The following is a 53838-nucleotide window of genomic DNA, read 5'->3' on the forward strand; positions in this document are numbered from 1 at the left end:
GCCGCGGGAGCGCCATGGGCCGCCGGAGCCTGCGCCGCGGGAGCGCCGCCCTCCATCTCCAGCGTCACCAGCAACTGGTGCACCTTCGCCATGTCGCCCTCACGGCCGTGCGTCTTCACGACGCGGCCGGCGTGGGGGGTGGGCACGGTGACGGTGGCCTTGTCCGTCATCACCTCGCAGAGCACCTGGTCTTCCTTCACCAGGTCGCCCTCCTTGACGTGCCACTTCACGAGCTCGCCCTCCGCCACGCCTTCGCCGAGATCCGGGAGCTTGAATTCGAAAGTCGCCATGAGGGGGAGTGTCTCTCTGGGGTTGGGGAAGGGGTGCGTCCGGTCAGCCGAGTCGCTCGACGCGCTCGCGCTCCATCAGGCCCTTCATGAAGAATTCGGCGGCGCGGTAGCTGGAGCGAACCAGCGGCCCGGACGCCACGTAGAGGAATCCGAAGGACTCCGCCAGCGCCTTGTAGGTTTCGAACTGCGCGGGCGTCACGAAGCGCTCCACGCGCAGGTGGTACTGCGACGGCTGCAGGTACTGGCCCAGCGTGAGCACGTCCACGCCCACATCGCGCAGGTCCTTGAACGTGCGCTCCAGTTCCTCATCCGTCTCGCCCAGGCCCACCATCACGGACGTCTTGGTGTAGACCTTCTCCGGGCGGTTCTTGAGGTACTCCAGCACACGCAGGGACTGGCGGTACGTCGCGCGGCGGTCGCGCACCGTGGGCGTCAACCGCTCCACCGTCTCCACGTTGTGCGCCACCACGTGCGGCTTCGCCTGCGCCACCGTGGCCAGGTCCTCTTCCTTCCCCTTGAAGTCGGGGATGAGGACCTCCACGAGCGTGCGCGGGCTCTCCTTGCGCAGCTCCCGGATGGCGGACGCGAAGTGGCCGGCGCCTCCGTCCGGACGGTCGTCGCGGTTCACCGACGTGACGACGATGTACTCCAGGTTCATCTCCCGCACCGCCTGCGCCAGATGGATGGGCTCCATCGGGTCCAGCGGCGGGGGGGCCCCCACCTTCACGTGGCAGAAGCGGCAGGCACGCGTGCACACCTCGCCCATCAGCATCACCGTGGCGGTGCCACCGCCCCAGCACTCGGCGATGTTCGGGCAGCGGGCTTCCTCGCACACCGTGGAAAGCCCTACGCGCTTCACGATGGCCTTCACCCGCTCATAGCCCTCGCCATGCGGCAGGCGCACCTTCAACCACTCGGGTTTACGGGTGCTTTCAGAGACCTGTGGGAGGGGAAACCTGTCGGGAGTCGCCATGGGTCGCGGGCCTTCTAGAGGGTGGGTGAAAGCAGGGTCAAGCGTGAAGCCCTAACGCCTCGCGTTAGCGCGGGCCAACCCCGAGGACAACTTCCGGGAGGTGTAACGCGGTGGACAGGGCGCGGCCATGCGGGGCGGGCAGCCCCACCTCCAGCGGGACCCGAGCGGCGGGAACGCCTCCTCGGCCGCCTGCCGGGCGGGGTGTGAGCACGACCTTGGGACTCAAGACAGCGGCGCCCGGCCCTCGAAGTGAGGACCGGACGCCGCCGGGGCCACATGGCCTGGGGGACTACTGACCGAGCACCTGCACCTCGATGCGGCGGTTCTGCACGCGGCCCGCGGGGGTGTCGTTGGGGGCGATGGGATTCGCGTCACCCTCGCCGCTGACCTCGATGCGGTCCTGCGGGATGCCTCGGCGCACGAGCGCCCGGCTCACGCTCTCCGCGCGGCTCTGCGACAGCTGACGGTTGGCGTCCGCGTCGCCGGTGGAGTCCGTGAAGCCATTGATGCGCACGCGCGTGTCGGACTTCTCCTGCATCACGTCACCCAGCTCGCCCACCATCTTCTGGCTCTTGGCGGTGAGCTGCGACGAGCCCGTCTTGAACTCCACGCCCTCCAGCACGAAGCCCTGCTCCGCGCTGGGGCCGTTGAAGGCCTCACGCAGGCTGTTGGGGTCGCTCGCGCGCATCTTCTCCTGGCCCGAACCGCCGGTGCCCGCTTCCTCCGGCTTCTGGGTGTCCGCCGCGCCCGCGGTCTGCTTCTCCACGTCGCCGGAGCCGCCCGTGCCCTCATCGGTCTGCGTGCCGGCACCACCCGTGGCGGGCGGGGTCGGCTGCGCGGTCTGCGGCGGCTCCGCGGGAGGCGTCGCGGGCTGCTGCGGCTGCGTGGGCCGCACGGGCTCGGGGGCCTGCGCGACACGCTCCTGCGCGGGAGGCGGTGTGGTGCGGCTCACCTGCGGGGCCCGGGCGGACTCGTGCCTGCGTCCACGCAGGGCGCCCCACGCGAGCGCGACCAGGGCGAGCAGGGCCAACGGTACCGCCCAGCCGGCGATGCTCTTCTTGCGCTCCGGCGGACGGTTGTAGGTCGTCCGCGGCGTCGCCTCACGCACGGTGTGGGCCTCGCGCACGGGCGCCGTCTCACGGACCTGCGTCACCGTCTCGCGGTGGGGTTCGATGACCTCCGCAACCGCGTGGCGCGCACCGCCGAAGCCCAGGATGCCGCCCAGGCCCGCGGGCAGCGCGGCGGCGATGTTGTTGCGCTGGCCATTGAGCAGTTGCATCAGCCCGGACGAGCCCATGCGCTGATCACGCACCTGTTTGCCCAGGACGCCCATCAGCATGGGTGCGGCCAGGGACAACAGCCGCGTCGCCGAGCCGGCGTTGCGCATCCCGCCGAAGCGGGTGAGCCCGTCGGTGATGCCGCCCAGCTTGTTGCCGAAGATGCCGCTCAGCATCCCCTTCCCGCTCTCCTCCTCGTCGAGGAGCCCCTCGCCAACGCCGCCGGCACGTGGGGAGGCGTCCGGTCCGGTGTAGCCGCCCTCGTTGAGCTTCGTCAGCAGGCGGTGGGCACCGGCCTCGTTTCCGCCCTGGTCCGCGACGCCCGCGGCCACGGCGGCGATGGCGCCCGGCAGCGCCTTGGTGGTGGCCTGGGGATCCTCGCCCAGCGAACCGCTGATCTTCTGGAGCAATCCCTTCTGCATGAACTGTGAGCCGACTGCTTCGATCAGATTGAACGCCATGTGATGCCTCCCGGTTGGGTTCCGCACCGGGATGGCCGGTGCGCGAAGCCACCTCCCCACCGGACCGCGCGGGGCTGAGGGCTCTGGTGCAATCGATACGGAGCACGACGGCTGCTGGTAAGCCCTCCCGGAGAGGCCAGGGGAGAGCCCCCGGAGGGCCGTCACCTTCGCGGACGACTGCGAACAGGAGGCCATTCCGGCCCTCGCGTTCACTTGTCCCGCGGCGTCTCCAGTAGGGCGCGCGGGAAGTAGTGCGCGAGCAACTGCTCCGCGGTCCAGCCCTGCCGTGCGAGCAGGGCCGCGCCGGCCTGACAGAGGCCGACTCCGTGGCCGTGACCCTGTCCTTCGAGGAGTGCCTGGTCACCGCCAAGCGTCATCGAGAACCGCGCGCTGCGGATCCGATCCCAACCGGCACGTGCTCCGAGCGCGCGGAAGAACGCATCACCGCGGCCCTCTCGTCCCGAAGCGCGGTCCACGATGCGCACCACCGCGCCACTGGAGTCCCGGTCCAGCATCAGATCCTCCGCCTGCGCGGGGCCACCAACCGCGACCGAAGCAGCAGCCGTCACCAGCGCGCGAGGCACGACAGCGCGCCACGGAGACGCGGGACAGCGGTCGGGCACGGCGGCGGCGCCGGTGAGGTCGGGGGCACCGAACACGGCCACGGGCTCGGCAGTATGACCGCCACAGCTTGCGTGGAATGGAGCGAGGGCCACGGCGCCACCGGGCAGCCGCAGCACGACGCCTTCCGTGGAGCGGGCGGCATCGCGTGCGCGGCGCAGGTGGCGGGCAAAGCCCTCACCGCGAAGGACCTGGCAGTGGGTGAGATCGCAGGCTCGGGCCTCATCGTGCCGCTTGCCGGAAGCGAGCACGTAGCTGCGCGCGGTGATGGCCTGGGCACGGAGCGCCTCGAAGGGGGTGTCGACCTCGGTCTCGCTCGCGGTGACAGCGGCGACGTAGGCCTCCAGCGCGAAGGTGGCGACGACGATCAGCTCACCGTCCCTGGCCTCCAGCGAAAGCGCGGCCTCATAGCGCCGGTCCAAGCCACGGCCCCGCACATGCCAGCGGCCAGCGTCGAGTCGCAGAGCATGAGGCTGGGGGCGGCCGTCCACGACGAGCGTGTCTCCAGAGGCAACGGCCTCCAGCGAGCGCGGCCCGTCCAGCCGCAGCCGCGCGGGCCTGTGCTTGGAGAGGATGCGGACGTCGACCTGTGTATCGGTCGCGGGCTTGCGCTCGCGGGCGGCAGGTGCGGAGGACGCGCTCGCATCGACCGGTGAGCTGACGACGGGCGACGACCGCGCGGGCCGTGAAGAGGGGCGGACTTGCGTATCGCCTGCGGGCTTGCGCGCACGAGCGGCAGGCACGGAGAACGCGATCGCATTGGTCGATGAACTGGACGCTGGCGACAAGCGCGTGGGCCGTGAAGCGGGGCGGACTTGCGTATCGCCTGCGGGCTTGCGCGCACGGGCAGAAGGCGCAGTGGTCGCGCTCGCATCGGCCTGCGAGCTGGCAGCTGGCGACGACCGCGCGGACCGTGAAGTGGAGCGGACATGCGCATCAGCCGCCAACAACAGCGAGCCCGTACTCTCGACGCCAGGCGCAGTGCCCGCCACCAGCGCGGCGATGAGCACGGCCACGCCCGCTGCGTTCATCGGACCCGGAACCGCGTCACCGCCAGCGGCTCGGAGCCACCGGGCGCCCAGAGTTCCAACCGGCGCTCGCCCGACACCGCTGGCAGCCGCGTCACGAAGGGCGGGCGCAGCTCGATGCGGCGGCCATCGTCCGTTCGCAGCTCCAGCAGCTTCGCTCCCTGCGGCGCCATCACCCGCACGGGCACAGCCTGCGCGCTTTCGGGCAGCTCGGGCTCCACCAGGAACTCATCCCCGTTCGCCGGCAGGATGAAGCCGGGCTGCGCTCCCGGTCCTCCCTCGGCGCTCACCGACGTGGAGGCCAGTCCTTCCGCCTGTGCCCACGCGAGATACGCCGGGCCCACGTCCAGCGAGCCGTCGCCACGATGCATGGTGCACGTGTGGCGCGGCGCCGTGCCCGGCAGGTAGACCTCCTTCATCGCACCGGGACAGTTCGGGCCCGCGCGCTCGCCGGACAACGGGCAGATCTCCGCTGCCTCGAAGTGACTCCGGTCCACCAGCGGCGCGGCGCGCAGGCCCCTCATCGCCAGCGCCATCACCCGCGCGAACACCGGGCCCGCGCCCGTGATGCCAGACACACCGCGCATCGGCGTGCCGTCGAAGTTGCCCACCCAGACCGCCACCGTGCGCTCGCGCGTGAAGCCCGCCGCCCAGTTGTCCACGTGCGCTCGGCTCGTCCCCGTCTTCGCCGCCACGCGGAACGGCAGCCGCAACGCATTGTCCAGACCGAAGGCCGGTGCCCGCGCGGCCTCGTCCGCCAGCACGTCCGTGAGCAGCTCCACCGGCCGCGCAGCCAGGAAGCGGTGCTCCTCCAACTCCTGCGGAATCCTCAGCGACTTGCCATCCGGCCCGAACGCGACGCGCACCTCCCTCAACGGCCCCACCACCCCACCCCGCGCCAGCCCCCGGTACGCCCGCGCCAGCTCGCGCAGCGTCACGTCCCCGTTGCCCAGCACGATGCCCACGCCGTAGTGCGACGCGCTCTCCTTGAGACTCTGGAAGCCCGCCTCGCGCAGCACGCGCAGCACCTGCTCCGGCCCCAGCGCGTCCGCCACCCGCACGGCCGGGATGTTGTAGCTGGACGCCAGCGCCGCCCGCAGCCGCACCGGGCCGTGCGCACGCCGGTCGTAGTTCTTCGGCACGTACGCGCCGCCCGGCGTCGCCAGGTGCACCTCCACGTCCGCGAGCACGCTCGACGGCGTGAAGCCCTTGCTCAGCGCCAGCCCATACGCGAACGGCTTGAGCGCCGACCCCGGCTGCCGCAGCGAGCGCACGCCGTCGTTCTGCCCACCCTTCTCCTCGTCCAGGAAGTCCGAGGACCCCACGTACGCGAGCACCTCGCCCGAAGCATTGTCGATGACGATGGCCGCCGCCTCGCCCACGCGCCGGTGCGCCAGGCCCCGCAGCTCCTCCGTGATGGCCTTCTCCACCGCCGCCTGGAGCGCGGGGTCGATGGTCGTCTCGATGCGCGACGCCCGGTCCAGGCCCAGCTCAGGCAGCCGCTGGAGCAGCGCCGTCGTCAGGTGCGGCACCTCGAACACGCGCTCCGGAGGCACCAGATCCAACGGCGTCTCCTCCGCCAGCCGCGCCTCCTCCTTCGTCAGGAAGCCCTCCACCACCATGCGCGACAGCACATCGCGCATCCCGGCCATGGCCATCTCCGGCCGCCGGTACGGATCCCTCCGCGCTGGCGACCGAGCCATCCCCGCGAGCAGCGCCGCCTGCCCCGCCGACAACCGCTCCGCGGGCCGCCCGAAATACCGCCGCGCCGCCGCCTCCACACCGAACGTGGAGTTCCCCAGCGGCACACGGTCCAGGTACTCCAGCAGCACCTGCTCCTTGGACAGGTGCACCGTCAGCCGCAGCGCCCACAGCGCCTCACCGGCCTTGCCCCACCACGAGCGTTCCCGAGGCACCAACCTGCGCGCCAGCTGCTGCGGAATCGTGGACGCTCCGGACACGATGCGCCCGGCGGACACGTTGTCTCGCGCCGCCCGGGCCACCGCCACCACGTCCACGCCCGGATGCCACGTGAAGCGTTGATCCTCCGCGGCGATGAACGCCTGCCGCACCTTCGGAGGAATGCGTCCCTCCGGAAGGCCCACACTGCGTCCGTCCTCGCGGGAGAGCACCTCGCGCAGGGCGTGGCCCGTGCGGTCGGTGAGCACCAGCGAGGACAGCGCCTCGCGAGACAACAACGTCCCCGGCAGGGGCCACGCGATGAAGCCCGCGCAGCCCACCACCAGGAGCGCCGCCAGTACCGCAACGGCGCGCACTGCCCCGCGAAGCGTGAGGCGCTTCATCACTTCGAAGCGACCTCGTCCGGCATCAGCACCGGGAAGCGCCCACCCTCGGAGCGGCCGAACACCTCCGGCGCGTACATCTCCTCCGCGTGCGCGGGCTTGAGCAGGAAGTCACCCGGCGTCGTGGCCCGGGCGACGAAGGTCGCCACATGCACACCCGGAGGCAGCTCGTCCGCGAAGAACACCACGCGGTCATCCCGCATCTCCGTGTGGTTGAACGGCGACCAGAAGCGAGTCGCCCAGACGTTGTTCCCCTCGTCCGTCTCCGACAGGTCCTCCTCGCTCTCGTACTCGTAGCCCTCGCCGGGGCCCTCCTCCTGGCCAGAGCCCGCGGGGCCCGGCAGCCGCGCCGTGCTGGCCAGTGACGTGTCCACCGGCTCCAGGCCCGCGGGCAGCGGCACGTCCACCGCCACGAAGTTGCGCCGCATGGGCGTGGCCACGCGCACTCGCACTCGCACCAGCTCGCCCGCGCGCGCCGCCTTCGCCTGGCCGCCGCCCGTGTACGGCTCGAACCAGCGCTGGACGATGATGCCCCTGTCCATGGGGTCCACCGGCAGCTGCGCCGGTGCGTAGCGCAGCAGCGCCCCGTAGTAGAGGTTGCCCGTGCCGTTCACGCCGAAAGTGAGCGGCTGCGCCTTGTCCGCCGGACCCAGCTTCTCCACCGGCACCTGCACCGTCTTCACGCCCATGTCGCGGCCCTTGAAGTCGGCGGAGGCAATCACCTGGCCGCCCAGCTTCACCACCGCCTCGAAGGACGGGATGGCCGTCTCCTTGCGGCGCACCACCTCCGACAGCGCCATCAGCGTGAAGGCCGCCTCCTGCGTGTTGCGGAAGCGCCCGTCACCCTCGCGAGCGGACGCCAGGTAGCGCCCCATCTTCGACACGTAGGGGTGGTCCGGCTGCACGTCCACCAGCGTCTGGAGCACCAGCGCCGTGGTGCGCGTGTCGGAGGACCAGAGCGGCGCGTACGTCTTCGCGTCCGTCTCCTGGAAGTGCACGCCCGCCGCGGACTCCTGGGCCTTGTTGAGCAGCTCCTGGAGCAGCTTCTGGCCCTGCGCGCGGTTGCCCTTCCCCACGAAGATGGCGTCCGTCAGCATCGCCTGCGCGAAGAGCGGCAGCTTCTGCCGCTGCTCGAACAGCTCGTTGTAGTACGACGGCCGCGGCGCCCCCATGCGAGACAGCGTGTAGAGCGCGAAGACCCGCGTCTCCGGGCCCGGCGCGTCGCAGCCATACGCGCACTGCGTGCACACGCCCGCCGCCACCTTGTCCGCCAGGTACTTCTTCGCCTTGTCGAGGACGGCCGCCTCCACCGGGTAGCCCACCTCCTTCGCGCGCGCCAACGCCAGCGTCGCGTACGCGGACGCATACGGCGACGAGCACTCGCTGGAGGCCCAGAAGCGGAAGCCACCATCGTGGTTCTGGAGCGCCTGGATCTTGCGCACCGTCGCCGTCACCACCGTGTCCGGATCCAACGTGCCCTGCGTCTTCAGCGCGTCCTCGCTGAGGAAGCCGCGCACGAACGCCTGCTTCTGCTCATCCGAGCCACCGGTCCACGCCACGCCGAACTTGCCGGACAGCTCGCGCAGCGCGACGAACGGAACCAGCCGAGACGACATCTGCTCCAGACAGCCGTAGGGGTAGTCCACCAGCTGGTTCATCGACTCGTCGAACCCGCCCATCACCGTGGAGGACATCGTCAGCGAGAGGCCGCCCATGCCCGGACGCACGCCGCCCGGCGGCTTGAGCCCCTCCACGCGCTCGTTGGTCGTGTCGCCGTAGACCGCCACCGCCTCCATGCCCACGGGCAGCTGCACGGGGATCTTCTGCTCCACCGCGTCCGTCTCACCGCCACCGGCGACGGCGAAGCGCAGCACCGCGGTGCCCGGCTGCTCTGCCACGAAGGTGAAGCGCACCTCGCGGGCCTTGCCGTCCAGCTGCACCGTCTTCTCCGCGGGCCCCTCCACGCGCACGCCCGTGAGCTGCGCGGTGACCTTGGCCTCCCTGATGGCCGGGTTGGTGGTGTGGATGACCACGCCCGCCTCCGCCTTGTCGCCCACGCGCACCAACCGGGGCAGCGCCGGCAGCGCCAGCAGCGGCTTGGCCACCTGCACCTTGCTCTCGCCCACGCCGAACCGGTCCGCGTCCGTCACGGCCACCGCCATGATGCGGAAGGTGGTCAGGTTGTCCGGCAGCGTGAACTCCACCTTCGCCATGCCCTGGTCGTCCGTCTCCACCGACTGGAACACCGCCGTCGTCTTGAAGTTGGACCGGATGCCGGAGCCCGTCGTGTCGGAGCCACCAGAGCCGCCCGGCCGCGAGCCCTTCTCGCCGTACAGCTTGCGCAGCACCAGGTGGATGAGCGGCTCGCCGATGCGCACCGACAGGCCACGCTCCTGGAACATCGCATCCAGCGGATCCGGCGCCTTGTAGCCCGTCAGCCGCAGCACGCCTTCGTCCACGGCCCAGAGCGTGACTTCGGACTTCGTGCCCTTGCCCGTCGAGTCCTTCACCGCGACATCCACCGTCACCTTGTCGCGCGGGCGCTTCTCCGGCGCGTCCGGCGTCAGCGCCACCGACAGGCGCTTGGCCTTCTTCTCCACCTTCAGCTGCGTGTAGCCCACGCGAACCGCGGGGCGGCCCGGGTCGTCACCGGACTCGATGCCCTTGGCCGCCTCCACGCGGCCGCGCACCAACACCACGCCCACGAAGACGTTGGGGATGGCGCCTTCACCCAGCGGCACGTCCAGCGCGGTGGCGCTGCCCTTGAGCTTCACGCGGCGCACGCTGAGCACGCCCTCGCGCTCCACCGTGAGGATGGCGTCCGCCTGCGGGTACGGGCTCTTCACGAGAATCTTCGCGGTGTCGCCCACGTCGTATAGCTGCTTGTCCGCCACCAGGTCGATGCGGTCCGTGTCGTTGCGCTGCCAGGACACCCAACCGGAGCCGGTGACGTAGAGCGAGTCGCGCGTCGTCGCCTTGCGGCCCTTCGCGTCCGTGGCCACTGCCTCCATCACGTAGAGGCCGGGCTCGGCCGGAGTGAACTTGCACGGCTGCGGCGTCGCCGCGCTCTTCACCGAGCACTTCGCCGCCTCCGTCTCCACCGGCTCCGTGACGGTGAACCACTGGCCGCCGTCGCCCTTCTTGCGGATGGACTTCCACTCGCGGCGCTTGATGTTCACGTCCACCGCGACGCCGTCCTGGCGCTTGCCCTCGGGCGACACGGCGACCAGTTCCAGCGCCACCTCCTTGCCGGCCTCCGCGAAGCCGGTGGAGAGCGTGCGCAGGCCCGCGTAGACGTCCGCGGGGTGCACGATGATGAGGTTGCGGTTGGCCACGCGCTGGCGGTTGACGTCCTCCACCTCCGCCTCCAGCGTGTACTCCCACGTCTTGCCACCGGGCGCGTCCGCGGAGCCGACCGCCAGCGCGAGCTGGCCCTGCGCGTCCGTGCGGCCGTCACCGGAGCCGAACGATTCGCTGCTGTGCTCCGGCTGGTCGTCGTCCCACCACCAGGTGTTCACCCCGAAGGTGAAGGCTTCATTGCCCGGGGGCGTGAAGAAGGAGCTCACACGCTGCACGCTCCAGCGCACCTGCGCGTCGCCCATGGCGCCGCCGAACAGGTAGCGCGCATCCACGCGGGCGGTGAGCGGCTCACCGGCCGCGACGTCCTTCTTCGGCACCGCCACGTCCACGCGGAACTGCGGCGCGCGGTACTCCTCCACGCGGAAGGTGCCGCCGTAGCTCAGCGTCTCGCCGCCGACCTTCAGCTTCGCGGCCACGTCGTAGTAGCCGAGCGGCATGTCCTTGCCCAGCTTGAGGTCCGCGCGGAAGGTGCCGTACTTCGTGACGGTGGCCTCCGTCTGGAAGACCTTCTCGCCACGCGAGCTGGTCACCGTCACCTGCGCCTTCGCGTTCGCGGGCGGCGACTTGAGCACGCCCAGGCGGCGGTAGCGCGCCACGCCCTTGAGCATCACGTCGTCGCCGGGGCGGTAGATGCCACGGTCGGCGAACACGAAGCCCAGGCTGTCCGGGACGCGGCCTTCCCACGCGCTCTGCAGCGAGAACGCGCCGGGCGACATGCCGCCTTCCCACGTGGACAGCGTCACGCCGATGTCCGTGTCCTTCACCGCGGACACCATGGCCCAGGGCGTGTTCCAGGTGGACTCGTCCTTGGGCTTGAGCAGCTCCGACAAGCCCGGCACCTTCGCCAGGCCGTTGGCGTCCGTCGTCCCCGTCCAGTGCTCCGTGCCCTGCTTGTCCCAGAGCGTGAGCTGCGCGTCCGGCACCGGGGCGCCCGTCGCCAGCGACGTCACCCACACCACGCCAGAGGCAGCGCCCAGCTTCGCGTGCACCGCCAGGTCCGTCACCTGCCCGATGACCCGGCGCGGATACTTCTGCTTGAGCGACGGCGCATCCAGCCGCGCGAGGAACAGGCCCGTCTTCGCCCCGTTGAACGCCGGGCGCAGGTCGAGCGGCGAGGTGCGCTCCAGGTTGCGCGCGGCCTTCGTGTCCACCGTCGTGCGGTAGGGCTCCGAGGACGGCCACTCGTTGGCGTCGATGAACCGCGCGAGCTCGGCGGGGGACAGCGACCACACCTCCGCCAGCACCTCCGGAACGTTGGTCGTCACCAGCGGGATGGAGCCGTCACCCGACGCCTCCACCAGCGCTTCGCGAGAGCCGGAGTCGAAGGACGGCTCCACGTCCGACAGCTTCACCTGGCCCTGGAAGGCCGGGCCCGTCTGGCCGAAGAGGTCCTTGTACCCTTCCGCGACCTTGATCTTGTACGTGGTGCCGGGGCGGTAGCGGCCAGGCAGCGACACGTAGGGGTTCTTCAGCTCCCCGCCCGACCACGGCATCTGCGTCTGCACGCGCTCCCAGTCGATCTCCGCCTTCGGCTCCAGCGTCACCTTGCCCTTGAGCGAGGCCACATCCAGCTCGTTGGACGTGAAGAGGATGAGCGGGCCGTAGGAGCACTGCTCCTCGCCCCAGGAGAACACGCACGCGCCCGCGGACTCCACCTTGAGCGCGCCGTAGGTGGCGTAGGGGTGGCGCACCGCCTCGCCCATGGGCAGCGGGCCATCCGTGCCCGTCAGCTCACCGTCCACCACCAGGGTGAACTGCGTCCCCGAGGGCAGCTTCTGCGCGGGCTTCAGCTCGTACTTCACGCGGCGGTCCTGCGACTTGCGCGCCGGGCCGCTGCCCACCTGCACTTCCTTCACGTCCGCGAGCGGCGTCGTCTTCACCAGCGTGAGCGGCACGGGCGCGCCGGTCGCGGGCTCCAGGCGCGCGTGCTGCGCCAGGTCCTTCACGGCCTGGTTGAAGGTCAGCGTGAAGACCTGCTCCGGCTGCAGCCAGCGGAACTCCGACTCCGGCTGCGCGGTCTGGAGCGAAGGGCGCTGCGTCTCGAACTGGAACGTGTACGGCTGCGCCAGCGCGGTGCCGTCCATGGCCTTGAGACCCGCGGGCACCGTCACCGTGTACTGCGTCCCCATCTTCGCGGGAGCGCTCGGCACGAACTCCACGCTCGCGGAGCCCAGCCAGCGCCACTCACCTTCCAGCGCGGGAGTGATGGTCGCGGGGGCCGCGAGGCCACGCTCCGCGGCGACCGAGCCCAGGGCGATCATCGGCTTGGTGAAGGTGATGGTCGGCCGGGCGCTGCCGTACACTTGGCCCGTCGGCCGCGCGGCCGCGATGGAGAGCGGACCCTGCGACGCGGCGTCCTCGGCGTCGATCTTCAGCGCGGGAGGCTCGGGCAGCGGCTCGACGGCGAGGCCAGGGGACTTCGAGGACGGAGTCGGCGCGGTGCCGGTCTCCGGGGGGCCGCCCTTCGAGTCCTTGTCGCCGCAGGAACACGCGGTGGCGACGACGAGGCAGAGGGCCAGCAGAGAGAGTCTGCGCATGATGGGGCTCACGAAGTTCCAGGGCGGGCACTCGTGGCTGTCCCCCCTGAAAAATGACGCAAGCACCGTACCATGGGGCCCCCCGCCCCGCTGTCACTCCCGCGTCATCCGGTGAGTCGCGGATCCGAGCCTCGGATTCCGAGTGTTTGAGAGTCACGGCCCGGGCCTGGAACGCGTCCGTAACGCGGCCGGACATCCATCACCGGAGGGCCGTCCGCGAGCACGGAGGTGGGGGCGAAGGCCCGGGCGACGGACACGACACAGCCGCCCAGCAGCTTGCGCAGGTGGGACTTCGGACGGCGAGGGGATGACGGCATGGGTGCCTCCGGCCGGATGGGGAGACACCAAGGTGGAAGGGGTGGAGCGGCCGGGCCATCGCACCGGTGCGCAGCGCCCCTTCGTTCACTGGACAGTGGTGGGCCGTCAGCCGCCGTGGAGCAGCGTGGCGCCCGCGCCGAGCCCCAGCAGGAAGGCCACGATGACGAGCAGCATCACCCAGCGCACGGCGACGCCGGTGGCGCGCGGTGCCTGCTGCCCGACGGTGGCGCGCGTGGGCGCGGATTCGTCTGGCACGAGGATGCGGACCTGGATCGCGGCGGTGCGCAGCACTTCGTCCACGTCGGTGAGGAACTTCTCGTATTCCTCCGAGGCCAGCTCCAACGGAGTGCCGTGCTGGAACTCGTAGCGCTTGGCCACGGCCTCGTGGTTGCGCAGCGAGGCCTGTCCCTTGGCCACGTCCACCCAGCCCGCGACGAGCGCGGGGGCGGTCCCCTTGCGGTCCACGAGCGAGATGGCCTGGCGGGCCTGCTTGCCGCCCGCGGTGCTGGGGCCCTCGGGTTCGTCCACGCGGAGGATGCGGTGCGGGGAGCGGCCGTAGATCTTGTGCTGGAGCTCGCCCTTGAGGCGCTCCGCGAGCAGCGCGGAGTGGGTGGCGAACATCGTGCGCAGCTCGGGCGTCGCTTCGGACTGGTTCGCGGCCTGCGCGGAGGGAAGCGGCGCGAAGATCATCGGCTCCGGCCGGCTGGCCTTGCGCGGAGGCGCGGAAGAGCTTCCGTCCAGTTCGGCGCCATGGCCCGCGCGGATGATCTCCGGCAGCTCGAAGCTCTCCTCCTGCTTCGCGCCGTCACGGCCCAGGCGGGCGATTTCTGGTAGGCCCTGGCCTTCTTCGCGAGCACCGCCACGAGCGGCGCCTGCTCCCCGGGGAGGGCGGGCGATCTCCGGGAGGCCCTGGCCCTCTTCGCGAGCGCCACCGCGTGAAGGACGGACGATCTCCGGAAGGCCCTGCCCTTCTTCGCGCGTGCCTGCGCGACCTGAGCGTGCGTTCTCAGGAACGCCCTGGCCTTCATCACGAGCACCACCGCGTGAAGGACGGACGATCTCCGGAAGGTCCTGGCCTTCTTCGCGCGAGCCACCACGGCCCGAACGTGCATTCTCCGGAAGGCTCTGCCCTTCCTCGCGCGCACCACCGCGCGACGGGCGGACAATCTCCGGAAGGTCGTGCCCCTCTTCGCGGGTCACCGCGCGACCGGGGCGCACAACATCTGGAGCGCCCTGCCCGTTCTCGCGTGCACCCCCACGCGGTGGGCGTCCACCCTCTCCGGCGCGCGACGGACGCGCGACGGTCTCCGGAGCGGCAAACGCAGCGGCGTCCTCCTCCCACGCGCCCTGGCCAGAGGGCGGCGGAGGGGGCGTGAACCCATCCACGCGGGTCTCCAGGACCAGGTCATCGTCGGGAACGGGAGGCGGCGTCATCCGCGACTCCAGGCCCGTGGACTCAGGTGTGCGCGGGGGCGCGCCCGAGGGAGGCGCGCTCCGCGACTGATTGCCCCAGGACTTCCGGCCGGGAGTCGCCGCGGAGGAACGGGCTGCCTCCGCGGCGTCGCGCTGTACCGAAGCCGGCACCTGGGTCTGCTCGGTGCGGACCTCGTCCGTCTCGTCCAGGTCGTCGTCCAACGGTGCGACCCGGGTCTCGTCGATCCGATCCGGCTCGTCGTTCCTGCGGTGCCCCTTGGCCATGTGCGCGACCTCTCGCGTCAGACCATAGCGCTTCGCCCGGCCGCCGGGGATGAGCCGTGCACGGTCAGTATTTCGGCCAGTCCGGACACACGATTTCGATGGAGCCGCCAAGCCACGACGCATAGGCCGCCTCATCCGCGACCGTGTACGGCTTCCCATACGTCCGCTCGAAGTACTCCGCCCAGTGCGGCCGCGATCCATCCAGGTCCGTGAAGCCGTACTCGCGCGCCAGCGTCCACGACGCGACCACTCGCCCCGCCCTGCGGTGGACCTCCGGATCCGCCGCCAGCGCCGCCACCCCGCGGCCCACATACGACGGCGTCTCCGACGCGATGAAGTCCGGGACGTTCTTCACCGCGTCGCGCCAGTTCGCCTCCTTCACCCCGAAGCCATCCAGCATCTCCTCCGAGCGCAGGAACCCCGGCGTCACCGCCATCGCCGTGATGTTCGTGCGGCGCAGGTCCCTCGACATCGCGAACGCCAGGCGGATGACCGCCATCTTCGTCACGTCGTACGAGACGCCGCCCCGATAGCCAAACGAGTCCCCATCCGTCACCTCCACGATGAGTCCCCGGTCGCGCTCCAGCATCAGCGGCACCGCGTAGCGGCTGGTGGCGAGGTGCGTGTACACGGCGCGGTCGAACATCAACCGAGCCTTCGCCGGAGACTGCTTCCAGAACGGCAGCCCCAGCTCGTGCAGCGTCTCCCCGCCCCAGATGTCGTTGACCAGCACGTCCAGCTTCCCGGCTTCGGAGCGGATGCGCTGACACAGCGCCTCCACCTCCTCCTCCACGGTGTGGTCCACCCGCACCGCGATGCCCTTCCCGCCCAGCGCCGTCACCTGCTCCGCCGTCTCTTCAATCGTCTCTGGCCGGGACGCCCCGCTCGCCAGGTTCCCCCGCACGCTGCGCCCGGTGCAGTACACCGTGGCCCCCGCCGCCCCCAACATCGTCGCGATTCCCCGGCCCGCGCCCCGCGTCGCTCCAGCGACCAGGGCCACCTGTCCTTCGAGTGGCTTCATGTCAGTGCTCCCCTTTCACGCGCCACCATGCATCCCCAATCCTGACAACCCCTGTCATGATTGCCGGCCCAGACTGCACCTCTCCCGAAACCCAGAGGGCTCATGCGCGCGGATCGCCTCGTCCACCTGTTGATGCGCCTCCAGTCCCGGCCCCGCAGCACCGTGGGCGAGCTGGCGCGCGAGCTCCAGGTCTCCAGCCGCACCGTGCACCGGGACCTGGACGCCCTCTCCACCGCGGGCGTCCCCGTCTACGCCACCCGAGGCGCCACCGGCGGCGTGGCGCTGATGGAGGGCTGGCGCACGCAGCTCACCGGCCTCACCCGCCCGGAGCTCCAAGCCCTGGCCACGGTGGGCGCTCCTGGCGCCCTGGACGACCTGGGCCTGTCCGGGCCGCTGCGCACAGGACTGGTGAAGCTGGCCGCGGCCCTCCCCGCCCTCCAGCAGCCCGCGCTGGAGCACGCGCGCCAGCGGCTCCACGTGGACGCCTCCGGCTGGTTCACCGGCCGCGAGCCCCTGCCGCACCTGGGCAAGCTGCGGGACGCCGCCTGGCAGGACCGCCGCGTGTCGCTGAGCTACCAGGACTTCGACGGCGCCCGCTCCCGCCGGACGGTGGACCCCTACGGGCTCGTGATCAAAGCGGACCGCTGGTACCTCGTCGCGGGGACGGACAAGGGCCCGCGCGTCTTCCGGGGCGGACGCATTGGCGACGTGCGGCTGCGCCCACAGGGCTTCACCCGCCCACAGGGCTTCGACCTGCCTGTGTTCTGGAAGGACTGGTGCGCGAAGTTCGCCACCGAGCGCCCCCGCTACGACGTCACGCTCTCCTGCACGCAGGAGGGGGAAGCAGCGCTGCGGAGGATGCGTCCCCCGGCCGACGGTGAGCGCATCGACAAGGCGCCCGCGGCACGCGGTGGGAAGCGGAAGGTGACGCTGGATTTCGAGCGGGAGTCCATCGCGGTCTCCCAGCTGTGCGAAATCGGGGCGGGCGTGGAGGTGCTCGCCCCGGAACCGCTGCGCCAACGGCTGGCCGCGCTGGCGGCCTCACTGCAGGCGCTCTACGGCGGGCCCGGCCGGAAAGGGCCGGGCCGCCGTACCCGCTAGAAGTGCAGCGGGTGACCCAGCGTGGCCTCGGCGCCCTCGTGCATGATCTCGGAGAGCGTCGGGTGCGCGTGGATGGTGTGGGCCAGCTCCTCGGTGGTGATCTCCAGCTTCATCGCGACGCAGGCCTCGGCGAGCAGCTCCGTGGCGTGCGGCCCGATGATGTGGATGCCCAGCACCTCGTCGTACTTCTTGTCGGAGACGATCTTGATGAGGCCGACCGACTCGTTGGAGATGGCCGACTTGGTCACGGCGGCGAAGGGGGCGTTGCCCACCTTCACGTCGTAGCCGCGCTCCTTGGCCTTCTTCTCCGTGAGGCCCACGGACGCGACCTCCGGGTAGCAGTACGTGGCGGACGGCGTGAGGTCGTAGTTGATGGGCGCGGGGTTCTTCCCGGCGATGTGCTCCACCACCATCACGCACTCGGCGCTGGCCATGTGCGCCAGCATCGGCGTGGGGATGACGTCGCCAATGGCGTAGACGTTGGGCTCGCTGGTGCGGCACAGCGTGTCGACCTTGATGAAGCCGCGGTCCACCTGGACGGCCGTCTTGTTGAGGCCCACGTCCTCCGTGACGGGCGAGCGGCCCACCGCGGACAGGAGGATTTCGGCCTCCAGCGTCTTCGTCTCGCTGCCCACGGACATGGTGACGCGCACGCCGTCGGCGGTGTGCTCCACCTTCTCCACCTTCGCGCCCGTGTGAACGTCGATCTTGCGCTTCTTGAAGACCTTCTCCAGCTCCTTGGAGATGTCCGCGTCCTCGATGGGGAGCAGCGCGGGCATGTACTCCACGATGGCCGTCTGGCTGCCCACGTGGTTGAACACGGAGGCGAACTCGCAGCCCACCGCGCCGGCGCCCAGGACGATGATGCTCTTGGGGATGCGGTCGATGGTCAGGATGGAGTCACTGTTCATCACCCGCTTGTGGTCCACCGCCACGTTGGGCAGGGACTTGGGCACGGAGCCCGTGGCGATGATGATGTTCTTCGTCTCCAGGGTCTGCTTGGAGCCGTCCTCCGCCGTGACCTCCACCTTGCCCTTGCCGGCAATGCGGCCGTGGCCCTTCACCACGGTGATCTTGTTCTTCTTCATCAGGAAGTCGATGCCGTTGGCACCCTTCGTGACGACCTTGTCCTTGTGCTTCTGGGCGTTGGCCCAGTTGACGGTCGGGTTCGCCACATCGATGCCGAAGTCGGACGACTCCTTTATGTGGTGGAAGAGCGACGCCGTCCACAGGAGCGACTTGGTGGGGATGCAGCCGCGGTGCAGACACGTGCCACCCAGGCGCTTGTCCTTTTCGATGATGGCCGTCTTCAGCCCGAGCTGGGCCGCGCGGATGGCGCCCACATAGCCGCCAGGACCCGAGCCGATGATCACCACGTCGAAAGTCTCAGCCACACACGCCTCCGGTCATTTTTGCGGATGGAACTCGCGGGCGCTGATAACCCCCGGTCCCGGTCGGAATCAAGGAGTTTGCTCGTGCGTCGCTTCCCGCTCCACACGCTTCTCTTGATGCTAGTAGCGCTGCTGGCGTTCGCGCGCCTCTATTACGTGTCGCATCAAGCCCCGCCCGCTCCGGCCCCCGGGAAGGCGCCGGGCACGAAGCAGCCGGTGCAGATCACCCCGCCCGACCTGGGCCCCGCCGCGTGCCGGGGCCTGGATGCCGTCCTGGGGGACCTCCTCCAGAGCGACGGGGGCACCGGAGGGGATGCGGGCACGGCCTGGAGTGACGCGCACCGGCAGCTCGGCGACTGCCCCACCCCTCCCGCCGCCGCCTGCGCCCGGGGCCCTGCCCTGGCCTCCCGAGCGCCCCTGACGGCGAAGGCCGGCCTGCCCCGTGAGCTGCTCGCCACCCTGTGCGAGCGATGTGCGCCCGCTGACAATCCCTGCGGCCAGGCGGTGACCCAGGCGTTGCGGGAGGCCGCGCACCGGGGGAACCCGCCCCTCCAGGAAGCAAGCTGGAGCCTGGAGCACGCAGGGCCCGCCCTGGGCACGGCCTGCCAGGAGCTCGCGCGACAGGCCGTGGGCCCCGCGGCCATGACGGGGGCGGAGGTGGAGCCGCAGCTGCTGGCGCTCACGGAGGCGCTGGCGCCCACGTGCGTGAAGACGGAGCAGTTGCCCCCGGCGCTCCTGAACGCGGCGGCGGTGCAGCAGGCCCAGCGGGCGCCCCTGCTGGCGACGCTGAACACGGCGGGCACGGTGGAGACGAAGCCCATCAAGCCGGATCAGCCGACGGGGCCGGGAGATGCGTTCCGCGCGTTCGACCGGGACGAGCTGTCCGGGGTGAAGCTGCCCATGGCGGGCGCGGGCACGGGGACTGACGGCGCGCTGCGGCTGGGGTACGCGCCGTCGCTGAAGTACGTGGCGTCCTTCCAGGTGCGGGCCACGGGGCCGGGCTCCCTGCGGGCACACGTCCGCGCGCCGGACGGCGTGGGGCACGCGGAGCCGGGGGGCAAGGGCTTCTTCGTGGATCCCACCGTCTGCCGCTTCCACGGCACGGGCAGGTGGGAGATCTGCAAGCCCACGGTCCCCCTGCTCGACGTGGACGCGGTGAGCGTCCTTCCGGAGCGGCCGGGGGTGGAGCTGAAGGAGCTGGAAATCATCGGCGCCCGGTAGGCACGGGCGCCATCACGCACGCGGCGTCGGAGGGGCTCCGACGTCGCCCGCGTGGTTCGTCAGGCGATGAGGCCGCGGTCGCGCGCCTGGCGGAAGATGGAGGACGCGTCCTTCTTCAGCGCGGTGGACACGTCCTTGACGATGGCGTCCGCCGACTTGGCGACCGACAGGTAGTTGTCGAACGTGCGCGTGAGGATGAGCACGCCCGAGATGATGACTCGCTGCAGGTTGTGCTGCAGGTCCGTGCCCTCGTAGACGAGCCAGGACTGCTCACAGTAGCGGCGGCCCTCGGCGACCATCTGGTTCAGGTGCGCGCGCTCGGTCGCGTCGGGAACCTTCGCCTTGGGGCTGATGGACGCGATGTAGAGCACGTTCTGCCCCAGTCGCTGCGTCGCGTCCTCCATCTGCGCCATGATGGCCTGGACGTCGTCCTTCGTCGGCGGGTTGTGCCAGCGCGAGAAGAGGACGCGGTCGATGAGTTCGGATTGGTACGTGGCAGACACGAAGCCTCCGGGATGCGAACGCTGATGACGACGGGGCCGCTTCGTCGGGCACGGCCCGTGTCGCAGGCCGGAATCTGTACCAGGATCACAGAGGCGGTTGAAGAGTAGCGGACACACGCATGCACCTTTGGGGCGCCTGTGTGCCAGTCACGCTGTGAGGATGCAGTGCAGCTGGACAACTCCGCCTGGGTCGCAACCGACACGCCGGGCTATCCAGGGAGTTCAGGGCGATTTCGGACGTGCGCGGTCGGAGAGAACGGCCTTTACATCTTCCAACGTCACGCCCAGGGCGCGCACCGCGACGAGCGCATGGAAGAGCACGTCGGCGGCCTCTTCCGCGGCCCGGTGCGTGTCCGCGTCGGCGCAGGCGGTGACGAGCTCCGCGGCCTCCTCGCCCAGTTTCTTCAGGCGCAGGTTCCGGTCCTCCAGCAGGCGCCGCGTGTAGCTGGGCTTCGCGCCCTCGGGCTGGGGGCCAGCCGCGCGAGCGGAGAGCGTCGCGTCCAGGTGCGCGAGCGCGTCCCAACGGCCCTCGCCGAAGCAGGTCTCCTCGCCGGTGTGGCACGCGGGGCCGGCCTTGCGCACGCGCGCGAGCACCGCGTCGCCGTCGCAGTCCGCGGTGAGTGAGACGACCTTCTGGGTGTTCCCGCTGGTGGCGCCCTTGTGCCAGAGGCCGCGCGTACGGGAGCGGTAATGCATCTCGCCCGTGGCGAGCGTGAGCTCCAGCGCCTCGCGGTCGGCGTGCGCCACCATCAGCACGTCGCCGGTGCTCGCGTCCTGCGTCACCACCGTCACCAGCCCCTGGCCCTTGTCGAAGTTCAACCGGGAGAGCTCCAACGTCATGGCTGGACTCCCGAGCGCAGCACCTCGCGCACGCGCTTCGACAGCGCCGCGTTGGTGGCGATGCCGTCACCGCCGAACGCCGTGCGTGTGCCCTTCCAGTCGGTGAAGACGCCGCCGGCCTCCTCGATGATGGGCTGCAGGGCCGCCGCGTCCCAGGGCGACAGGCCTTCATCCACCATGACCTCCGCGCGGCCGGTGGCGACGAGGAGATAGCCGTAACAGTCCCCCCACGTGCGGGAGAGGGACGCCTGCCGGGACAGCTCCTTCCAGGCCGCGCCCTTCGCGGGGTTCTGGAGGAAGCGCTCGTCGGTGACGAGCACCACGGCCTGCGCCAGCGAGTCCTGATCCGACACGCGCGCCGCGGATCCGTTCCAGAAGCAACCCAGGCCCGGGGATGCGACGACCAGCTCGTTCACGGCCGGGAAGTAGGCCGCGCCCGCGAGGATGGTCTCCCCTTCCGCCACCGCGACCAGCGTGCCCCACAGCGGCACGCCTCGGATGAACGTCTTCGTGCCGTCGATGGGGTCCAATATCCACCGGCGCTTCGCGCCCGGCCGGGACTCGCCGAACTCCTCGCCCAGGATGCCGTCCTCAGGGAAGCGCGCCTCCAACCATTCACGAGCGGTCCACTCGGCGGTGCGGTCCGCCACCGTCACGGGCGTGCCGTCGCTCTTGGTGTCCACGGCGATGCCGCGCCGGAAGAAGTCCAGTGCCACATCACCGGCCTTGCGCGCCACGTCGGCGGCGGCCTCCATCAAGTCTCGCGGGTCCGCGTTCATGTCGTGCTCCGGATGGCGATGCCGTTGTCGTTCAACAGGGACTTCAAGGCGCCCACCGTGGTGAGGCCGTCGTGAAGGATACCGGCGACGAGCGCCGCGTCCGCGGCGCCCAGGGTCAGGGCATCGCGCACGTGCTCCGCGCGGCCCGCGCCTCCGGAGGCGATGACGGGCACGTCCACGGCCTCCGCCACCGCACGGGTCAGGTCCAGGTCGTAGCCCGTGCGCGCCCCGTCCCGGTCGATGCTGGTGAGCAGCACCTCGCCCGCGCCGCGCCGGACGCACTCCTTCGCCCAGGCCACAGCGTCCAGGTCTGTGGGCCGGCGGCCGCCGTGTGTATAGACGCGGTAGCGGTCTCCCTCGCGCTTCGCGTCGATGCTGGCCACCACGCACTGGGCGCCGAAGCGCTCCGCGCAGCCGGTGAGCAGCTCCGGCGTGGCCACTGCCGCGGAGTTGATGCTCACCTTGTCCGCGCCGGCCCTCAGCGCGCGGCCCACGTCGTCCACGGTGCGCACGCCTCCGCCCACCGTGAGCGGGATGAAGAGGCGCTCCGCGGTGCGCTGGACCAGGTCCCACAGCGTCTGGCGCTCCTCGGAGCTCGCGGAGATGTCCAGGAAGGTCACCTCATCCGCGCCGGCCTCCTCATAGCGTTGGGCCAGCTCCACGGGGTCGCCCACGTCGCGCAGGCCCTCGAACTGGACGCCCTTCACCACGCGGCCGCCCTTCACGTCCAGGCACACGATGATCCGTCGACGGAGCATCACTTCACCTCCAGGGAGACACTGCCCTTCATGCTGAAGACGACGCCGGAGTCCACCATCGCGTCGCGCAGCGCGAGCCCCAGCGCCTTGAAGGCCGCCTCGGTGAGGTGGTGGCTGTCCTTGCCGCGAAGCACGCGCAGGTGGAGCGTGATGCGCGAGTGCTCGCAGAAGGAGCGCATCCAGTGCTCGTACAGCCGGTTCTTCAACGGGCCCCGGTAGTAGAAGCGCCCGCCCGCGTCCAGGCACGCCTGCACCAGGGCGTCATCCATGGGCAGGGTGCGCTCGCCATAGCGCGCGGCGGTGGCGGGGATGACGCGCTGGACGGCGGTGCCCAGGGTGATGGCCACGTCCTCCATCAGGTGGTGGCGCAGGTCGCCGCGAGCGCGCAGGGTCAGGTCCAGCCCCGCGTAGCGCGCGAACGTGGCGAGCATGTGGTCGAAGAACTTGAGCCCCGTGTCCACCCGGGCCACGCCGGTTCCGCGCGCCAGCTCCACCGTGACCTGGGTCTCCTTCGTTTCACGGACGACCGTGGTGACCGTGCTCATTGCGTGAACTCCCGCGCGACCGCGCGCGCATCCAACCGACCCGTGTACAGCGCCATGCCCACCACCGCCCCGTATGCGCCCACCTTCGCCAGCGAGCGCAGGTCCTCGATCGTCGTCACCCCACCGGAGGCGTAGAGCCGGTGCCGGCTCGAACGGGCCACCTCCTCCATCAAGGGCAGGTCCACGCCGCCCAGCTGCCCCTCCTTGTGCACCGCCGTGACGAGCATCCCGCCCAGCGGCAGGGGCTCCAGCGAGGACAGCACGTCGCGGATGTCGCGAGCGCTGCCGGACGTCCAGCCGCGCGTCACGACCTCGCGGCCCTTCACATCCGCGGCGACCACCACGCGGCCAGGGAAGCGCTCCGAGACCTCCGTGAGCCAGGCCAGGTCCTCGATGGCGCGAGTCCCCACGACGACCGAGGACGCCCCGCGCGCGAGCACCGCCTCCACGCGCGAGACCTCACGAACACCGCCGCCCACCGTGAACGTGAGGCCCGGGGAATGCGCCACAAGCCGGGCCACCACGTCCGCGTTGGAGCCCTTGCCCAGCGCCGCGTCCAGGTCCACGACATGGAACGTGCGGAAGCCCAGCGCAAGCCACTGCTTCAAGGCATCCAGCGGATCATTCACGCGCACGCGCTCCGCCTCGTAGGAGCCCCCCACGAGTTGCACGCACGCCCCTTCCCGTAGGTCGATGGCCGGGATGGCGATCATGAGGACACCTCCTGGAGGAACGCCTGCACGAAGCGCACGCCCGCGTGAGAGGACTTCTCCGGGTGGAACTGCACGCCCAGCACGTTCCCGCGCCGCACGGAGGCGGGGAACCGATCGCCCTCGTGCGTTGTCCAGCCCACCACTTCGCGCGAATCCACGGCGCGGCAGACAAAGCTGTGCGCGTAGTACACGGTCGACAACCGCGCGGACTGGAGCGCCCGGTCCTCCTCCACGTCGTTCCAGCCAATCTGCGGAACGTGCCGCGCGGCCAGCCGGGTCACCCGGCCCGGGAAGTAGCCGAGTCCCTGCCCGGCCCCTTCGTCGCTCTCCTCGAAGAGCAGCTGCATGCCCAGGCAGATGCCCAGGCACGGCAGGCCGGCGTCCAGCGCCTTGCGCATCGCCTCGCGTCCCGGAGCGAGCCGCGCCGCCGCCGAACCGAACGCCCCGACACCGGGAAGCACCAGGACGTCGGTATCCAGTGCGCGCAGTGGATCCTCCTGCACGCGCACGTCCGCGCCGGGCGTGGTGGCCAGCGCCTTGATCAGCGAGTGCAGGTTGCCGGCGCCGTAATCGAAGAGGGTCACCCGCATCACAGCACCTCCTTCAGGGCCTTCAGCGCCGAAGCCATCATCGGCCAGGGACCGCAGCCGATGCGCAGCGCATCGCCCACGCCCGTGAGCCCTTCGAACACCCGCACGTTCACGTTGCGCTCCCGCAGCGCCTCGCCCACCCATCGCGCCTCCGGCACGGGGACGAGGAGGAAGTTCCCTTCCGAAGGGAGCGGTTCCAACCCCAGCGCCTTCAAGGCGCCGCGCAACCGCTCACGGTTCTCCACCGCCTCCGCCGCGCATGCCTCCATCCACGGGACGTCATCCGTGAGCGCGGCCACTGCTACGGCCTCGCCCAGCGCCGTGTGCTTGTAGGGCCCCCGGGCCTTCTCCACCTCCGCCACCAGCGACGGCGCCCCAACGCCCCACCCCACCCGCAGGCCCGCGAGTCCAAACGCCTTGGACATCGTGCGCGTCACGAGCACGTTGGGCCGCGACCGCGCCAGGTCGAGGAAGTCCCCGCCCCGCGTGAACTCCACATAGGCCTGATCAATGAGCACCACGCCCGGAGCGGAGTCCACCAGCCGCTCCACCGCCGCGCGCGAGGCCACCGTGCCGGTGGGATTGTTCGGCGTGCACACGTAGATGAGCTTCGCCCCCGTGGCGAGCAGGCCGTCCACATCCAGGTCATGGTCCGCGCGCAGCGGCACGGGCACCGGCTTGAGCGCGCTCAACCGGGCGTACATGGGCACCATCACGAACGTGGGATCCGGAAAGGCCACCGCGTCCCCGGGCTCCAGGAAGGCCCGCAGCGCACAGTCGATGACGTCGTCCGAGCCGCAGCCCGTCGTCACGTTCACCACCGAGACACCCGCGTACGTGGCCACGGCGCGCTTCAGGTCCGGCGCATACCCAGCGGGATAGCGGGCCAGCCGAAGGAAGCCCTCCTCTCGCAGCACGCGATCCGCGGACGGCGGCGCGCCAAAGAGGTTGGTGTTGTCACTCAGGTCCACCCGGCACGGCTTCTTCGCCGGGGAGTACAGAGGGATGTCCCGATACGTCTCGCGAAATGGAATCACGGCATCCTCCAGGCCCGAGCCGCGGCCGCGTGGGCGAAGAGGCCCTCGCTGTCCGCCAGAGTCCCCACGTCGTCCGCCATCGCCGCCGCCGCTTCCGGTGTCACGCTTTGCCACGTGGTCCACCGGTAGAAGTCCAGCACGCTCAGTCCCGAGTACGCCCGAGCCAGTCCCGCCGTGGGAAGCACGTGGTTCGCACCGGTGAGGTAGTCACCGAAGGCCACCGACGCGCGCTGTCCGACGAACACCGTGCCCGCGTTGCGAACCCGCGCCAGGTCCTCCGAGGGCGTCGCCGTCGCGAGCAGCAGGTGCTCCGGAGCGAACTCCGCGACGAAGGGCCACGCCTCCTCCAGCGAGTCGATGCGCAGCACCGCGCCCCTGCTCCCCAGCGCTGAAAGAACGATGTCACCGCGCCGGGCGACAAGGGCCTGCTGCTCCACCGCATCCAGCACCGCCTGCGCCCGCGGAGCGCCCACCACCAGCGCCACGCAGCAGGCCTCGGGGTCGTGCTCCGCCTGGGCCAGCAGCTCACGCGCCACTGCGTCCGGACGGGCGCTCGCATCTGCGACCACCAGGATTTCGCTCGGGCCCGCGGGCGCGTCGATGGCGACAGCGTCCACCACCTGGAGCTTCGCGGCCGCCACGTACGCGTTGCCCGGTCCAACGATGCGGTCCACGCGAGGAACGCTCTGGGTACCGTAGGCCAACGCGGCCACCGCGCCCGCGCCTCCCAATGCGAACACCCGATCCGCGCCCGCGAGCGCCGCCGCCGCGAGCACGCCCGCACTGGGAAGGCCGTCCGGCCCCGGCGGTGAGCAGACGATGATCTCTCCCACGCCCGCGACCTTCGCGGGGACCACGCCCATGAGCACACTGCTGGGGTACACCGCCCGACCGCCAGGGGCGTACACGCCGACGCGGCTCAGCGGATCCGGCCGGCGCCCCACGATGACCCCGGGCTCCGTCTCCACCTCGATGGCCTGGGGCCTCTGCGCCGCATGCGCCCGGGCGATGTTGCGTGCCGCGCGGGTCAGCGCCTCGCGCACTTCGAAGGGAATCGACTCCAGCGCCGCGTTCCACCGTTCACGCGGAACCTCCAGGGCCGACAACTCCACGCGGTCGAACTCCCGCGCGAAGTCGAAGAGGGCCCGGTCGCCTTCCGTACGAACGAGGGCAATCAGTGCCTGGACGCGGGAAGCCACCAGAGCATCCGACTCTCCCGTGCGAGCCATCAACCTCCGCCGCGCGTCGGGCTCCAGCGAAGACAAAGCTCCCAGGTACTTGAGGATGGAGGCGCTCATGCCATCAACCTCTCGATGCGCGTGACGAGGATGCCCTGACCGCCCAGCGCCTTCAGCGCGTTCACCGTGCGGTAGAGGTTCCGCGACGAGACCACCGCGTGCACCGCGACGAAGTGGCCCCCGTTCATCACGTCCACCACCGTGGGGCCGTTGAGGCCGGGCAGCACTTCGCGCACCTGCTCCAGGGACGTCTTCGGGACGTTGGCCATCAGGTAGCGCCTCCCGCGCGCCGCCAGCACCGACCCCAGCGCCTGTGTCAGTTCGTCCAGCGCGCGCCGCGCCTCCTGTCCATTGCGCGGATACGCCACCAGCCGGGCGCTCGACTCCAGCACGGTGGCCACTTCCTTCAGGCCGTTCATCTTCAACGTGGACCCCGTGGACGTGAGGTCCACCACGATGTCCGCGATGCCCAGGTGCGGAGCGATCTCCGCCGCGCCGCTCACCGGCACCACCGTCACCTTCTGACCTCGCTGCTGGAAGAAGGCCTGCGTCAGCCGGGGGAAACAGGAGGCCACCCGCATCCCCTCCTTCACGTCCTCCACGCGGGAGATGCCGCTCTCATCGCGCGCGGCCACCACCAGCCGGCAGCGGCCGAACTCCAGGTCCATCAGCGGCTCCAGCTCGCGCCCTACCTCGTTCACCAGGTCCCAGCCGGTGACTCCCGCCTGCGCGGCGCCGTCCGCGACGAACTCCGGGATGTCCTGGGCTCGGACGAAGATGGCTTCGAACTCGCCGCCCAGGGACGCGGTGAGGGCCCGCTCGCCCCGAGCGCGCACCTCCAGGCCCGCGTCGTTGAACAGTTCGCGCACTTCCTCGGACAGACGTCCTTTGTTGGGCAGGGCAATCTTCAACATGGGTGGGCTCGGGGGACTGCGGTGGCGGAAACGAAAAAAGGCCCGTCCTGGGGGGACGGGCCTTCGATCACTGCGGCATCTGCCGGAAGTGGGTGCGTTCTAGTGCGTCACCCAGGCATGCGCGCGGCGAACGGTCCCGTCATGGGCCGGCCGATGATGCGCATGGTGATGATGCAGGGACGTGGAACGCACGGCCCTAGGGTTAACGACCGGAGGCCTCAGCGTCAAGTCACCCCGGGTCATGGCCTGTCTTGATGCTTGCAAACCCGTGCTCGCTTGAGCACAAGCGGCGCATGGCAACCTCCGACGTCCTCGTGGTGGGCGGTGGTGTGATGGGCTGTGGCATCGCGCTCAAACTCCGTCAGGCCGGTGCGCGCGTGACGGTGCTGGAGCGCTCCATCCCCGGCGCCGAAGCCTCCAGCGCCGCCGGCGGTATCCTCGCGCCCCAGTGGGAGTCCGAAGGACCGGGCCCCTTCTTCGAGCTGTGCCTGCGAAGCCGCGCCCTCTACGGAAGCTTCGCCGCGGAGCTGCGCGAACTTTCCGGCGTGGACATCGCGTACCGGCCGTGCGGCCTGCTTCGCGTCGCGTTCGACGAGGCGGACCTGCATCACGTGGAGTCCACCGTGGGCTGGCAGCACGGCATGGGGCTGCGCGCCGAGCTGCTCGACGGCAAGGTCGCGCGCGAATTGGAGCCGCACCTGTCCCCCGCCGCCGCGGGCGCCGCGCACTTCCCGGATGATCACCAGGTCGACAACCGGCTCCTCGTGCGCGCGCTCATCATGGCCGCCGCGCGCGTGGGCGCGGTGTTCAAGAGCGGCTACGTGCGCGGCGTGGTGCACGAGCACGGCCGCGCGGTGGGAGTGGACCTGGACGGCGAGGTGCTGCGCGCGGATGCCGTGGTGCTGGCGGCGGGCTCGTGGTCGTCCCTGGTCCAGGGTGCGGGCGTGTCGGCGCAGGCGGTGCGCCCGGCGCGCGGACAGATGGTGCAGTTGCAGACGCGGCTGCCCCTGCTGGAGCGGGTGGTGACGTCCGCGAAGGGCTACCTGGTGCCGCGCGCGGACGGGCGGATCATCGCCGGGAGCACCATGGAGCACGTGGGCTTCGACAAGCAGGTGACCGCGGCGGGGCTGGCGCGGATCCTCGACATGGCGCTGCAGCTGTGCCCGGACCTGGCCAGCGCGCCCATCACGGAGACCTGGGCCGGCTTCCGCCCCTGGACCCAGGACGCGCTGCCGTACATCGGAGAAGGCCCCACGCCCGGCCTGTTCCTCGCCACCGGCCACTTCCGCAACGGCATCCTGCTCGCCCCCATCACCGCGAAGCTCGTCGCCCAGGCCGTGCTGGGGGAGAGGCCCTCGGTGGACCTCACCCCCTTCCGTTACGACCGGGGGACGATGGCGCGCGATTGACGCGGCGTGCCTGCCTGCCCTACTCCGGAAGACGGGGAATGCTTCAAGAACCGGAGACGTTCACTTCGGAACCAGGGCTCGCACCCCACCCTGGATGGCAGGGAGGCGAGGGGGTGATGATTTCTCGCACTCGTTCGCCTTTAATCCCTGGAAACCTCTAGAATCTTCGGCCGTGGAAGCCATCCCCCCCGCACCCCCCAGAATCCTGATCGTCGACGACGATGATTCCGTCCGCGACGTCATCTCCGTGCTCCTCCGTGAGGAGGGCTACAACTGCGTCGTGGCCAATGGCGCCGAGATGGCGCTCGACGTCGCAGGCGAAGAAGAGACGCCGCTCGTCATCAGCGACATGAAGATGCCGGGGCGCGACGGGTTGTGGCTGCTGGAGAACCTGCGCGAGCGGCTGCCGGACACGTCCGTCATCATGCTCACCGGCTACGGCGACACCGAGTCCGCCGTGGACTGTCTACGCCGGGGCGCGGTGGACTACCTGCTCAAGCCACCCAAGCTCACGGACCTCATCCGCGCCATTGAACGAGCGCTCGCCAAGCGCCGCATCGAGATGGCGCGCAAGCGCTACCAGAAGAAGCTCGAGGGCAAGGTGCGCGACCGCACCGCCGAGCTGCGCAGCGCGCTGCACAACATCGCGAACACGTACCAGAACACGCTGCTGGCGCTGGTGGCGGCCCTGGACGCGCGCGAGCACGAGACGAGCGACCACTCCCAGCGAGTGGTCAGCTACACCTCCGCCATCGCCACCCGCATGGGCATCCATGGCAAGGAGATGGAGGAGATCGGCCGCGGCGCGCTCTTGCACGACATCGGGAAGATCGGCGTGCCGGACGCGGTGCTGCTCAAGCCCGGCAAGCTCACCCCCGACGAGTGGTTGGAGATGCGGCGTCATCCGGAAATCGGCTTCCAGATGATCCAGAACATCCCCTTCCTCTCCACGCCGGCGGACATCGTCCTGTCGCACCAGGAGCGCTTCGACGGCGCGGGCTACCCCCGCAACCTCCAGCGCAATGAGATCCACATCGGCGCGCGCATCTTCGCGGTGGCGGACACGCTGGACGCGATGACGAGCGACCGGCCGTACCGCAAGGGCACGACGTTCGCGAACGCCATCCAGGAGATCAAGCGCTGCGCCAACACGCAGTTCGACCCGGACGTCGTGAAGGCGTTCCTGGACATCGGCGAAGAGGGCCTCATCCGCATCAAGAAGGAGATGGCGGAGAAGAAGCTCAACCCGCTGCAGGCCGCCGCGGACGCCGCCGAGTCCGAGGCCGAGCTGGCGCGGCTCACCGACCTGGACGACGAGCCGGACTCGCCGCCGGTGGGCAGCACGGCCACGCCCATTGGTGCGCCGCCCGTCGCCATTCGTTCGGCGTCCGGGACCGAAGGCTGAAGCGGACCGCGGGAAGCGGTGCCTTTCCGCGCGGGGGTTGCTATCCATGAAGGCGGAAGGCCCCGCGATGACCGCCCCCCTGCCCGCTTCCAATCCGCTCGCCCCGCCGCTGTGTGACGCGCAGGGGCGGCGCATGACCTACCTGCGGCTGAGCGTCACGGACCGCTGCAACTTCCGCTGCACCTACTGCTCGCCCGCCTCGTGGGGCGGGAAGAAGGACCTGCTCGACGCGGGTGAGTTCGAGCGCATCGTCTCCGTCTTCGCGCGCATGGGCATCCGCCGCGTGCGCCTGACAGGGGGCGAGCCGCTCGCCCGGCCGGACATCCTCGACATCGCGCAGCGCATCGCCGCGGTGTCCGGCGTGGAGCACCTGGCCATCACCACCAACGCGAGCCGCCTGGAGTCGCTGGCCGGGCCGCTGCGCGATGCCGGCGTCACCCAGCTCAACCTGAGCCTGGACACGCTGTCCGCGGAGGTGTTCCGGCGCATCTCCAAGCAGGGCGACTTCGACGCGGTGCTGCGCGGCATCGACGCGGCGGCGGGCGCGGGCTACCAGTCGCTGAAGCTCAACGTCGTGGTGATGCGCGGCATCAACGACGCGGAGGTGCCGGAGCTGGTGACGTACGCGCACGCGCGCGGCATCACCCCGCGCTTCATCGAGCTGATGCCCTTTGGTCAGGGCACGCCGGTGCCCACGGCGGAGCTGCTGGAGCGCCTGGCGGCTTCAGGCCGCGTCCTCACCGAGGAGCCACCGGAGAGCGCCGCGTCGCCCACTTCCGGGCCGGCGCGCTACTGGAGCACGGACAGCGGGCGCGTGGGGTTCATCTCCCCGCTGACGCAGAACTTCTGCGGCGGCTGCAACCGGGTGCGGGTGGCGTCCAACGGCGACCTGCGCAGCTGCCTGGGCGGCCGGGCGCAGGCGCCGCTGCATCAGCTCATCCGGGGCGGCGCGACGGACGAAGAGCTGGCCGTGGCCGTGCGCCGTGCGCTGGGTGAGAAGCCGGAGGGGCACCGGTTCACGGAGGCCGGAAACGGCGCCACGCTCCTGCCCATGATGGGCATTGGCGGCTGAGGGCTACTTCACCAGCCGGATGTTCACGGGGTAGCGGTACAGCTCACCGTCGTTGGCCTTCAGGCCGGCGATGACGCTGAACACCAGCGACGCCAGGAAGACGATGGCGCCCGTGACGACGCCCAGGCCCAGCGCGCACACCAGGATGCCGGAGACGACCATGCCGATGGTCGTGGTGATCTGGAAGTTGAGCGACTCCACCGCGTGCGCGCGGATGAAGGACGAGTCCTTGCCCTTGGCCAGCATCAGGAACAGCGGCACCGCCCAGCCCAGGAAGCCCGCGCCCACGATGAGGCCGGCGATGGAGCCCAGGTGGGCCAACATCCCCATCGTCTTCTCATCCTGGGTCGCCGTCGGCGAGCCGGTGATGAACGTGCCGAACTGCTGATCCTCGCGCTGACCTGGCTCCATGAAACGCCCTCCAAAACTGAGTGGGGCGCGACGGGTGCGCCCGGATGAGCGCACCATGACATGCCGTGTCGGTGCCTGTCATCCAGCGGACAGGGGCCGAGCCTGCGGGCCCCCGCCCACCGGCGGCCTTCAGCGGTACAGCTCGTGTCCCGCCTTCTTGAATTCCTCGCTCTTGTCCTTCAGCCCCTGCTCCAGGGCCTGGGTCTCGTTGACGCCGACCTTGTCCGCGTAGTCGCGCACGTCCTGGGTGATCTTCATGGAGCAGAAGTGCGGGCCGCACATGGAGCAGAAATGGGCGACCTTGGCGCCTTCGGCGGGGAGCGTCTCGTCGTGGAAGGCGCGGGCGCGCTCGGGGTCCAGGGACAGGTTGAACTGATCCTCCCAGCGGAACTCGAAGCGCGCCTTGGACAGGGCGTTGTCGCGAGCCTGCGCGCCCGGGTGGCCCTTGGCCAGGTCCGCGGCGTGGGCGGCGATCTTGTACGTGATAACGCCCTCCTTCACGTCGTCACGGTCGGGCAGGCCCAGGTGCTCCTTGGGCGTCACGTAGCAGAGCATCGCCGTGCCGAACCAACCGATCATCGCCGCGCCAATGCCGCTGGTGAAGTGATCGTAACCGGGCGCGATGTCCGTGGTGAGGGGCCCCAGCGTGTAGAACGGCGCCTCGTGGCACACGGCGAGCTGCTTCGTCATGTTCTCCTGGATGAGGTGCATGGGGACGTGGCCGGGGCCTTCGATCATCACCTGCACGTCGTGCTTCCAGGCCACCTTCGTCAGCTCGCCGAGCGTCTCCAGCTCGCCGAACTGCGCGGCGTCGTTGGCGTCCGCGATGGAGCCGGGGCGCAGGCCGTCGCCCAGGCTGAAGCTGACGTCGTACGCCTTCATGATCTCGCAGATCTCCTCGAAGTGCGTGTAGAGGAAGTTCTCCTGGTGGTGGGCCAGGCACCACTTGGCGAGGATGGAGCCGCCGCGGCTGACGATGCCGGTGAGGCGCTTCGCGGTGAGCGGCACGTACTGGAGGCGCACGCCCGCGTGGATGGTGAAGTAGTCCACGCCCTGCTCGGCCTGTTCGATGAGCGTGTCGCGGAAGATGGCCCAGGTGAGCTCCTCGGCCTTGCCGTTCACCTTCTCCAGCGCCTGGTAGATGGGCACGGTGCCAATGGGCACGGGCGCGTTGCGGAGGATCCACTCGCGCGTCTCGTGGATGTTGCGGCCGGTGGACAGGTCCATGACGGTGTCCGCGCCCCAGCGGATGGACCAGACCATCTTCTCCACTTCCTCCTCGATGGAGGACGTGACGGCGGAGTTGCCGATGTTTGCGTTGATCTTCACCAGGAAGTTGCGGCCGATGATCATCGGCTCCAGCTCCGGGTGGTTGATGTTCGCGGGGATGATGGCGCGGCCCCGGGCGATCTCATCGCGCACGAACTCCGGGGTTATCACGCGGGGAATCGCGGCGCCCCAGGAGTGGCCGGGGTGCTGGGCGGCGAGTGAAGCGTCGAGCTTCTGGTTCTCGCGCACGGCGACGTATTCCATCTCCGGCGTGATGATGCCCTTGCGGGCGTAGTGCATCTGGCTGACGTTGGCGCCGGCCTTGGCGACCCGGGGCTTGCGGATGTGGCTGAAGCGCAGACCGTTGAGGCGCGGGTCGGCTTCGCGCGCGCGGCCGTATTCCGACGTGATGCCGTCCAGTTCATCCGTGTCGCTGCGGGCGCGGATCCAGTTCTCGCGAACGGCGGGCAGGCCCCGGCGCAGGTCGATATCAGCGGAGGGGTCGGTGTAGGGGCCGCTGGAGTCGTAGACGTGGACGGGGGGGTTGGCGGTCTCCGGGCCGGCGTGGCCGTGGTGACGCGTGGGTGTCTGGGCGATTTCGCGCAGGGGGACGCGCAGGTCGGGGTGCAGGGACCCGGACACATAGACCTTGCTCGAGGCGGGAAGCGGACCGCGGCTGATCCCCTCCAGCACCTTCCCATCGACCTTCAGGCTCTTGGACGCTCCACTCATCGGACGGCTCCTCGTGAGAACGGACGGGAGACGGAACGGGAGCATGGCGCGCCCACACCGCTTCCCTCCGCCGGTGCTAACCGGTTCAGGTTCAAAGGGATCGAACGCGGCCACGCGTCCATCTCAGCCTCCTTCCGGAGGCGCCCCTAGCGACTGCGGAGCGGTGTAGCGCAGGGGGAAGCCCGCTTCAACCCGTGTGGAGGTGAGCCTGGGTCCAGTGGACGCACGGTGGCCCTACGGGGAGGGGCTCAATCAAAGACTCACATTGACACGTCAAACACAAACCTGACGCGTCAAGAAAATCACGAATTACAACTTTAACGACGAAGTGGGACTTCGTAGACTGCGGGCTCCCCTCAACAGGAGTTCACATGCAAAAACACTCCCTCGCGATGCTTGGCGCATTCGCGATGCTGACGTCGTGCGCGACGAACCGCCCAGTCCTCCCCGGGCCTGAAGTCGACGACACGACCCTCTTCGTCGGAAAGATCATCACGCTGGATGACAACGGGACGATTGCCGAAGCCGTCACAGTGGACGGCAAGGGCCGCATCTTGAAGGTCGGGACCGAGAAGGACCTGAGCGCGGGGCTTGGCGTGGGCTCCAAGCGCGTCGAGCTGGAGGCGGGACAGGTCCTCCTGCCCGGGTTCATCGATCCCCACCTGCACATCTTGCCGACGCTCATCCAGAGCGTGCTGGGCACCCACAACCTGGCGCCCTGCCTTCCGCCTCCCTACAACCTGTCCACGCCCGAGGAGTGCAAGAAGCACGAGGACCTGCTCAGCGCGCTGAGTTCCATGACCCTCGAGCCCACCACTCCGGAGACGGCCAAGATGTTCGTCCTCGGGATGAACCTGGATCCGTCGCGGCAGCAATTCATCGCCGGCAAGTGTGGCGTGAAGTCGACCATCAACTTCATGCAGCAGCCGAAGCTCTACCTCGATGCGTGTGTGAGCAAGGACCGGCCGGTCCTCATCCTCGACCAGTCGGGCCACCTCGCCTATGTGAACGAGAAGGCGTTCGAGGTCGTCTGCAAGGGACAGAAACCCTGCACCCCTCCGGGTTCGGTGGCGGACGGCGGAGGGCGATGGGTCGTCGGCAGCGATGGCCAGTACACCGGGTTGCTGGAGGAGGCCGCCGCCTTCGCGCCCTTCCTGGGGGCGACACAGCAGGGAATGCTGATGGAAGCGAGCATCCCGAAGGGCAGCCTCCAGGACCTCCAGAAGGCCATCCAGGCCCTGCGTGAAGCCGGGCTCACGACCATCGCGGATGGCGGTCTATCCAGCCGGTCGCAGCTCGAGCTGATCAAGCTCCTCGCCATGAACCCGACCTTCCCGCTGCGGGTCACGGGCGTCGTGACCTACGACGCGGCCGGGCCCGTCGTGAACAAGGATGGGGCCGTCACTGCTCCGGCGCTCAAGCCGAGCGGGCCCTCGTGCACGCCGAGCCCGACCAACGACTGCGCGCTGCCCAAGTGGCTGGGGGCCGGCGCCATCAAGCTCTGGGTGGATGGTTCGACGCAGGGCTGCACCGCGCTGCTCGGAAAGCCGTATGCCTACAGCTCGAACGGACACTGTCCGGACGCGAAGGAGGGTCAGGGCGACTTCAAGAGCGCGAAGGAGCTCGCGGACGCCATGCGCCCGCTCTGGCCTGATTCGGCCTGGCGGTTCCAGCTGCATGCCAATGGCAATCAGGCGAACCAGTGGGCCGTCGACGCGTTCTCCCAGCTCCAGTTGGAGCAGGCCAACACGCACCGGATGCTGCTCATCCACAACACCGTGGGCCAGGAGTCCGTCTCCCAGGCGATTGGGGAGCTGCGCAAGGGCACCCATGTCTCCGGGCAGCAGAAGGTGCCGGCGATGGACCTGCGGGTGACGCACCTCATCGGCCACGTGGCGTACTGGGGTGATGCCCTGGCGCAGATGCTCCAGAAGAATGGAGCGCACAAGGACATCGACATCGACCCGGTGGACTTCAACCGCCGCAATGGCATCCCATACTCCTTCCACAGCGACTCCATGGTGACGCCGGCGCGGCCGCTCTGGTTCGTCGAGCAGGCGGTCACGCGGCGCACGTGGGCCTATCCGGACTTCCAGAAGACCTATGTGCTCGGGCCCCAGCATGCGACGACCGTCGAGGAGGCCCTGCGCGCGGTCACCATCGAGCCGGCGCGCCAGCATGAAATCGACAGCTGGGTGGGCAGCATCGAGCCGGGCAAGGTGGCGGACTTCGTCGTCCTGGGCGCCAACCCGCTCGACCGTGACGCCTCCAAGGGCGGGGACCCGACGACCCTCAGCCAGATTCCGGTCGTCCGGACGTACCTGGGCGGCAAGGATCCCGCGAGCAGGAACTGAGTGAGTCCCTCAGCGCGTCGTCCGAATCGCGGGCGACGCGCTGTTTATCGGGTGACGCTCGAAGACTGCACGGAATCCGTCCGAATCCTCCGGGAACTTTCTGGATCGGGGCTTGTCCAAACGAATCGTGAGGATTGGACCAGCAATCGGGCATGGGCGTGCCAGACGGGAATGGAGCCATGGAGTGCGACTGAGACTCTGGCGCGCGCTGGCGACTCTCGTGATCGGCACTGCGTCAGGCTGCCGTGACCGGCAGTCTCCCTCCTGTCTCCGGCTCGCCGATGTATGCGCCGAGTTGTGTGCAGGGAAGCCGGAGCCGAAGTTGCCCGCTCACTGTCCGCATCCCGTCTGCCTCTGCAATCCTGATGCAGGTCTGTGAACGCCACACCCACGCAAACGGCGCCTGTGCCCCAACCAGCGCTGAGTTTCGTCACGTGCTGTCATTAAAGCCGCATGACCCGATGCCACCTGAGAACGGGTTGCCAGGGCACGCCGCAACGCCATCCCGGCCCATTCGAGCTCTTCCTGCGACAGGTCCATGCCCAGCAACTCGTGGCCCTGGTCGTGCTCGATGACAATGCCCCGACCCCGGGAGACGTTAGGATGGGCGTGCCCTTTGCCTTCGGGAGTCCGGTGAAACGTTCAAGCTGGGTGGCGCTCTGCGGCGGTGTGGTGCTGGGTTCGGTGCTCACCTGGGGCGTTCTTCATGCCCTCGAACGCGTCTACTGGGGGAGCCCTGTCCCGGTACGGCTGCGCTCCGACCGCGACCTGACCTGGCTCGTTTCCCAACCCCATGGCCACTGCTCGGGCGATCCCGCGGGGCGGCTCAACGCGGGCACACGGGGACTTCTCTGGTCTCATGGCTCGGTCAAGAGGTTCCGCGTTGAGTATTCCTGGGTGGAACGACCGGGAGTGCCACCGGATCTGGAACTCCTGACGGACGACAACAGATTCAATGCCATCTGTACCGAAGCGCCCCCTGCAACAGGAGTCCAACCATGATCACCGTTCGACCTGCCCTGACACGAAAAGCTTTGTGCTGGCTGCTCCTCGCGCTGATGGGCGCCGGATGCGCGTCCACCGGGCATGGCGCCATGGCATCCCCTGCGGACATGCAAGAGGCCCCGCTCCTCTCCTCCTGGCCCGCGAGCCTCTGGTCCACGAAGTACAGCTTGTTCGACCAGACTCCTGACATCGCCATCCATGCATCGGGGGAGGTCATCTTCAAACAGCGGGCAGGTTGGGAGTCGCAGCCGCACTTCTTTCGCATCCTCCTGACACAGGAACAGCAAGCCGGCCTCAAGCAGCAGCTCAAGGCGCTTGAGTCCTTGAAGGGCTATTCCAACCCCGCCCACATCATCTGCACTTCCGGCAGGGTCATCCGGTGGCAAAATGAGCGGGGAGTTCTGCAAGCGGTGGCGGTGGAGGGGCCCCTTGAGTCGACACACGCAGCGAACGTCAGGACAAAGACTCCGCCTGAACTCCTGTCAGTCTATGACGCGATTATCGGATTCAAGGCGGAGAACGCCGTCCCCTACGAACCCGAAAGCATCCGCGTGAGCTTCGTCCCAATACGCGAAGGCGTTGAGTATCCGATTCCCTGGCCCCCATCATGGGCCCCGCCGGTCCCAGAGTCCGCGGACAAAGGATACCTGCGCGCGGATGTCTCGGGTCTTCGTTTCGAGGATCTCTACAACTGGATCGAGTCCCGCGTCGGCGAAAACGAGTACGTCACCTTCCAGGGCAAGGGCTATTACACTTTCATCGAGGATGTCGTTCCAGACGGTCAGGCAATGCGAACAACATTGCCGCCCGAAGGTTGCTCGCCTCGGTGATGGCGCGAAGCCAGCTCAGCGTTGGCTTTCACCGAGAGTGAGGCAGACTGCGATGCCCCCGTCACAGGAGAAAGCCCCCGTGCCGCAGTCGAAGCATGACGCAGTGAAGCCGCTCCGAATGCGCCTGATTCCAGGACTGCTCGTCCTGGCCCTCGTCGGATGCTCCAGTGAGAAGGAGCAGACCGACCCGGACGAGCAGGAACAGCCTCAGCAGGAGCAAGGCACCTGGACGCCCCTCCCCTCGGGCGGGCCTCTTGCCGCGCGGAGCCAGGTGGCGAGTGTCTTTGATGGCCAGAACGTCCTGCTCTGGGGCGGACGGGGCGGCTGCACCGCTGACGGATTCTGCGGCGACGGGGCCCGCTTCAATGTGGCGGCGAAGACGTGGACGCCCATGTCGACCCAGGGCGCGCTCTCCGCACGCTCGCTGCATACGGCGGTGTGGACCGGCGAGCGGATGATGGTCTGGGGCGGGCTTGGCTGCGGTGGCCCCGATGTTCCCTGTGGCGACGGCGCGACCTATGACCCCGCGAGCGACGCCTGGAGCCCCCCCATCAAGTCCGATTACGCGCCCGCTCCGCGCTGGGGACACACAGCCCTCTGGACCGGCACGCAGATGCTGGTGTGGGGCGGCAAGGATGCCCGAGCGCCGCGTGTGTTCAGGGATGGGGCCATCTACCACGCGAAGGAAGACCTCTGGACGACCATGAACTTCGTCAAAGCCCCTCCGAACCGCTATGCGCACTCCGCGGTGTGGATCGACGGCGTGATGTACGTCTGGGGCGGAAACGGTGGCAGCCTCTTCGACGTGGCCATGGCGGACGGCTCGATGTACGGCCCTCACGGGGACGGCTGGCTGGCGATGCCACCCGAAGAAGGGAGCCCCAAGGCCCGCTGGTCTCACACGGCGGTGTGGACCGGGTCGAGCATGATCATCTGGGGCGGGACCGGCTGTGGCGACGACCCCCAGCAGGATCCGCCGATCTACTGCGACAAGGGCGCCGCGTTCGATCCGGTGTACCGGGTGTGGTCAGCCATCTCCACCAAGGGCGCGCCCTCGCCGCGCATCGGGCACACCGCGGTGTGGACCGGTTCGAAGATGGTCATCTGGGGTGGCACCTCGCCGACCTGCGGCTCCGGCGGCGGCGTCTGCTCGGACGGCGCGGCCTACGACCCGGCCACGGACACGTGGGCACCGCTGCGCACCGAAGGCGCACCTTCCGCGCGAACCGGACACGTGAGCGTGTGGACGGGCAACGCCCTCTTCATCTGGGGAGGCATGGGGGCCAGCGGCTCGGATGCTCCCCTTTCGGATGGCGCCTTGTGGGTGCCGTGAGTGCGCGCTGAAGTATGATGTATCAGCAGGAGCCGGACTCGAGAGACCCGACATGCCCAGGTTGAGCCTTGTATCGGATCGGGATCGCCTTTTCCCGGTACAGGCGTTCTTCAACGCCATCAACGCTTCCGAATTCGTCGATACCTACCGGAACCTGCTGAACGGAATCGGCTATGGCTTTGAAGGAATTCTCTCATGCGAGTTCCCAGGAAGCCTTGACCCGTGGGAGGAACGGTTCGACGGGGTCCGGTTCTCCATTTACGAGGAGGAGGTCATCGTTGATTACAGCGTGTTCGTCCGGTTCGCATTGACCTGGGCGCAGGCCCACGTCAAGGCTTGGCCGGAAGACAAGGCTGAGCTCGAAGCGATCCTGAAGGACCTCCCAGGTTACTTGGGCCTCTAAGTGCGTACTGATGTTTGGTGCGGGCCGCAGGAAGACCGCACCCTCGGCTCACACCTTCACGGTCTTCACCAATGGCAGCTCACGCACACGCGTCCCCGTGAGCGCGAACACCGCATTGGCCAGGGCGGGGGCCACGGGGGGCACTCCGGGCTCGCCAATGCCTCCGGGCCGGCCGTCGCTGGGGATGATGTCCACGTGGATGCGCTTCGGCGTCTCCGCGATGCGCGCCAGGCGGTAGTCGCGGAAGTTGCTCTCCACCACGGCGCCGTCCTTCATCGTGATGGCGCCGTAGAGCCCCAGGCTCAGGCCGAACACCACCGCGCCTTCCATCTGCGCCCGCACGCGCTCCATGTTCACGATGGTGCCCGCGTCCGCGACGATCCACGCCTCGTCCACCCGGATGCGCTCGTCCGCGTCCTTCACCACCGACACCACCACCGCCACGTACGTCAGGAAGCTGCGGTGCGCCGCCAGCCCCAGCGCCCTTCCCTCCCGCTTGCGCTCGTCCCAGCGAGACAGGCCCGTCACCCTTTCAATCACCCTGCGCAGCCGCGCCGTGTCCACCGGGTGCTCTTCCAGGGACTGGCCGTAGTTCGGCACCTTCGCCACGCCCAGGTCCTTGGGCGTCACGATGCGCGACGGCCCCAGCACCTCCAGCAACGTGTCTCGCGGATCCGTGCCGCGCTCGTGCGCCAGCTCGTCGATGAAACTCTGCACCGCGAACGCGTGGTAGATGTTCGCCACGGACCGCAGCCAGCCGATGCGCGTGTGCGCCCGCGCCTCGCAGTTCTCCATCCGGATGTCCGGGATGGCCAGCGGCAGGTCCACGATGCCCTGCCCCATCTCTCCGTCCCCCGCGAACGTCGCGTCGGAGAACGTGGAGCCGATGGGCGGGAACGCGATGCGCTGGTGCCACGCCACCACCTTGCCGCTCGCGTCCAGGCCCGCCTCCAGCCGCTGCGCGCTCGTGGAGTGGTAGTAGTCGTGGCGCACGTCGTCCTCGCGCGTCCACTGCAGGCGCACCGGCGCGCCCGCCGCCTTCGCCACCAGCGCCGCCTCCACCACGTAGTCCGGCTTCGACTTGCGGCCGAACCCGCCACCCAACAGCGTCACGTGGATGGTCACCTTCGACGGGTCGAGGCCCAGCGCCTTCGCCACCTCGCTGCGCGCGGCCTGCGGATTCTGCGTCGTGGCCCACACCTCGCAGGTGCCGTTCTCCACCTTCGCCACCGCCGCGGGCGGCTCCATGGGCGCGTGCGCCAGGTGCGGCGTGTTGTACGTGGCCTGCACCCGCTTCGCCGCCTTCGCCAGCGCTCCTTGCGCGTCGCCGACGTTGCGCACCACCTTGCCCGGCTTGCCAATCACCTCCAGCAGCTGCTCGCGGTACGCCTCCGAGTCGTAGACGGCGTTGTCCCCACCCTCCCACGTCACGTCCAGCGCCGCGCGGCCCTTCATCGCCGCCCAGGTGTTGTCCGCCACCACCGCCAGGCCTCCCAGCGGCTGGAACAGGAAGGGCTTCGTCGCCGCCGGCAGCTCCACCACCTGCCGCACGCCCGGCACCGCCAGCGTCTTCGTCGCGTCGTAGCGGGCCACCTTGCCTCCCGCCACGGGCGGACGCGCGATGACCGCCGTGCGCATCCCCGGCAACACGACGTCCGCGCCGAACACCGCCCGGCCCGTCACGATGTCCGGCCCGTCCAGCAGCGGCAGTTCCTTGCCCAGGTGCTTGAGCTCGCTGCGCGGACGGAGCGTCACCGCGTCCTTCTTCGGGACCTTCAGCTTCGCCGCGTCACCGGCCAGCTCGCCGAACTTCAGCGTCCGCTGCGAGCCCTTGTGGAAGACGGCGTGGTCGCGCGCCTCGCACTCCGTGGGCGCCACCTTCCAGCGCTTCGCCGCCACCGCCACCAGCATCGTGCGCGCCGTCGCGCCCGCGTAGCGCAGGTCGTCGAAGATCTTCCGCACGCTGCTGGAGCCGTCCGTGTTCTGGTCTCCGTAGGCTTCGTCGCCGTCGCCCTGGACCACCTTCACGTGGGCCATGTCCGCGCCCAGCTCGTCCGCGATGAGCACCGGCAGCGAGCTGCGCACGCCCTGCCCCATCTCCGAGCGGTGGCAGACGATGGTCACCACGCCGTCCGGCGCCACGTGCACGAAGACGTTGGCCCGGAGGCCCCCCGTGGGCACTTCCGGCAGCGACGTGGGCATGGGCGCGGCGTGGGCCCTCGAGGGCAGGAACACCTCCAGCCCCAGGCCCGCGGCCACGATTCCCATTCCTTCCAGCACGGAGCGGCGCGACAGACGGATGCGTGTGTCTTGCATGGTGGCCCTCACTCCGTCGGCAGTCCCGCCGCCTTCTTCACGGCGGTGCGGATGCGCGTATATGTCCCGCAGCGGCACAGGTTGCCCGCCAGCGATTGATCGATCTCCGCGTCGGTGGGCTTCGGCTTCTTCGCCAGCAGCGCCGCCGCCGTCATGATCTGCCCCGCCTGACAGAAGCCACACTGCGGCACAGCCAGGTCCACCCACGCCTTCTGCAACGGATGCGAGCCATCCGGCGACAGGCCCTCGATGGTCATCACCTCGCGGCCGTCCGCGCGGCGCACCGGCGTCACGCACGAGCGCACCGCCGCGCCGTCGATGTGCACCACGCACGCGCCGCAGAGCGCCTGGCCGCAGCCGTACTTCGTGCCCGTCAACGTCAGCACGTCGCGCAGCGCCCAGAGCAACGGCATCTCCGGATCCACGTCCAGCACGTGCTCGGTCCCATTCACTCGCAGACGGATGCTCACGGTCGGCTCTCCTCGCGCGGGCACTCCGCGCCATCCTTCACCCACGCGGCCACCAGGGCCCCGAACTCCGCCTGCGTTCCCGGCGCCGGAACCCGATCCGCCCCGGGCTTCCAGCCCCAGCCCACCAGCTCGTCATGCGCCGAGTGCTCAATCAATTCCGCCAGGCTCTTTCCGCCGTTGCGCGCCGGGTCCTTCAACTGTTCGCACAGTGCGCGCGGCGTGCGCCCCTCCCACGCCATCACCTTGGGCGCCACGTGCCACTTGGGCGCGCCGGGGATCCGCGCCAGCTGCGCGTTGCGATCCTGGTGGCAGGAGGTGCACTCCAGGCCGGGCACGCCCTGGTCCTCGGGGCCCCGGACCACTGGCGGGTCATGGAGCTTGCCCGTTTCGCCTTGCAGCGGACTGTCGCCCGCAGGGTGGCAGTTGACGCAGCGGGGATGCAGCATGACCCGGCTCGCCTCCAGGAACAGCGCTTGCGAGCGCTCCTTCTTGTCGCCAATGCCCGCGAAGGCCTCCGGCGGCCGGAGCGCCTGTGGATTCGCGGGCGGCGGCACCACGGACGGATGCGCCGCGCGGCCTCCACATCCCGCGCTGATCAGGAGCGACAGCGACAGCGCCGCCGCCCCCGCGCCCAGCACGGCTCCCAGTGCCTTCGAGCGAAGATTCATCGTGCCCCGTCCATCCCTTCGGCCAGAGGTCGTCCGGCCTCACACGCAGCGTCACGAGGCCGGACGGGCCATGCTGCCCCGGTCCCGCCCTCCGCGAGCCTGTCAAAATGCCGCATGGCCTGTGAAGGTTTTCTTCAGAACGCGGCCAACCCTGGGAGTGGGCGGTGTCATCACGCACCGTGAGGGACGGCAGCCTTCGTGAAGGCTTCGTGCCTGGGTGACACAGGCCGCGGGCGGGATTGACGGAATGTCTCTTGGGGCCGCTGGGGGATCCGCGCAAGTGCGCGGAATCGCGTGCGCGGGGTGTTGGAACGCCATGTGTATTGGGAAGAACGCAAGGAGATAGCCCGCCATGCGCCAGAGCCCCGCGTCGTCCCTGTTCTCCCTCACCCGCCTCTTCGTCGAGCAGTGTGCCCGTTGGAGGCTGCGCGAGGAGGTCATCGCGTTCATCCTCGAGTTCGGCACTCCCGCCCGGGCGTGTGGTGCCACCCACCTCACCGTGCACGAGCGAGACCTGCCGGTCGCGCTGCGTGACTCGTCATTGGCGCGGCAGGCGCGCGGGTGGATCCTCATCCTCAATGACGAGGACCGGCTCCTCACCTGCTACCGCCGCCAGGACGCCTCGCGCTTCCTGCGGCAGAAGTCCAAGCGCCGTCCCGCGGGCGTGACCCGGGGCCGCGACGACTTCCTGCGCGGCCTCCAGCTCGCTCCGGCCTGAATCAGTCGAGCCCCGTCTTGCCCACCGCCCAGTAGGCCTTCACCTTCGGCGTGGCGCGTTCGCCGTCGCCGCGCAGCCGCGAGCGCAAGGCCTGGATGGACTGCGCCCGGCCCGTCATCACCAGCGTCGCGCCGGGCTTCGCGCGCAGGGCTTCGCGCAGCCGTTCGTGGACTTGCGTCAGGTGCGCGTCGCCTGCCGTGCGCTCCACGTCCTGGCCCTCGAAGCCCAGCTCGCGCAGCGCGGGCGCGCAGTCCTCGCGGCGTGTCACCTCGAAGATGGGGGTGACGTCGCGCTTCGCTCCGGTGCGGAACGCGTGCGCCACCGCGAAGGACGTCTCGTCACCGAAGAGCACCACCGGCGCGTCGCCGGACTCCAGCGCCACCGAGCGCCGGGGCCCGAAGAACTGCACCGTGTCCCCGGTGCGCACGTCACGGCCCCACTTCGCTCCCGGGCTGTCGCCGTGCAGGTACACCAGGAAGGACGTGGCCCCGCGCGCTTCGTCCCACGACAGCGGCGTGTACGTGCGCATGCCCAGCCCTGGCAGGAACACCTGCACCTTGTCGCCGGGGCTCCATCCCTGCCCCCGCAGCGCGGGCCCTTCACAGTCAATCTGTCGAAAGGCGCGCGAGACTTCGCGCACCTGGGTCACCTTCGCTTCGGTGAAGAGAAACCGGCCCAGCATGCTTCCGAGCATGGCCTTGGCATTTGCCATTGGAGCCTCCGTTCAGGCGTTCATACGCCTCCTGCACGTGCACGGCTCGTGAAGTTGCGTGAAGGCGTCCTCACCTTGCAGGGCAGAGACCCCCACGAAAGGAACCGGACATGGGCTCCTGGCATCCCCGGGTGCGCTGGCTTCGGACCGGCGGCGCCACTGTCCTTGCCATCCTGGCAGGCGGAGGCTGTGCGATGGGCCCGGATGAATTCGGGCCGCAGGTGACGTCGAGTTCGACGCCCCTGGACAACCCCATGTCCCAGTTCCGGGAGGTACTGGCGCCCTACGGCACCTGGATGGACCTGCCGGACGTCGGCTGGGTCTGGCGGCCGGACCCGAACGAGGTGGGCGTGGGCTTCAACCCGTATTCCACCGCCGGCCGGTGGGTTTCCAGCGACTGGGGATGGACCTTCGAGAGCGATTGGAACTGGGGCTGGGCGCCGTTCCACTATGGCCGGTGGTTCACCACGCCGGAGCAGGGCTGGCTGTGGTGGCCCGACAATGAGTGGGCTCCTGCCTGGGTGGACTGGCGTTGGGGGAATGGCTTCGTTGGCTGGAAGCCCCTCTCGCCGCCGGGCATCAGCACCGGGTTGAGGTGGACGTTCGTGAGCGCGAACAACTTCGTGCAGCCCGACGTGGAGTCGCATCTCCTTCCGGAGGCACAGGTCCAGGAGCTGATGCGCCAGACGCAGCCCGTGGGTGAGCATGTGGTCGCCCGCGAGGGGTACTGGAACCGGGGGCCGGAGCCGGAGGAGGTCGCACGGGTCACCGGACAGGAGGTGCCGCTCGCGCAGCCGATGACGCCGCCCACGGGTCATCCGCCTCGTGCATCGGCCACGGGGTCGGAAGGCGCCGCGCCTATGCAGGCTGGAGGAAGCGCCCGTCCACCAGATGGTCGATGACCTCTCGGGCGGAGTGCGGATCCAGCCTCTCCTTGGTGCCCAGGTGCGTCACCGCGCTGGAGACGGTGGTGGGCTTTTCGAAGGCGGCCAGGGCGGCCAGGAGGATGGCTCCGTCATCGCCCTGGGTCAGCGTGGGGTCGGTGAACCTTCGTGGGTTGACTGACGGCGCGCAGCTCAGGGTGATGCCATCCACCGAGCGAAGGACCGTCACCGGCTCCTTCGCCATCTTCGCGGGGGCCCGGTGGCTGCCCAGCCAGTCCCCCAGCGTGAAGCGCTCCGCCGAGGACGCGGTGTTCTTGAGCCGCGTGCGCCCGTGGAGGTCCACGTGCTTCCTCGCGTCCCGGTGCTTCCAGGCCAGCGCGTCCACCCGGTCCGAATTGCGCTGCACCGCCGCTTCCAGCTCCTTGTCCTTGAAGCGGATCATCGGCACTGACACGTCGCCGGGCTCGCGGCGCTCGAAGTAGCCGAGGAACTCCGCGAACGTCTTCGCCTCCGTCACCATGTCGAAGCGCGCGGGGTGCTCCGTGACGAGCGCCCCGGGCTGCGCCTCCAGCCGCTGGTAGCCCACCACGCAGTCCAGGCCGATGATGCGCTCCACCAGCCGCAGCTCCTCTGCGAGCCGCTCCCGGCTCGTGAACGGAAGGCCCCCGATGCCAGAGATTTCAATCTCCACGTTCGGATGGCGGCGGGCGGACTCGATGACTTCCAGCAGCTCGCGGTCCTTCGCACAGGGCTTGAGCAGACCCTTGGACATCTGCTCCAGCCGCTGCTGTTCGGAGAAGCAGCCGATGTCGATGACCATGTAGATGCGCTGGAAGGTCTCCGCCAACGCCGAGACCAGCTCCACGCGCGGCACGCCCCAGAGGAAGTACGTGCAGCAGTGGCGCGACAGGTCCACGCCCGCCCAGGTGCTCCCCAGGAACTCCGCAGTGCTGCCCGCGAAGTCGTAGCGCATCTGCCACGTCCGGCTGGCGATCTCCTGATGGTCCCGGCGCACGTTCTCCTCGGCGCGCAGGAACGGCTTCGCGCGCCCGAAGTCCGCCTTCTGGTTGCCTCGCGCCCCGCCGCAATAGAGGCAGTTCTCGCCGCAGCCCTTCCCAGGCGCGACCCAGCCGGAGAAGGAGTGCGCGTCCATCTGGCTGAGGAAGATCTCGTTGAAGTGCGAGTAGTAGACGTCCTGCGTGTTGGTCGCGCGCTGCACGTACGCCAGCGGCAACCGGCGGGGACGGCCGTCCGGCGTCCGCGTCACGACGTTGGGCGGGGCTTCCTCTCCGTTGCAGAGCGCCAGCAGCGGGACTTCCCCATCGCCCAGGATGACGTGGTCGATGCAGTCGTAGCCGCTCAATTCCTTCCACCAGTACGACGCGGAGTTGCCTCCCACGACGATGCGGATGGATGGATCGATCTTCCGGATGGTCCGGGCGATGAGCAGCGCGCGGTCCACGTGGTGGAACCACTTGAGGCTGATGCCGATGAGCTTCGGGCGAACGCGGGCGATGAGGCGCTCGAAGGACTGCGTCACATCCCCCGCGCTCTCGTCCCCGTCCCACAGGCGCACGAAGGCTTCAATCCCGCCGCGCCGCAGGTAGCTCGCCAGGTAGAGGATGCCGCACGTGGCTTCGCCCGTTCCGGCACCGACGAGGAGGACTGGCGAGAGGGCACGACCACTGCTCATGGGACGACCACCGGACTGGGAGGGAGACGAAGGCCAGCGTATAGGCGAATCCGGGCAGGCCCCGCGTGGATTCGTCGCCTCCCCTCCTCCCAGGCCGCCGGCCTGCTCCCTGGACGGCCCCTCACCCCAGGAGTTCAGCGAGGTGCCGGAGCAGGACCCGGGGCTTCATGGGCGGTCGTTGATCCGGCCCGAGCCTGCCGTCTCACGACCGCGAACACCACTCGTATCCGGCGCCGTCGCCGACGGCTTCCGTCCCCGCCTGCGCCGCCGCTTCTTCGATGCAGCACCCTGAGGCTGTCCGCCCAACGCCCGCAGCACCTGCGCGCGGACGCCGCCCTCCAATCGCAGTTGTTGCATGAGCGCCTGCACCTGCTTCGCGCCCTGCGGGTTCCGCAATCCCTCTCCCAGCCGCTCGACGATGTCGATGCGCAACGCCACCGGCCCGATGACCTCGTAGCCGAAGGCCCGCGCGCTCCGGCCGGCCAGCGCGGAACCGTTCAGCGCCGGCTCCTGGGGAATGCCTTGCGGACACGGCGCCTGCTGGAACAGCGCCGTCAACATGGCCCGCCGATCCAGGGCCTGGGGCGACAGGGCCTGGGTGACGTAGAGGAACCGCTGGCCCTCGTGGACTCCCTGCGTCTTCAGCCGCTCGCGCGACTCCTCATCCAGGAGCCGCCACTGCTCGCGGGCCTCGCCCTGGGAGATGACGCCCAGCCCTTCCGCCAGCTGGTAGGCCACGGCTCGTGTCGCCGGTGAGCGGCTCGCGCTCGTGAAGGACTCCGCGGGAAAGCCTCCCATGGCCTCCGTGACCAGGTCCCTCGCCAGCGCCACCAGCCGGCGCTCCAATCGCTGACGCGCGCCTCCCGTCCACACCTCCGGCTCCGCCAACGCCAACTGCGGCGAGCGCCGGTCGCGCCCCCGCACCAGCCGGGCCAGCGGCTGAGCCTCGAAGGAGATGCGCCCCGTCGCGTCCACTTCAAAGGCGTCGTGCGTCGCGTCCACCACGCGCTGGACGAACTGCTCCTCCGTCATCAACGCGCCTTCCGCGCCCGGAACCTCCGTCAACAGGAGCCCCAGCTTCGCGAATGGATTGTCCGAGGCACCGGCCTGCGGCTGCGCGCTGGCCCTCACGAAGCGGCGCGCGCTCCTCCTCGCGGCCCGCTGTACGAAGCGCTCCACCAGCCGCTCATGCAGGGCGTCTCCCAGCGCGTCCTCGATGCGGCGGGTGCGCTCCTGCCAGTCTTCCGCGTCGTTCAGCCAGCCCGGACGATGGCTGATGTACGTCCAGATGCGGATGGCCGCGAGCCGGTCCATCAGCGTGTGGATGTCCCCGGACGCGTCATCCAGCGGAGACACCTGCCGGCCCAGCCACGTCGGATCCAGCTTCCCGTCCCCGGCCGTCAGCTGGAGGAACGTCTCGCGCAGCAGCGCGACGTGCTGCCCGAAGAGCCCCTTGCGGAAGTCCGGGACCTGGCAGACCTGCCACAAGAGCTCCACGGACGCCTTGTCGGTGGTGAGCTCGCGGATGGCGGGCACCGCCGACAGGCCCTTGAGCGCGTCGAAGTCGTCCGCGCGCTCCACCCGGACGAAGCCGCTGTCGCGAGGAGCCCGCGACAATGAATCCAGCAGCGCCTCCGGGCTTGCGAAGTCGAGCGAGGAGTTGCGCCAGACGAGGCTGCGCACCGCCGGGAAGCGGTGGGTTTCAATGGCGGAGACGATGCGCGGCGGCAGCTCCGGCAGTGTGTTCAGCGCGCCGAAGCTCCCGTCGTTGAGGTGGCGCCCCGCGCGGCCCGCGATCTGTGCCAGCTCGTCCGGATACAGGTCGCGCTGTTCGGCGCCGTCGTATTTGGAGAGCGTCGCGAAGGCCACGTGGTTGAGGTCCAGGTTCAACCCCATGCCAATGGCATCCGTGGCCACGAGGTACTGGACCTCGCCGGATTGATACATGGCCACCTGCGCGTTTCGCGTCCGGGGTGACAGCGCGCCCAGCACCACCGCCACCCCGCCCCGCAGACGGCGCAGCGCTTCGGCCAATTCGTAGACGCGGTCCGCGGAGAACGCGACCACCGCCGAGCGCGGCGGCAGGCTCTTCAGCGAGCGGCGCCCGGCATAGCGCAGCTGCGACAGGCGCATGGCGCGCTTCGTGGTCGCATGGGGAATCAGCGCCTGCACCATGGGCCGCATGGTGTCCGCGCCCAGGAACCAGGTCTCCTTGCGGCCGCGCGCGTGCAGCAGCCGGTCCGTGAAGACGTGCCCGCGCTCCCGGTGCGCGGCGAGCTGGATTTCATCCACCGCGAGGAAATCCACCTCCCGGTCGGTCGGCATCGCCTCCACGGTGCAGATCCAATAGTCGGGCCGGGGCGGGATGCGCTTCTCCTCGCCCGTCATCAGCGCGACCCGGCCCTCGCCCACCTTCGCGGTCACCCGGTCGTAGACCTCACGGGCGAGCAGGCGGAGCGGCAACCCGATGATGCCGGAGTCGTGCTCAAGCATCCGTTCGATGGCGCGAAACGTCTTCCCGGTGTTCGTGGGCCCCAGCTCCGCCACGACGACGGACGGCCGGCTGGATGGGCTCGAGCTCATTGGCGAAGACTAACCCCGAACCCCCTCCTCCGCCCTGGAGGCCGCAAGGGATGTTCGCCGGCAACGTCCCTGCCCGCGCCCTGCGTGGAAGCAGGCGTCCGGGGGCGGGACGGACAGGCGCGGCGCTCCCGGCACGCAGGGGCAGGTGGGATGGACGGCGCCGCCCGGGCCCCCCAGCTTCCGGACACGCAGCCGCCCGGGGGCAATGCCATGGCCGACACGCATTCGCAGCCGTCCGAGACCGACCCGGGAGAGCTGGGGGTCCGCATCACGCTGCTCAACGCCGCGCTGGCGACCAAGGTCGTCTGTGTGCGGCGCTACACGCGCCACGCCCTGCTGGCGGGAGGCGCGTGTCACGACGCGATGAAGGCCGCGTTCGGCCTGCACGCTCGCGATGAACAGGACCACGCGCTCAGGCTCGCCGAGCGCATCCAACAGCTGGGCGGCCGACCGGATTTCAACCTTGGAGGCCTCATGTCCAGCGGTGATACCCAGGACGACGAAGGGCGGACGCTGGTGGAGCTGCTGCGCGAGAACCTGGAGGCGGAGCGCGTCGCCATCGCGTCGTACCGCGACCTCATCCCCTACTTCGCGGAACGCGACCCCACCACGCGGCGGCTGCTGGAGGAGCTCCTCGACGACGAGGAGGCTCACGCCAACGCCCTGCATGCGCTGCTGAAGCCTTGAGACCCCGGCCCGGTGGGTTCCTCGGGCGGGTCCCGAACGGACCCGCCGGGCCGAGGATCCTCAGGCGCCCGGAACCACCTGCACGTCGCGGTAGCGCACCATCCGCTTCAGCGACGGATCCCACAGGTTCAGCCGCAGGCACCCCACGATGTCCTTCAGCGTGAGCGTGGTGACGTGCGGCCCCTGGAGCTCCGGGATGGACGCCATCGCCTCCGGCAGCCGGTAGAACGGGATGCGCGGGTTGAGGTGGTGCACGTGGTGGTAGCCGATGTTGCCCGTGAACCACTCCATCACTGGCCCGAAGCGCATGTAACTGCTCGCCTCCAGCGCCGCGTCCGCGTGGTTCCACGACGACTCCGGCAGGATGGCCACCTCGTCGAAGTTGTGCTGCGCGTAGAACAGGTACGTGCCCAGCGCGTACGCGGCGATCAGCGGCCCCAGGAAGGCCGTGAGATAGACGCCCAGGCCGAAGAAATGCCAGACAGCCGCGGACAGGGCCACGTGCACGCCCAGCGCCAGCCCGGACGTCCAGTAGCGCTTCGGGTTCTTCACGAACGGCTGGAGGCACAGGCTGTAGAGGAACGCGGTGAAGTAGCCGAACAGCTGCGTCACCGGGTGGCGCTCCACCACGTAGCCCAGGCGCTGTGCGCCGGTGGCCTTGCGCCACTGGTCCGTGGTCCAGGTGGCGAAGGTGCCCGCCGAGTCCGCCGCGATGCGGGCGGTGTTGGCGTGGTGATGGTTGTGCGTGTCATTCCAGATGCGCGACGGGGTGAGCGTGAGCAGCCCCTGCACCTGGAAGAGCACCTTGGCCCACCGGGACTTCGGCAGGAGCGCCCCGTGCATCGCGTCGTGGAAGAGGATGAAGCAGCGGATGAGCACCAGCGCTTCAATGAGGCCGCCCACGATGCGCAGGGGCCACCAGGGCGCGGCCACCGCCAGCACCACCGCGCCCACGAGCGCGGCGTAGGTGGAGCCGAGCGCCCAGAGGGAGCGCGCGGTGTCCTGGGCCGCGAAGGGACGCGTGCGGGCAATGAGGTCCTTGCTCGATGGCGACGCGGTTCGTTCCATGGGGACAGGGCTCCGGCGGTGCCCGCCCGGCGACACACCGGGACGGATGACCGAGAGCGTTGTCCCATCCCCATGTCACGGCCGGGTCAGCGCTTCTTACGCCAGGCGCGAAGCTCCGCTTTCTTCTGCTTGCCCACCTCGTCCAGCCGGGCCTGCCAGGTTTCACGGTAGGGGCGCAGGGCCTCCGCCACGGCGCGGGCCACCACCAGGTTGCGGTACCACTTGGCGTCCGAGGGCACCAGGTGCCAGGGCGCCTGCTCGGTGGACGTGAGGGCGAAGACATCCTCATAGGCGCGCGTGTAGTCCGCCCAGTGCTTGCGGTCCTCCCAGTCGCCCGCGGCGATCTTCCACGCCTTGCGCGGCTCCTCCTCGCGCGCCAGCAGCCGCTGCTCCTGCTCCTCCTGGCTGATGTGGAGGAAGAACTTGAGGACGATGGTGCCGTGCTCCCAGAGCAGGGTCTCGAAGTCCCGGATGTGCTGGTAGCGCGACTTCCAGAGCGCCTTGGGCACCAGGTTGTTCACCCGCGCCACGAGCACGTCCTCATAGTGGGAGCGGTTGAAGATGGAGAACTCGCCCAGGCGCGGGGCCTTGCAGTGCACGCGCCAGAGGAAGTCGTGCTCCCGCTCCTCCGTGCTGGGCACACCGAAGGAAGTAACGCTCACCCCGCGCGGATTGAGGCTGCCCACCACGTGCTTGATGGTGCCGTCCTTGCCGGCGGTGTCGCGCCCCTGCAGGACGATGAGGACGGAGTTCATCTTCGCGCCCCACAGCAGGTCCTGGAGATCGAACAGCTCCTCGCCCAGCGTGTCGAACTCCGCCTTGGCCACCTCCTTGTCCGTCTTCTTCGGCGGTCCCGTGGGGATGCGCTCCAGCTTCACCTTCGCGCCCTGCTTGTCGTTGCGGATGATGTCCATGGTCCCCTTCGCTCCTGGTGTGGGCGCAAGCGTGCCCTGAGCGAAGGCGGATTCACACTGTTCCGAGCCAGGACGGCGGCAGAACGTCCGAGTCGAACCTTTCAAGGACCATCCGGCACAGGTGGTGGCGGCTGGACAGCGTGCCGCCTCCCTCTTGGGCCGGCAGGCTGTCCAGTTTCCAGATCCTGGTTCTTGAATCCAGACAAGACGCCCCGCCAGGTGCTCCGCGAGCCCCCGAATCCAGTCACATTCCAGCAATGCGGCTGTTTCACTGCTTGCGATTGCCTCCGCGACAAGCGGCAAAACCAGGCTCAAGAGCTGCCCTGGCGGTCCAAACAAGTCTCCAGAAATCAATTCCTCACAAGTTCTCATCTTGCCCGTCCAGCTTTCGTTCCCCCCTGTCGCCAGCCCGACCCGCCGCATCACGAGAGCCAGATGATCCGAACCTCAATGCTCCTGCCAACCCACTTTCGTCTGTTGTCCGCCCTGGCCCTGCTGCCCTCCCTGGCCAGCGCCGCCTCGACCACCGCCCCTGCTTTCGACCTGGAGCGACTGAGCCTCAACCCCACGTCGCGTGCCGCGCTCGGCACGGCGGCGGGCAGCCTTCGCGAGCCCGGTGAGCTGCGCCTGGCCCTGGCGGCGCACTACGAGCGCTCGCCGCTCACGCTCTACCGCGATGGAGAGCGGATGGACTCGCTCGTCGGATCGCGCACGCAGGTGCAGTTGGCGGGCACCTATACGGTGACCAAGCGGTTCGAGGTGGGCGCCATCCTCCCCCTCATGGCCCACCAGGGCACGAGCGGGTTCTCCAACGTGGGCATGACGTCCCCTTCCTCATGGGGCCTGGGGACGCCGGTGCTGCAGGGCCGGCTGGGGCTCCTGGATGAGACGTCCGCGCCGGTGTCGCTGGCGGCGGAGCTGGCGGTGGGCCTGCCCGTGGGCAACAAGGATGCGCTCCAGGGCAGCGGAGGCTGGGATGTGACGCCGCGCGTGTCCGCGGGCCGCACGGTGGGTCCGGTGGTGCTGGGCCTGGAGGCGGGCGTCCGGCTGCGCAACCGCACGGCGGTGGGCTCGAACTCGGTCGGCTCGGAGCTTCCCTGGGCAGCCACCGTGGCCACCACGGGCCACAAGCTGCGCGGCGAGCTGGGCCTGCGCTCCGCGGTCCCCCTGACGGACAGCCCCATGCCCATGGAGTTGCTGGCGGGCGGCCGCTACGCGCTGGGCTCCCGGATGGAGGTGTTCGCGCTGGGCGGCCCCGGCCTGGGCACCGCGCCCGGCACCCCTGCCTTCCGCGTGATGGCCGGCCTGTCGGTATCCGCGCTCCAGGCGGTCCAGCCGGTGATTCGTCCCCGCATCGCGGAAACCCTTCCCCCCACGCCCGCCCC

The 53838-nt window shown here is 69.7% G+C and carries 42 protein-coding genes, 1 pseudogene and 1 riboswitch (1 of these 44 cut by a window edge); of the genes and pseudogenes, 13 read left to right on the forward strand and 30 right to left on the reverse strand.

What is annotated here, in order from left to right:
• The 9 genes from D7Y04_RS30095 to D7Y04_RS30130 all read right to left on the reverse strand — a co-directional run.
• Positions 1–290, reverse strand: partial view of a dihydrolipoamide acetyltransferase family protein gene (locus tag D7Y04_RS30095; RefSeq protein ID WP_120596762.1) — the start only. The gene continues 973 nt to the left of window position 1, outside the view; only the first 290 of its 1263 coding nucleotides appear in the window; its start codon is at positions 288–290; its stop codon lies beyond the left edge, outside the window.
• 43 nt (positions 291–333) lie between these two features.
• Positions 334–1263 (reverse strand): lipoyl synthase, encoded by a 930-nt coding sequence (lipA, locus tag D7Y04_RS30100; RefSeq protein WP_121761503.1) that lies wholly within the window; start codon positions 1261–1263, stop codon positions 334–336.
• A 289-nt stretch (positions 1264–1552) separates the two neighbouring features.
• The gene (locus tag D7Y04_RS30105) at positions 1553–3001 is read right to left on the reverse strand and encodes an OmpA family protein (RefSeq protein WP_158627609.1); all 1449 of its coding nucleotides are present in this window, start codon (positions 2999–3001) and stop codon (positions 1553–1555) included.
• Between the two features lie 209 nt (positions 3002–3210).
• Positions 3211–4365 (reverse strand): SpoIID/LytB domain-containing protein, encoded by a 1155-nt coding sequence (locus tag D7Y04_RS30110; RefSeq protein WP_158627610.1) that lies wholly within the window; start codon positions 4363–4365, stop codon positions 3211–3213.
• Between the two features lie 284 nt (positions 4366–4649).
• Positions 4650–6953 (reverse strand): penicillin-binding protein 1C, encoded by a 2304-nt coding sequence (gene pbpC / locus D7Y04_RS30115; protein WP_121761506.1) that lies wholly within the window; start codon positions 6951–6953, stop codon positions 4650–4652.
• Positions 6953–12850, reverse strand: a complete 5898-nt coding sequence (locus tag D7Y04_RS30120) for an Ig-like domain-containing alpha-2-macroglobulin family protein (RefSeq protein WP_147477220.1) — start codon at positions 12848–12850, stop codon at positions 6953–6955. Before D7Y04_RS30120 ends, pbpC begins: the two co-directional genes overlap by 1 nt.
• Positions 12851–12954: 104 nt before the next feature.
• Complete coding sequence (locus D7Y04_RS44145) at positions 12955–13167, reverse strand: hypothetical protein (protein ID WP_147454806.1); 213 nt, start codon at positions 13165–13167, stop codon at positions 12955–12957.
• 106 nt (positions 13168–13273) lie between these two features.
• Positions 13274–14866: a hypothetical protein gene (locus tag D7Y04_RS30125; RefSeq protein ID WP_121761508.1), complete on the reverse strand. Its 1593-nt coding sequence runs from the start codon at positions 14864–14866 to the stop codon at positions 13274–13276.
• Positions 14867–14930: 64 nt separating this feature from the next.
• The gene (locus tag D7Y04_RS30130) at positions 14931–15887 is read right to left on the reverse strand and encodes an SDR family oxidoreductase (RefSeq protein ID WP_121761509.1); all 957 of its coding nucleotides are present in this window, start codon (positions 15885–15887) and stop codon (positions 14931–14933) included.
• Positions 15888–15989: 102 nt separating this feature from the next.
• Here D7Y04_RS30130 and D7Y04_RS30135 point away from each other — a divergent pair, with 102 nt between their 5' ends.
• Positions 15990–16988: a YafY family protein gene (locus tag D7Y04_RS30135; RefSeq protein WP_121761510.1), complete on the forward strand. Its 999-nt coding sequence runs from the start codon at positions 15990–15992 to the stop codon at positions 16986–16988.
• Here the strand turns inward: D7Y04_RS30135 and lpdA are convergent.
• Positions 16985–18382, reverse strand: coding sequence for a dihydrolipoyl dehydrogenase (gene lpdA / locus D7Y04_RS30140; RefSeq protein ID WP_120581104.1), 1398 nt, complete (start codon positions 18380–18382; stop codon positions 16985–16987). The two genes, D7Y04_RS30135 and lpdA, sit on opposite strands and share 4 nt — an antisense overlap.
• Positions 18383–18463: 81 nt before the next feature.
• Between lpdA and D7Y04_RS30145 the strand changes: the two genes are divergently transcribed.
• Positions 18464–19600, forward strand: a complete 1137-nt coding sequence (locus D7Y04_RS30145; protein ID WP_233601637.1) for a hypothetical protein — start codon at positions 18464–18466, stop codon at positions 19598–19600.
• 59 nt (positions 19601–19659) lie between these two features.
• Here the strand turns inward: D7Y04_RS30145 and D7Y04_RS30150 are convergent, their stop codons facing one another.
• The 10 genes from D7Y04_RS30150 to hisG all read right to left on the reverse strand — a co-directional run bounded on the left by D7Y04_RS30150 (position 19660) and on the right by hisG (position 27517).
• Positions 19660–20103 carry a DofB protein gene (locus tag D7Y04_RS30150; RefSeq protein ID WP_120562860.1) on the reverse strand — a complete coding sequence of 148 codons (444 nt, stop codon included), beginning with the start codon at positions 20101–20103 and terminating at the stop codon, positions 19660–19662.
• A 222-nt stretch (positions 20104–20325) separates the two neighbouring features.
• The gene (gene hisIE / locus D7Y04_RS30155) at positions 20326–20943 is read right to left on the reverse strand and encodes a bifunctional phosphoribosyl-AMP cyclohydrolase/phosphoribosyl-ATP diphosphatase HisIE (RefSeq protein ID WP_121761512.1); all 618 of its coding nucleotides are present in this window, start codon (positions 20941–20943) and stop codon (positions 20326–20328) included.
• Positions 20940–21722, reverse strand: a complete 783-nt coding sequence (gene hisN / locus D7Y04_RS30160) for a histidinol-phosphatase (RefSeq protein WP_120581101.1) — start codon at positions 21720–21722, stop codon at positions 20940–20942. Before hisN ends, hisIE begins: the two co-directional genes overlap by 4 nt.
• Positions 21719–22483, reverse strand: coding sequence for an imidazole glycerol phosphate synthase subunit HisF (gene hisF, locus D7Y04_RS30165; RefSeq protein ID WP_370457244.1), 765 nt, complete (start codon positions 22481–22483; stop codon positions 21719–21721). The genes hisN and hisF overlap by 4 nt, the downstream gene beginning before the upstream one ends.
• Complete coding sequence (locus D7Y04_RS30170; RefSeq protein WP_120549859.1) at positions 22480–23025, reverse strand: imidazoleglycerol-phosphate dehydratase; 546 nt, start codon at positions 23023–23025, stop codon at positions 22480–22482. The genes hisF and D7Y04_RS30170 overlap by 4 nt, the downstream gene beginning before the upstream one ends.
• Positions 23022–23738: a HisA/HisF-related TIM barrel protein gene (locus D7Y04_RS30175; protein WP_121761513.1), complete on the reverse strand. Its 717-nt coding sequence runs from the start codon at positions 23736–23738 to the stop codon at positions 23022–23024. The genes D7Y04_RS30170 and D7Y04_RS30175 overlap by 4 nt, the downstream gene beginning before the upstream one ends.
• Entirely contained in the window at positions 23735–24328 is a 594-nt protein-coding gene (hisH, locus tag D7Y04_RS30180) for an imidazole glycerol phosphate synthase subunit HisH (RefSeq protein WP_120599652.1), read from the reverse strand. Before hisH ends, D7Y04_RS30175 begins: the two co-directional genes overlap by 4 nt.
• Positions 24328–25365 (reverse strand): histidinol-phosphate transaminase, encoded by a 1038-nt coding sequence (locus tag D7Y04_RS30185; RefSeq protein ID WP_121761514.1) that lies wholly within the window; start codon positions 25363–25365, stop codon positions 24328–24330. Before D7Y04_RS30185 ends, hisH begins: the two co-directional genes overlap by 1 nt.
• Entirely contained in the window at positions 25362–26663 is a 1302-nt protein-coding gene (gene hisD, locus D7Y04_RS30190; RefSeq protein WP_121761515.1) for a histidinol dehydrogenase, read from the reverse strand. The genes D7Y04_RS30185 and hisD overlap by 4 nt, the downstream gene beginning before the upstream one ends.
• Complete coding sequence (gene hisG / locus D7Y04_RS30195) at positions 26660–27517, reverse strand: ATP phosphoribosyltransferase (RefSeq protein WP_121761516.1); 858 nt, start codon at positions 27515–27517, stop codon at positions 26660–26662. The genes hisD and hisG overlap by 4 nt, the downstream gene beginning before the upstream one ends.
• Positions 27518–27810: 293 nt before the next feature.
• Here hisG and thiO point away from each other — a divergent pair, with 293 nt between their 5' ends.
• From thiO to moaA, 3 genes are all read left to right on the forward strand, one after another.
• Positions 27811–28926, forward strand: coding sequence for a glycine oxidase ThiO (gene thiO / locus D7Y04_RS30200; protein ID WP_121761517.1), 1116 nt, complete (start codon positions 27811–27813; stop codon positions 28924–28926).
• 172 nt (positions 28927–29098) lie between these two features.
• The gene (locus D7Y04_RS30205) at positions 29099–30331 is read left to right on the forward strand and encodes an HD-GYP domain-containing protein (RefSeq protein ID WP_121761518.1); all 1233 of its coding nucleotides are present in this window, start codon (positions 29099–29101) and stop codon (positions 30329–30331) included.
• Between the two features lie 67 nt (positions 30332–30398).
• Entirely contained in the window at positions 30399–31403 is a 1005-nt protein-coding gene (moaA, locus tag D7Y04_RS30210) for a GTP 3',8-cyclase MoaA (protein WP_120596701.1), read from the forward strand.
• A gap of 3 nt (positions 31404–31406) precedes the next feature.
• Here moaA and D7Y04_RS30215 read toward each other — a convergent pair whose 3' ends face one another.
• Positions 31407–31814: a DUF4870 domain-containing protein gene (locus tag D7Y04_RS30215; RefSeq protein ID WP_120596686.1), complete on the reverse strand. Its 408-nt coding sequence runs from the start codon at positions 31812–31814 to the stop codon at positions 31407–31409.
• A gap of 129 nt (positions 31815–31943) precedes the next feature.
• Positions 31944–33815, reverse strand: a complete 1872-nt coding sequence (thiC, locus tag D7Y04_RS30220; RefSeq protein WP_121761519.1) for a phosphomethylpyrimidine synthase ThiC — start codon at positions 33813–33815, stop codon at positions 31944–31946.
• A 45-nt stretch (positions 33816–33860) separates the two neighbouring features.
• Positions 33861–33973, reverse strand: a riboswitch (TPP riboswitch).
• 213 nt (positions 33974–34186) lie between these two features.
• Here thiC and D7Y04_RS30225 point away from each other — a divergent pair.
• From D7Y04_RS30225 to cdiI, 4 genes are all read left to right on the forward strand, one after another.
• Positions 34187–36169: an amidohydrolase gene (locus D7Y04_RS30225; RefSeq protein ID WP_121761520.1), complete on the forward strand. Its 1983-nt coding sequence runs from the start codon at positions 34187–34189 to the stop codon at positions 36167–36169.
• Positions 36170–37167: 998 nt separating this feature from the next.
• A complete protein-coding gene (locus tag D7Y04_RS30230; protein ID WP_147454604.1) occupies positions 37168–38004 on the forward strand; it encodes a hypothetical protein in 837 nt (278 codons plus the stop codon).
• A 118-nt stretch (positions 38005–38122) separates the two neighbouring features.
• Positions 38123–39337: a hypothetical protein gene (locus D7Y04_RS30235; RefSeq protein WP_126934504.1), complete on the forward strand. Its 1215-nt coding sequence runs from the start codon at positions 38123–38125 to the stop codon at positions 39335–39337.
• Positions 39338–39389: 52 nt separating this feature from the next.
• Entirely contained in the window at positions 39390–39740 is a 351-nt protein-coding gene (cdiI, locus tag D7Y04_RS30240) for a ribonuclease toxin immunity protein CdiI (protein ID WP_120596691.1), read from the forward strand.
• A 48-nt stretch (positions 39741–39788) separates the two neighbouring features.
• Here cdiI and D7Y04_RS30245 read toward each other — a convergent pair whose 3' ends face one another.
• The 3 genes from D7Y04_RS30245 to D7Y04_RS30255 are packed head-to-tail and all read right to left on the reverse strand — an operon-like array spanning position 39789 to position 43194.
• Positions 39789–42056: a molybdopterin cofactor-binding domain-containing protein gene (locus D7Y04_RS30245; RefSeq protein ID WP_121761521.1), complete on the reverse strand. Its 2268-nt coding sequence runs from the start codon at positions 42054–42056 to the stop codon at positions 39789–39791.
• 8 nt (positions 42057–42064) lie between these two features.
• The gene (locus D7Y04_RS30250; protein ID WP_120553579.1) at positions 42065–42526 is read right to left on the reverse strand and encodes a (2Fe-2S)-binding protein; all 462 of its coding nucleotides are present in this window, start codon (positions 42524–42526) and stop codon (positions 42065–42067) included.
• Positions 42523–43194 (reverse strand): Isoquinoline 1-oxidoreductase subunit, encoded by a 672-nt coding sequence (locus D7Y04_RS30255; protein ID WP_121761522.1) that lies wholly within the window; start codon positions 43192–43194, stop codon positions 42523–42525. The genes D7Y04_RS30250 and D7Y04_RS30255 overlap by 4 nt, the downstream gene beginning before the upstream one ends.
• 352 nt (positions 43195–43546) lie before the next feature.
• Between D7Y04_RS30255 and D7Y04_RS30260 the strand changes: the two genes are divergently transcribed.
• A complete protein-coding gene (locus D7Y04_RS30260; RefSeq protein WP_121761523.1) occupies positions 43547–43912 on the forward strand; it encodes a hypothetical protein in 366 nt (121 codons plus the stop codon).
• 1 nt (position 43913) lies between these two features.
• On the opposite strand, the gene D7Y04_RS30265 is transcribed toward D7Y04_RS30260, so the two are convergent.
• A complete protein-coding gene (locus D7Y04_RS30265) occupies positions 43914–44624 on the reverse strand; it encodes a siderophore-interacting protein (RefSeq protein WP_121761524.1) in 711 nt (236 codons plus the stop codon).
• Between the two features lie 194 nt (positions 44625–44818).
• On the opposite strand from D7Y04_RS30265, the gene D7Y04_RS30270 reads away from it, so the two are divergent.
• Positions 44819–45526 (forward strand): DUF6600 domain-containing protein, encoded by a 708-nt coding sequence (locus D7Y04_RS30270; RefSeq protein ID WP_199749751.1) that lies wholly within the window; start codon positions 44819–44821, stop codon positions 45524–45526.
• On the opposite strand, the gene D7Y04_RS30275 is transcribed toward D7Y04_RS30270, so the two are convergent.
• Together D7Y04_RS30275 and D7Y04_RS30280 are read right to left on the reverse strand one after the other, a co-directional pair.
• Positions 45483–47201, reverse strand: coding sequence for a radical SAM protein (locus tag D7Y04_RS30275; protein WP_121761525.1), 1719 nt, complete (start codon positions 47199–47201; stop codon positions 45483–45485). The genes D7Y04_RS30270 and D7Y04_RS30275 overlap by 44 nt on opposite strands.
• 165 nt (positions 47202–47366) lie before the next feature.
• The gene (locus D7Y04_RS30280) at positions 47367–49784 is read right to left on the reverse strand and encodes a helicase-related protein (protein WP_121761526.1); all 2418 of its coding nucleotides are present in this window, start codon (positions 49782–49784) and stop codon (positions 47367–47369) included.
• A gap of 210 nt (positions 49785–49994) precedes the next feature.
• On the opposite strand from D7Y04_RS30280, the gene D7Y04_RS30285 reads away from it, so the two are divergent.
• A complete protein-coding gene (locus D7Y04_RS30285; RefSeq protein WP_158627611.1) occupies positions 49995–50471 on the forward strand; it encodes a bacterioferritin in 477 nt (158 codons plus the stop codon).
• Positions 50472–50531: 60 nt separating this feature from the next.
• Here D7Y04_RS30285 and D7Y04_RS30290 read toward each other — a convergent pair whose 3' ends face one another.
• Both D7Y04_RS30290 and D7Y04_RS30295 read right to left on the reverse strand, forming a co-directional pair.
• Positions 50532–51539 carry a fatty acid desaturase gene (locus D7Y04_RS30290; protein ID WP_121761528.1) on the reverse strand — a complete coding sequence of 336 codons (1008 nt, stop codon included), beginning with the start codon at positions 51537–51539 and terminating at the stop codon, positions 50532–50534.
• 86 nt (positions 51540–51625) lie between these two features.
• A complete protein-coding gene (locus D7Y04_RS30295; RefSeq protein ID WP_121761529.1) occupies positions 51626–52453 on the reverse strand; it encodes a PPK2 family polyphosphate kinase in 828 nt (275 codons plus the stop codon).
• Positions 52454–52888: 435 nt separating this feature from the next.
• Here D7Y04_RS30295 and D7Y04_RS30300 point away from each other — a divergent pair.
• Positions 52889–53838: pseudogene (locus D7Y04_RS30300) on the forward strand (OmpA family protein); the annotation flags it as partial.

Origin of the sequence: Corallococcus sp. AB038B (assembly GCF_003668955.1) — a bacterium.
Taxonomy (GTDB): Bacteria; Myxococcota; Myxococcia; order Myxococcales; family Myxococcaceae; genus Corallococcus; species Corallococcus exiguus.

Coding starts and splice junctions, on each gene's coding strand:
- D7Y04_RS30265 (WP_121761524.1), bottom strand. CDS start 44,624: ATGGCAAATGCCAAGGCCATGCTCGGAAGCATGCTGGGCCGGTTTCTC.
- D7Y04_RS30170 (WP_120549859.1), bottom strand. CDS start 23,025: ATGAGCACGGTCACCACGGTCGTCCGTGAAACGAAGGAGACCCAGGTC.
- hisG (WP_121761516.1), bottom strand. CDS start 27,517: ATGTTGAAGATTGCCCTGCCCAACAAAGGACGTCTGTCCGAGGAAGTG.
- D7Y04_RS30290 (WP_121761528.1), bottom strand. CDS start 51,539: ATGGAACGAACCGCGTCGCCATCGAGCAAGGACCTCATTGCCCGCACG.
- D7Y04_RS30230 (WP_147454604.1), top strand. CDS start 37,168: ATGATCACCGTTCGACCTGCCCTGACACGAAAAGCTTTGTGCTGGCTG.
- D7Y04_RS30280 (WP_121761526.1), bottom strand. CDS start 49,784: ATGAGCTCGAGCCCATCCAGCCGGCCGTCCGTCGTCGTGGCGGAGCTG.
- D7Y04_RS30275 (WP_121761525.1), bottom strand. CDS start 47,201: ATGAGCAGTGGTCGTGCCCTCTCGCCAGTCCTCCTCGTCGGTGCCGGA.
- D7Y04_RS30215 (WP_120596686.1), bottom strand. CDS start 31,814: ATGGAGCCAGGTCAGCGCGAGGATCAGCAGTTCGGCACGTTCATCACC.
- D7Y04_RS30175 (WP_121761513.1), bottom strand. CDS start 23,738: ATGATCGCCATCCCGGCCATCGACCTACGGGAAGGGGCGTGCGTGCAA.
- pbpC (WP_121761506.1), bottom strand. CDS start 6,953: ATGAAGCGCCTCACGCTTCGCGGGGCAGTGCGCGCCGTTGCGGTACTG.
- D7Y04_RS30235 (WP_126934504.1), top strand. CDS start 38,123: ATGCGCCTGATTCCAGGACTGCTCGTCCTGGCCCTCGTCGGATGCTCC.
- thiO (WP_121761517.1), top strand. CDS start 27,811: ATGGCAACCTCCGACGTCCTCGTGGTGGGCGGTGGTGTGATGGGCTGT.
- lipA (WP_121761503.1), bottom strand. CDS start 1,263: ATGGCGACTCCCGACAGGTTTCCCCTCCCACAGGTCTCTGAAAGCACC.
- cdiI (WP_120596691.1), top strand. CDS start 39,390: ATGCCCAGGTTGAGCCTTGTATCGGATCGGGATCGCCTTTTCCCGGTA.
- D7Y04_RS30260 (WP_121761523.1), top strand. CDS start 43,547: ATGCGCCAGAGCCCCGCGTCGTCCCTGTTCTCCCTCACCCGCCTCTTC.
- D7Y04_RS30120 (WP_147477220.1), bottom strand. CDS start 12,850: ATGCGCAGACTCTCTCTGCTGGCCCTCTGCCTCGTCGTCGCCACCGCG.
- D7Y04_RS30255 (WP_121761522.1), bottom strand. CDS start 43,194: ATGAATCTTCGCTCGAAGGCACTGGGAGCCGTGCTGGGCGCGGGGGCG.
- D7Y04_RS30125 (WP_121761508.1), bottom strand. CDS start 14,866: ATGGCCAAGGGGCACCGCAGGAACGACGAGCCGGATCGGATCGACGAG.
- D7Y04_RS30225 (WP_121761520.1), top strand. CDS start 34,187: ATGCAAAAACACTCCCTCGCGATGCTTGGCGCATTCGCGATGCTGACG.
- D7Y04_RS30295 (WP_121761529.1), bottom strand. CDS start 52,453: ATGGACATCATCCGCAACGACAAGCAGGGCGCGAAGGTGAAGCTGGAG.
- D7Y04_RS30135 (WP_121761510.1), top strand. CDS start 15,990: ATGCGCGCGGATCGCCTCGTCCACCTGTTGATGCGCCTCCAGTCCCGG.
- hisD (WP_121761515.1), bottom strand. CDS start 26,663: ATGAGCGCCTCCATCCTCAAGTACCTGGGAGCTTTGTCTTCGCTGGAG.
- D7Y04_RS30105 (WP_158627609.1), bottom strand. CDS start 3,001: ATGGCGTTCAATCTGATCGAAGCAGTCGGCTCACAGTTCATGCAGAAG.
- hisH (WP_120599652.1), bottom strand. CDS start 24,328: ATGCGGGTGACCCTCTTCGATTACGGCGCCGGCAACCTGCACTCGCTG.
- D7Y04_RS30245 (WP_121761521.1), bottom strand. CDS start 42,056: ATGCAAGACACACGCATCCGTCTGTCGCGCCGCTCCGTGCTGGAAGGA.
- D7Y04_RS44145 (WP_147454806.1), bottom strand. CDS start 13,167: ATGCCGTCATCCCCTCGCCGTCCGAAGTCCCACCTGCGCAAGCTGCTG.
- hisIE (WP_121761512.1), bottom strand. CDS start 20,943: ATGACGTTGGAGCTCTCCCGGTTGAACTTCGACAAGGGCCAGGGGCTG.
- thiC (WP_121761519.1), bottom strand. CDS start 33,815: ATGAGTGGAGCGTCCAAGAGCCTGAAGGTCGATGGGAAGGTGCTGGAG.
- moaA (WP_120596701.1), top strand. CDS start 30,399: ATGACCGCCCCCCTGCCCGCTTCCAATCCGCTCGCCCCGCCGCTGTGT.
- D7Y04_RS30130 (WP_121761509.1), bottom strand. CDS start 15,887: ATGAAGCCACTCGAAGGACAGGTGGCCCTGGTCGCTGGAGCGACGCGG.
- D7Y04_RS30285 (WP_158627611.1), top strand. CDS start 49,995: ATGGCCGACACGCATTCGCAGCCGTCCGAGACCGACCCGGGAGAGCTG.
- hisN (WP_120581101.1), bottom strand. CDS start 21,722: ATGAACGCGGACCCGCGAGACTTGATGGAGGCCGCCGCCGACGTGGCG.
- D7Y04_RS30270 (WP_199749751.1), top strand. CDS start 44,819: ATGGGCCCGGATGAATTCGGGCCGCAGGTGACGTCGAGTTCGACGCCC.